The sequence below is a fragment of the Kitasatospora purpeofusca genome, assembly GCF_000718025.1.
Lineage (GTDB): Bacteria > Actinomycetota > Actinomycetes > Streptomycetales > Streptomycetaceae > Kitasatospora > Kitasatospora purpeofusca.
The window spans coordinates 1-57076 of sequence record NZ_JODS01000012.1 but is presented as its reverse complement, the minus strand read 5'-3'; the positions used below and the strand labels follow the sequence as shown (position 1 = coordinate 57076).

Sequence of the window (57076 nt, the reverse complement as noted above, 5' to 3'; positions counted from 1 at the left end):
TGCCGATCACGTAGTAACCGATCACCACGGCGAGTGCGAACACCGTGAAGTTCTGGGCCAGTTGGGTCGGGGCGAAGGCGATCAGCAGGAACAGCGCGAGCATCCCGGCGCCGATCAGGCCGAACCGGGCCGCCGGGGTGAGCCGGGGCCGGGCCGGTTCCACGACCGCCGGCGTCGCGGGCGTCGCGGCCGGTGCGGGCGCGGCCGACACGGCGACCGGCGGCGGCGGCCAGGTGACCTCGCCCGCCCGGACCACGGTCACCGCGCGCTGGACCACGTCCTCGAAGTCCAGCACCGGCTGCCCGTCCTTGCCCGGGGTCAGCAGCTTCAACAGGTTGACCAGATTGGTGCCGAACAACTGCGAGGCCTGGGCGGGCAGCCGGGCCGCGAGATCGGTGTAGCCGATCAGCGTGACGCCGTTGTCGGTGACCACCGTCCGGCCCGCGACCGTGCCCTCCACGTTGCCGCCCTGCGCGGCGGCCATGTCGACGACGACGCTGCCCGGCCGCATCGCCGCCACGTCCTCGGCGGTGAGCAGCCGGGGCGCCGGACGGCCGGGGATCAGCGCCGTGGTGATGACGATGTCCACGTCCTGGGCCTGCTCGTGGTAGAGCGCGGCCGCGGCCCGGTCGTAGTCGGCCGAGGTGGCCTTCGCGTAGCCGTCGGTGCTCGCCTCCTGCGCGACCTGCACCGGCAGGTACTCGCCGCCCAGGGACTTCACCTGGTCGGCGACCTCCGGCCGGGGGTCGGTGGCCCGGACGATCGCGCCCAGGCTGGAGGCGGCGCCGATCGCGGCCAGCCCGGCCACACCGGCACCGGCCACCAGGACCTTCGCCGGCGGGACCTTGCCCGCGGCCGTCACCTGGCCGGTGAAGAAGCGGCCGAACACGTGCGCCGCCTCGATCACCGCCCGGTACCCGGCGATGTTGGCCATCGAGCTGAGCACGTCCATCGACTGCGCGCGGGAGATCCGCGGCACCGCGTCCAGCGCGAGCGCGGTGACCGGGCGCGCGGACAGCGTCTCCAGCAGATCGGGCCGCTGCGCCGGGGCGAGCAGGCCGATCAGGGTCGCGCCGTCGCGCAGCCGGGCGACCTCGGCGGTCGACGGCGCGTTGACCTTCAGTACGACGTCGGCCGCCCAGGCGTCCCCGACGCCCGCTCCGGCGGCGGCGTAGGCCTCGTCGGTGAACCCGGAGGCGGTACCGGCCCCGGACTCGACCACGACTTCGTAGCCGAGGGCGAGAATCCCCCGCACCGTGGACGGTGTCGCGGCGACCCGGGTCTCCCCGGCGGCCGACTCGGCGACCACACCGATGCGCCGCGGGGGGTGGTGCGTGGCGTCCTGTGCAGACATCATTCGTGCCTCTCTCCTGGGAGGAGCCAATGACGGCGGGATCCGCGTCCGGGGGAGCGTCGCTCCCCTTGGAGGCAGGAACCTACCCGCCCGGACCCGCCGGGGCACCGGGGCGAGGCCGTGACGTGCTTCACCGATTCACCGGGCGGCGGGTCCGCTGCGCCGCCCGGGGCTCCAGGGAGTGGCGGGTCGGGGTCAGAACCCCTGGGCGCGGGCGCCGTCGCGCAGCAGGGCGAAGGCGGCGGCCGTCTCGGCGACGGCCTGCGGGCCCGCCTCGGCGATGTCCTGCCCGTCGGCCAGCCGGGCCCAGGCGGTGCGGGCGAGCACCTGGCGGACGGCGACGTACTGGGCGGCGAACAGCTGGGCGGTGATGCCGCCGGTCGGGTCCAGTGCCTCGGCGAGCGCGTCCGCGTCGGCGTCGACGTAGTCCAGGAGCTGGGCGGACAGTTCCGGGGTCTCGTAGACCAGCCGGAGGAAGGCGAGCACCTCGGGGTCGTCGGTCAGCCCGGTCTGCGGCTCGTGGGCGGCCAGCCCGGCCAGGTGGTGGCGCTCCAGGGCGTCCAGCGGGGTGAGTCCGGCGGCGCGGTCGCGCACCACCCGGCCGGCTTCGCCGAGGTGGTCGGCGAAGCGGTGCAGGACCAGCTCCTCCTTGCTGGCGAAGTACCGGAACAGGGTGGGCTTGGAGACCTCGGCGGCGGCGGCGATCTCGGCCACCGAGACCTGGGCGAAGCCCCGGTCGAGGAAGAGGGCGATGGCGGTCTCGGCGATGGTCTGCCGGGTGCGCTGCTTCTTGAGGGTCCGCAGACCCGGTTCCGGTTCGCTCGGAGTCATGCCAAGGATCATAACCCGGATAAATTTGTTACTTGGTTGCGTTCGTTACCGAGTTACTGTTTCATGGAGCCATCGACGAGTCGTCGACGAGTCGTCGACAACCGGAAGGGACGGACACGCACATGGCGAACATGGCGGACATGACGGACATGACGAACGTGGTGATCGTGGGAGCGGGGCCGACCGGACTGACGCTGGCCTGCGGGCTGGCCCGGCAGGGCGTGGCGGTGCGGGTCCTGGAGCGGGCCGCCGCCCACGCCGAGGGCTCCCGCGGCAAGACGCTCAACCCCCGCAGCCTGGAGATCCTCGCGGACCTGGGCATCGCCGAGGAACTGGCCGCGGTGGGCCGCACCCACCTGCCGTTCCGCAAGTACTTCGAGGGCGCCTTCGTCAACGAGACCGAGCCGTTCGCCGGCGCCCTGCCCGGCGCCACCACCCCCTACGCGGCCAGCCGCTGGCTGCGGCAGCCGCAGCTGGAGGCGCTGCTGCGCGAGCGGCTCGCGGCCCTCGGGGTGGAGGTCGAGCTCGGCGCCGAACTGGTGGACGTCCGGCAGGGCGCCGACGGGGCGGAGGCCGTGCTCGCCGACGGCCGCCGGATCGCCGCCGAGTACGTGGTCGCCTGCGACGGCGGCCGCTCGACGGTGCGCAAACTGCTCGGCATCCCCTTCGTCGGCGAGGGTGACCCGGAGCCGATGATGGTCTGCGGCGACGTGGTGGTCGAGGGCCTGGAGCCGGGCGCCTGGCACCAGTGGTTCGGGCCGAAGGGCGTCTTCATGCTCTGCCCGTTCGAGGACAGCCCCCGCTGGCAGCTCCAGGCCAGTCCGGAGACCGCCGCGGACGGCACGATCGTCCCGCCGTCGCTGGAGAGCTTCCAGCGGCTCGCGGCCGAGCACACCGGCCGCGAGGACATCCGGCTCCGCGACGCCACCTGGCTGTCCACCTGGCGGGTCAACGTCCGGATGGCCGAGCGCTACCGCGAGGGCCGGGTCCTGCTGGCCGGGGACTGCGCCCACGTCCACCCCACGGCGGGCGGGCTCGGCATGAACACCGGCATCCAGGACGCCTGGAACCTCGCCTGGAAGCTCGGCCACGTGGTGCGCGGACTCGCCGCGCCCGCCCTGCTGGACACCTACCAGGAGGAGCGGCTGCCGATCGCGGCGTGGACCCTCGACGTCACCAGCGCCGGGATGGCGGCCGTGGTGGAGGGGATCGACACGCCCGGCATCGGGGTCGAGGCCGGCGGGGTCGGTGACTTCACCGGCCTGTCCCTCGGCTACCGGTGGAGCAGCCTCGCCGCGGGCACCCCGGCCGACGGTGACCCGGAGGCGCTGCTCCGGGCCGGGGACCGGGCGCCCGACGGCGCCTGCCCGGGGCCGGACGGCGCCCCGGGCCGGCTCTTCGAACGGTTCGTCGGCGACGACTTCACCCTGCTCGGCCTCGGCGCGGGCGCCCGCCCCGACCTCGCCGGACTGCCCGGACACGTCCGGCCGGTGCGGGTGGAGGACCGGGACGGCGAGGTCCGCCGGTCCTACGGCGTGACGGGCGAGGCCCTCGTCCTGGTCCGGCCGGACAACCACATCGCGCTGGTCACCCCGGCGACCGACCCCGGTCCGGTGCACGCCTACCTGGCGCGCCTCGGCGCCGCCGGGTGATCAGGGCCTCGGTGCCGGTGCTGGTGCTGGTGCGGGTGCGGGTGCGGGTCGCGCGGTCAGGGGCGGGGGCGGACGGTGAGGCCCGGGCGGCGGCGGTGCACCGTCAGGTAGGCGACGCCCTCCGCCCCCGCCGCCACCGCGCGCTCGGCGCCGCGCGGCAGCAGCCGCAGCGCACCCGGCTCCAGCGCGTGCTCGACGCCCGCGCAGTGCAGGGTGCCCCGCCCGGCGAGGCCCAGCACCAGCACGTCCAGGTCGGGTTCGACATGGGCGGCGACGGCGGCCCCGGGGCGCAACCGCACCACGTTGGCGTCCAGTTGGCGCTCGGTGCCGGTCAGCCGCCACAGCGCCCCGGCGGCGTCGGCACCGGCCTCCCGCAGCAGCGCCTCGACCGCCACGCCGTCGCCGAACACCTCCGGTCCGCGCGACCCGTCCGACCCAGCAGACCCGTCCGAATCCGTCATGCCGGACATCCTGCCACCGCGCGGCGGCCCGGTCCCGCCCGGCCCGTCAGTCGACGGTCCCGCCCGTGTTGCGGATCAGCTGCCGGAGCACCTTCAGCGCGGTGACGTAGTCCGCGTCGTCGATGCCCGCGTGGATGGCGGCGCGGATGGCGGGGGCGTTGCGGGCGAGCTCGACCCGGGCCCGCTCGCCCTCCTCGGTGAGCCACAGCCGGTGGTCGGCGTCCCGGGTCAGCCAGCCGCGCTCCACCAGTACCGCGGCCTCCGCCGTCAGGTCGTCCTCGGCCCGGAGGTAGGAGGCCATCGCCGCCCGGAGCTCGGGCACGGTCATGCCCGCCCCGTCCGGCGAGATGTCGTTCTTCGACAGGTTGCGCAGCAGCCAGAACTGCGGCTGGGTGTAGCCCTTCTCGGCCTGCCGGGCCCGGGTGAACGCGATGAGGGCCTCGTAGGCGACACCGGTCCAGTAGGCGGCGGGCTGGCCGGCGAGTTCGGCGTCGGAGATCTGCTGGGTCGACACGGGGGTCCCCTCCTGGTGTCTCGGGTGTGCGGCCCGCACGCGGTGCGGGTCGTACGAGAACCGTAGGACTTGAAGTGCGGTTGAAGGCAAGGAGGGGAGGCCCCCGGCGGTCGGCCCGTCAGCCCCTGGCGGCCTGCTCGGCCAGGGTCACCGGCAGGCCGGCCTCGATCCGCCGCAGCAGCCGGCCGCCGTGGACACCCGGGGTGTCGAAGCCGCGCCACTCGTCCGGGTCGGTGTCGGCCCCGGTCAGCAGCACCTCGGGCACCAGCACCGTCTCCGGGGCGACGGGCACGGCGCCGGGGAAGGGCGCGAGGTAGGACGGGCGGAGCACCGGCCCGAACAGCTCGCCGGCGACGAGGTCCGGCTCGAACTCGGAGGACAGCACGGTGACCCGGGTCCTGAGGTCCCCGTGGATCATCACCAGCTTGTCCGTCATATGGCCGACGAAGGCCCCGACGTGGACGTCCCCGCCGACGATCAGCTTGGCGTCGCCCTCCAGGTAGACGGCGGCCGCCCGGAGGTCGCCGAGCACGACCAGTGCGGGGCAGCCGTCGTCGGTGTTGAGGACCGCGCCGTCCACCAGCAGGTCGCCGTCGACGATGTAGCCGGTGCCGTCGGGCTCGGCGGCGTCGAGGTCGAGATTGCCCTCGACCGTCAGCGTGCCGGTGTGGACGTCGTACTGCTCCTCGTAGAGGTTCTCGTAGGAGTCGGCGGGCAGGCGGCGCTGCTCGAAGAGCGCCACGGCCTGGTCCCAACTGTGCGGGGTGGTGGTGATGTTCATGGGCGGAACTGTGCCACGGGGCACTGACGGCGACCGCCGCGGGGAGGTCGACCGCCGCCGGGAGGTCGGCCGCGTGGCCCCCGCCGCCGTTCTGCCCGAACGGACCTTCCCTTCCGCCGACGCGCCTGGCAGCATCGTCCGTTATTCGGTGATCAGGGGCCGGTGGCCGGTGCCCCGGGTGCTCGCCGGGGGAGGGGCAGCATGCTGACGCACCGCGAGCGCGGTCGCCGCGGGGACGAGCACCGGCCCGCGCCCTGGGTGCGGACCCGGCTGCGCTCGGCGCGTGCGGCCGCCGCGCTCACCGCCGTCCTCGCCTTCGTCACCGTCCTCACCGTGACCGCGCTGCCCCGGGCCACCGACCGGGGCGCGAACAGCGCGCTGGCCGCCTTCGCCCAGGACCGCGGCGTCAAGGCGACCAGCCTCCACCTCACCGCCCACCCGCGCCCCGACACCCCGGCCGCCGACCTCGACTCGGCCCGCGACCGGTTGGTCGGACAGATCACCGGGGACCTCCCGCTCACCCGCGACGGCGAGCACCACGGCACCCGCGCCCTCACCGACCGGGCCGTGCTCAACGACGGCTACGACCGCCCGGGCGGCATCGCCCCGCAACTCCACCTGCTCTACCTCCAGGGGCTCGCAGGACACGCGACCCTGACCGACGGCGCCTGGCCCGGACCGGCCGCCCCCGGCGAACCGCTGCCGATCGCCGTCAGCCGGCGGGCCGCCGACACCATCGGCCTCCGGGTCGGCGACACCGTCGACAGCGGACCCGCCGCCCGTGCCAGGATCGTCGGCCTCTACCGCGCCGACGATCCCCACGACCGCTACTGGCAGGAGCTGCCCTGCCCCGAACGCGCCTGCCTGAAGACCCTCGACGGCGGCGGTGTCCGATGGGAGACCGCCGGATTCGCCGCCGGCGACAGCCGCCCGGCCCTGCTCGCCTGGGGCGGGGGCGGCGAGGACTTCTGGCGGCTGCCGGTCGACCCGCACGCCCTGCGCGCCGACCGGCTCGCCGCCCTCCGCTCCGGCGTCGGCTCCTACCTGGCCGGGTCCGGCGCCGTCCGGGCCGCCGAGGTGACCGGACGGCCCGACCTCACCATTGGCACCCTGCTGCCCGAGGTCCTCGCCGAGGCCACCGCCCGCCACCGGGCCACCGCCCCGCTCGCCGCGATCGGTCCCGCGGGCGTCGTGGGCGTCGCCGCCGTGGTGCTCTGCCTGGCCGCCGCCCACGCCGCCGACCGGCGGACCGCCGAACTCCGGCTGCTCCGGGCCCGCGGCGGTTCACGCGCCGGGATCCTGCTGCGCCTGCTCGGCGAGAACGCGGTGACCGTCCTGCCGGCAGCCGGAGCCGCCACCGCTCTCGCCCTCGTCCTGCTGCCCACCCCCCGCTGGACCGCCGCCGTCCTCGCCGCAGTGGCCGGGACGCTGCTCGCCGTCCTGGCCCTACCGGTCCGCGCCGCTGCCCTGCTGTCCCGCCCCCCTGGCACCGGCGGCCCTCCCGAGGGTGCCCGGGCGTCCGGGCGGCGCCGGGCGGTCGGCGAACTCCTCGTCCTCGCCGTCACCTGCGCGGCCGTCGCGGAGGTCCGCCGCCGCGGCGCCGCCCCGTCGGCGAGCGGGCCGGATCCACTGCTGGTCACCGCCCCGCTGCTGGTCGCGCTCAGCGGCGGTCTGCTGCTCGCCCGGATCCAGCCGGCCGTCGTCGGTCGGCTCGCCGCCCTCGCCCGGCGCGGCCGCGGTCCGATCGCCTTCCTCGGTCTCGCCCGCAGCGCCCGCGACTCCGGGGGTCGTCACCGCCCCGCCGTTCTGCCGGCGCTCGCCCTGCTGCTCGCCGTCACCACCGCCGGCTTCGGCGCGACCCTCCTCGACACCGTCGACGGCGCCCGGCTGCGTGCGGCCCGCACGGCGGTCGGCGGCGACGCCGCGGTACTGGTCCCGCAGGACGCGCCACTGCCCGAGGCCTTCGTCACGGCCGCCGACGCGCTCCCGGGCGTCCGCGCCTCGACCGGCGTCCGCATCGAGCGGCAGACCTACCTGCTCGGTACCGGCCGGCTCGCCGTACAGGTCACCCTCGTCGTCGTCGAGCCCCGGGCCTACGCGGAGATCGCCCGCACCGTCGGGGCCGGCGCGTTCGACCCTGCCGTCCTGGCCGACCCTGCCGCCCCGTCCGTCGCCGCCCCGTCCGTCGCCGCCCCGTCCGACACCGCGCCGTCCGTCGCCGCTCGGCCTGACGTGCCGGTGCCCGCTCTGATCAGCCCCGGCCTCGCCGGACAACTCACCCCCGGCCCGCAGCGGCTGCGGACACCCGGCGGCGAACTGCTTGCCACCGTCGTCGGCACCACCCCCGCCACCCCCGCCCTCCCCGAGGCCGTCCGCGAGTTCGTCGTCGTGCCGGTCGGCGCGGCCGCCGCCCGCCTGCCCGAACTCGCCCGGCCCGACAACTGGTTCGCCGTCGGCGACATCGACGGCGACCGGCTGCGCCCGCTCTTCGCGGCCCGCGGCCTGGCCGACGCGTCGGGTCTGGCCGGGCTCCTCCGCGAGGAGGCCCGGGAGGTGAGCGAGGAGCCCGGGGGCATCCCCGACGGCTACCTCGTGCGCACCGCCCGCGAGACGGCCGCCGCCCTGGCCGCCGACCCGCTCCAGCACTCCACCGTCCGGCTCTTCCGGTCCGCGGCCGTCGCCGGCGTCGCCTTCGCCCTGCTCGCCGTCCTGCTCACCGTCCTGCGGGCCTCGCCCGACCGCGCGGCGGTGCTCGCCCGGCTGCGCACCATGGGGCTCCGCCCCCGGGAGGGGCTGGCGCTGATCGTCGCGGAGACCGTGCCGCAGACACTGGCCGCGGTGGCCGGCGGCGCCGTGGTCGCGGCGGGGGCCGTCGCCCTGCTCGGACCGGCCTTCGACCTGTCGTTGCTGGTCGGCGCGCCGGTGGGGGACCGGCCGGCGCCCAGCCTCCTGCCGGTGCTGCTGCCGACGGCCGGCGTGGCGCTGCTCGTCTGCGCCGCGGTGGTGCTGGAGGCGGCCGTCTCCGGCCGACGGCAGATCGCCACCGAACTCCGGGCGGGCGACCGGCGGTGATCCCGGCCGTTCCGGGTCCACCGCCGGTCGCGTCGCCGGCTACAGCGGCTGCGGCTTGATCATCGCGAACGGCGCGCCCTGCGGGTCGGCGACCACCGTCATCCGGCCCGCCATCATGTCGAACGGCGGGGCCAGGACGGTGCCGCCGGCCCTGACCAGCGCGTCCACCGTGGAGTCCACGCTGTCGACCGCGAAGTAGGTCAGCCAGTGCGGCGGGGTGCCGGGCGGGTCGCCGGCGAGCAGGGTCACCCCGCCGACCGCCCGGCCCCCGACCCGCAGCTCCCAGTACGCGTCGGCGCCGTCCAGGGGCTCGATCTCGATCCCGAAGGCCGCGCCGTAGAACGCGGTGGCGGCCTGCACGTCGCTGGTGTGGAGCTCGTTCCAGGTCAGCGCCCCGGCCTCGTTGACCACCTGGGCGCCGAAGAACTCGCCCGGCTGCCAGACCCCGAAGACCGCGCCCTGCGGGTCGGCCGCCACCAGCATCCGGCCCAGCGCGCCGACGTCCATCACCGGGGCGAGCAGGGTGCCGCCGGCCGCGACGATCGCGTCCTGGGTGGCCTGGGCGTCGGTGCTCGCGAGGTAGCCGGTCCAGACGGTCGGCGGCTCCGGCGAGCCGTCGGGGCTCATCGTCGGGCCGATGCCGGCCACCGCCCGGCCGTTGAGCTCGCAGACCGCGTACCCGCCGAACTCCGCGGGCCCGGGCACGCCCTGCCAGCCGAACAGGTCGCGGTAGAAGTCCAGCGCGGCCTGCTGGTCCTTCGCCATCAGGTCGACCCAGCACGGGGTGCCGGTCTGGTAAGGAGTGGTGACTTCGGGCATTCTCGCTCCTCCTCGTGGGATCCCCCGCCGGTCACCCTCTCCTCGGGCGTCCCGATCCGGCGTTCGACACGCCGCCCCGGCCGATCGACCGGCCGATCGGCCTGGCGGGTCCGGCCCGTGCGGTCCGTCAGTGGACGACCGTCCCGCAGGCTGACCCCGGCAGCGGTTGGAAGCCGTGGCTGCGGACGGTGGTCAGGACGTGCCCGCAGATCCACCCGGTGGGGCCGAAGACGGCGCGCAGCGCGACGCCGTTGGCGTTCTGCGCGGTCCACTCGCTCTGGCGGACGACATTGGACACGATCCGGCCGAACGGTGTCGCCGCGAACTGCGGGTTGATGGCGTGCGTGGTGGTGTTGACTGCGGCGACCCCGTTGATCCCGCGCGGGGTGAGCGGCCCGGGCTCGTCACCGGGGGTGGTGTAACCGCTGTACGCCTGGCCGACGTAGCGGCCGACGGAGTACGGCACCAGGGCGTCGGCGTTCTGGAGGAGAGGGTCGGTGCCCTGGTTCTCGCGGGCGACGACGCCGACGCAGGAGTGGTCGGTCACCGGGTCCTGGGCCACCACCCGGGCGTAGTCGATCTTCTCCAGGAAGAAGGAGGTGGCGTCCAGCCCCGAACCGTGCACGCCGTCGCGGTCCACCGTGACATTGCCGCTGACGACCGGGTGGATGACCGCGTCGGGGAGCGCGGGGCTGATCTGGCGCCAGTTGGTGGTCCGGCAGGCGTAGATCGAGGCCAGTTGGGCGGTCGTCAGCGAGACCGGGGCGTTCCCGCCGGCGGGGGCCGCCCAGCTGACGGCGTCCTTGGCCATCCCGATGAAGAGCAGGTAGGCGGGGTCGGTGGGCCTCGGCGGCCGAAGGGCCCGGGCGTAGTTGACGGTCGTCGAGCCGAAGATGTCCATGGCGATCACGCCGGCGTCCGTGCTGAACGGCCGGTAGATGGCGGACGACCCGTACTTGGGCACGATCGGGCTCTGCCCGGCCGAGTCCCAGCCGGTCAGCCGGGGCGAGCTGGTATCGCCGCCGGCGGCCAGGGCGGCGTTGTAGTCGGTGGAGAACTGGGCCAGCAGGCTCTGGGTCGCCTGCCCGCCTACGCCTACGAGGTCCTGGGCGTCCGGGAGGCCGAGCGGGTCGGCGGGCGCGGGGGCGGTGGTGCCGAGCACGAGGGCGGCGGCCAGGGCGAAGGCCGGGGCGAGCCGGCGGCCGAGGCGGGCGGCGCGGGGGCTCTGCCCGGTGATGTGGTCACGCATGGGTGAACTGCCCTTCGGACGTGCGGCGTCGGGATCCCGGCGTATCCTCGGCCGCCCGCCCGGCCGGGGGAAGCCCCCGTTCCGGGGGTGTGGCGGGCCGCCGGGGTGCGGCGCCGCAGGTCACCCGGGCCCGGTGGCCGGCCGCGACGGCGAATGTACTTCCACCGGCTTTCCGGCTGCCTTCTGCCTGTCGTCCACCGGGCCGCCCCGCTCAGTCGTCCGGCCTCCCGAGCCGTGCCTCGGCGGCGGCGAGGAGGAGGTCGAGCGCGTGGGGGTAGGCGCTGCGGTTCATGTCGGCGGTCAACAGGTGCGCGGTGGCCGCGATGTGCGGGTGGGTGGTGGCGTCGAGGCGCGCGTAGGAGGCCTGCCAGACCTGGTAGTCGGCGCTCAGGGCGGCCGCGGGCAGGGCGAGGGCGGCGGCGTCGAGCACGGCGAAGCCGAGGCTCTGGTCGACGAAGGCGTGGTAGATGCGGACGGCCTCGGGGTCCGGGAAGCCGGCGTTGCGCAGTATGCCGAGGATGTTCTCGACGGCGGTGATCTCGTTGGCCCGGCCGGTGGTGCGGTGGGCGGCGAGCAGGGCGGCCTGGGGGTGGGCCTGGTAGGCGGCGTGGATGCGCAGGCCGATGGCCCGCAGGTCGGCCCGCCAGTCGCCGGTGGGCCGCCAGCCGTGCTGGGCGCGGCCGATGAGCTCGTCGGCGATGGCGATCAGCAGGTCGTCGGTGCTGTGGAAGTAGCGGTACACCGCGCTGGGGTCGGCGCCGAGCGCGGCCCCGAGCCGCCGGACGGTGAGCGCCTCGGCGCCGTGCAGGCCGACCAGCCGCAGGGCGGTGTCGACGATCAGCTCGGCGGACAGGACGACGCCCTGTTTGGTGGGCCGGCGGCGCTTCCGCTCGGGCTCGGGAACCACACGTTCGGTCATGCGCGCCAGGGTATGTCAACGGCATTGACGTAGGGAGGGGGAACGCGTGGATCGCGCGGATCTACTCCGCTCGCCGCACCGGGAGGCTGCGGGGGCCGCGCACCAGGAGGCCCGGCCGGTACGGCAGCCCGGCGGGGTCGGCGGCGAGGGACAGCGCGGGCAGGGCGTCGAACAGGCGGGGCAGCGCGATCGTCGCCTCCAGCCGCGCCAGTCGGGCGCCCAGGCAGATGTGCGGGCCGTGCCCGAAGGCCACGTGCGGCAGGGCGCGGCCGTCACCGGGGGCGAACCGGTCGGGCCGGAAGGCGTCCGGGTCGGGGAAGACCTCCGGATCGCGGTTGGCGGCCGCCAGGACGACCAGGACGGAGGAGTCCCCCGGGACGACCGCGCCGGAACCGAGGTCGACCTCCTCGCGGGTGCGCCGCCAGGTAGTGCCCTCCAGCGGGCTGGCGTGACGCAGCGTCTCCTCGACCACCGCGGCCCACCGGGGCTCGCCCTCCTGCCGGGCCGAGGCCAGCTCGCCGGGGTGGCCGAGCAGCAGCAGCGAGGCGGAGGCGAGCAGGTTCATGGTCGTCTCGTAGCCGGCGAAGAGCAGCAGGAACGCCATCGCCAGCAGTTCGGTGTCGTCCAGCGCCTCGGCGTCCTCGTCGGCGGCGAGCAGGCTGAACAGGTCCTCGCCGGGCTGCTCCCGCTTGGCCGCGATGAGTCCGGTGAAGTACCGGTGCAGGCTCTGCCAGGCGTCGTCGATCTCGCCGGGAGCGAGGGCGCCGGCGGGGGAGCCGACCCGGTAGGTCCAGGTGCGCAGGTCCGCCCGGTCCTCCTCGGGCACGCCGAGGATCTCGCCGATCACCAGGACCGGCAGCGGGAAGGCGAAGTCGTCGACGAGGTCGGCGGCCCCCTCGCGGTCGAGGCGCTCGGCGAGCCCGTCGAGCACCTCCTCGGTGAGCCGGGCGATCCGCTCGCCCAGGGCGTCCACCCGGCGGGGGGTGAAGGCCACCGAGGCCAGCCGGCGCAGGCGGCGGTGCTCGGCGCCGTCGGTGTTGAGCATGTGCTGCTCCAGGACGGACCGCGCCCCGGCCGCCGGTCCCACCCGGCCGGACCCGCCGGCGCGCGGCGCCGGGACGTTGGAGAACCGGGGATCGGCCAGCACCGCCCTGGCCTGCCGGTAGCCGGTCACCAGCCAGGCCGAGGTCCCGTTGGACAGGTCCACCCGGGCCGCCGGGCCCTGCGCGCGCAGCCCGGCGTAGTACGGGTAGGGGTCGCGGGCGAACGCGGCGTCGGCGGGGTTCAGAACTGTGGTCACCGGGTCATTCTCGCCGGGGCCGTCCGGGCGGCCGACAGGGCCCCCGGCCCGGACGGATCCGGGCCGGGGGAGCGGGGCGCGGCCGCCCCCGCGCGTCACCGTCGCGGGGTCACGTCCGGACCGGGCGGAAGACCGGCTCCGGCCAGTCGCCGTCCGGGACCATCCGGTCGAGCGCCGCGCCGATCACCCGCTCCTCGTACCGGAAGTGCGACTCCATGATCGCCGTCAGCCCGTCGAGTTCGCGCCGGATCGCCTCGTCCGCGCCCCGGTCGCCGTCGTCGGCGGCCTGCCGGGCGAGTTCGGCGACCCGGGTCAGGATCGAGGAGATGAAGCTGTGGTCCTCGACCAGCTTCTCGACCGTCCCCGCCAGATCGGGCCGCTCGCGCACCAACTGCGCGAACAGTCCGTCGTCCTCGCCCCGGTGGTGGGTCTCCAGGGCGCTGCAGAAGGCCAGACAGTGGGCGGCGAGCGTCCCGCCTCCGCCCGTGCGCCGGTGCCCCGCACCGGACTTGAGGTCGCTCTTGAGGTCGTTGATCAGGCGACGCAGTTCGTCGTGTGCCAGCGAGAGCTGCCGGCCGAGGGCGGCCGTACGGCCGCCGTCCTGGGAAGCCACGTTCGGGCCGTCCCTTCGGTTGTCGCACCTCCATGCCTGACGCAGTCCGTCACCGGCACGCGATGCCGCCGCGATCCGATCACACCCTCCTCCGCCCGGGCAAGTGCCGGGCCGCGCGCCCCGGATGCGTTCATCGCAAGCCATTGCAACGAATGCCCCGACCGCTCGTTGCATTGAGCGCCAAGCCATTGCAATGGAAGCGTCAGAATCCTTGCTTTGAAGCTACTTAAAGCAGCTCTTCATCGTTGACCGAATACTGAACGCAATGTAGCGTCGTCGTTGTTCAGAGATTCCCGAACAACCGCGAAGGGTCGTTCGGACAGCACCGATCCGTGAGAAGAGGCACCACCATGTCCGTCGACACCACCGCCCAGAACGCGTCCACCCCGTCGCCGGAGGCCGCCGGGCCGGAGCGGCCCGAACTGGCGGCGGCCGCGCAGGCGTTCGTCGACGCCGGGTTCGCCGGGATCCAGCTGCGGGTGCACGACGAGCGGGGAGCCTGGGTCGGCGCCGCCGGGGTGCGCGAGCTGGGTGCGACCGAACTGCCCCCGGTGGACGGGCGGTTCTGGATCGGCAGCAGCACCAAGACCTTCGTCGCGGCGCTGGTGCTGCGGCTGGTCGCGGACGGCGCGATCGCTCTGGACGCCCCGGTGGCCGAGCACCTGCCGGAACTCGGCCTGGACGGGCGGATCACCGTGCGGATGCTGCTCCAGCACACCAGCGGGCTGTACAACCACACCGGCGAGCTCGACGCCGACGGGACCTTCGTGCCGGGGCTCCCCTCGGTCGGCGGGCCCTGGGTGGAGAACCGGTTCCACAACTACCGGGCCGAGGAACTGGTGCGGTACGCGCTCGCCCAGCCGGCCCGCTTCGAGCCGGGCACCGCCCAGGACTACTCCAACACCAACTACACCGTGGCCGCCCTGCTGGCCGAGGCGGTCGGCGGCCTCCCGTACGCCGAGGCGATGCGCCGCTACGTCCTGGAGCCGCTCGGGCTGCGGGACACCGTGGTGCCGGGCGACTCCCCGGAGCTGCCCGAGCCGCACGCGCACGGCTACGCCCGCTACCAGGACGGCGAGGTGTGGAAGGTGGTCGACGTGACCCGGCAGAACAGCTCGCTGCTGATCGGCGCCGGCGACATGGTCTCCACCACCTTGGACCTGCACGCCTTCTTCTCCGCGCTGCTGGGCGGCAGGCTGCTGCCGGCCCCGCTGCTGGAGGAGATGCGCACGCCGCACGGGATGCTCGGTTACGGTCTCGGGCTGTTCGTGCAGGACCTCGGCCCGGAGCACGGCCTCATCGTCCACCACAACGGCGGTGCCCCGGGCGGCTACGGGGCGCTGATGATCGCCTCCCCGGACGGCAGTCGCACCCTCACGGCCGGGCTGACCACGGGCGACGCCGCGATGGACCCGGCGCAGGTGTTCCCGGGGGCCCTGGACGCGCTGATCACGGCCGTGTTCCGCGACGGCCACGGGCGGTGACCGGGAAGCCGGTCGCGGCGAGTGCCATGCGCCGGGGGCCGACGGCACCCCCGGCCCGGTGGACCGTGCCGTCGGCCGCGTCCCGCCCTAGGCTGGTCCCATGGGCGAGTTCGACGCGTTCACGGACCTGCTGGACTACCCGGTGTACGTGGTGACCGCGCCCGGGCGGGCGCCGGCGGGGTGCCTGGTCGGGTTCGCGGGACAGTGCTCGATCGATCCGGTGCGGTTCGTGGTGTGGATCTCCAAGGCGAACCACACCCATGACGCGGCCCTGGCGGCGGGTGCGCTGGGTGTCCACCTGCTGCCGCGCGGGCACGGGCTGGCCGAGCTGTTCGGGGGTCGCACCGGTGACGACACGGACAAATTCGCCGAGGTCGAGTGGTACCGCGGCCCGCACGGGGTGCCGGTGCTCCCGGCCGCGCCGGCCTGGTTCGTCGGCCGGGTGCTCGACTGCGTGGACTGGGGCGACCACACCGGACTGCTGCTGGCCCCGGTGGCGGTCGGCGGAGGGCCGGAGGGCGCGGAGGTGCTGTCGTTCCGCGATGTCGCCGACGTCGACGCCGGTCACCCAGCCTGAGCCCGGCCCGGGCCGGCCGACGTACCGGGCCGGCACGGTCGGGAGGGCCGGGATGGAGGGCCCGGATGGAGGGCCGGGAGGGCCGATGCCGTGAGGGGGTCCACCGGACCGGACCCGGCCGGTGGACCCCCCTCCTTCGGACGGGGACGGGGCGTCAGCCGAGCGGGCGGCAGAGCACCGCGTCCGGGACGCCGTGGTGCAGCCACTTCCAGGTGAAGGCGACGCCGGCGAGGTACTCGTTGTCGCCGCACTGCCCCTTGTAGTAGCCAGGGGCCCAGTCGCTGCCGGACGAGCCGCCGGTGGCGGGGCGGTTGTCGCCGTGGTCGAACCACAGGGTGCGGGTGGCGGCCGGCAGGGCGGCGGTCGCGGGCGCGCAGAGCAGGGCGGACATCGCGTTGGAGTTCACGCTGTAGCCGACGGCGAAGGTGCCGTCCGGGCACTGGAGCTTGTTGTAGCCGGAGGCCCAGTCGCCGTGGGTCACATAGCGCTCGTCGGTGACGGTGGTCCAGTCGCCGGCACCGGTCGCGGGCTGCCCGGCGTCGGTGCACAGGCCGCGGCCGTCACTGCGGGCGAGGCCGACCAGCCGCTGGCCGTCGGGGCAGTTGCCCTTGCGGTTGCCCGGGCTCCAGTCCGGCCGGGCGAGCATCCGCCGGGAGAGGTCGAGGTCGGCGTGGTCGAGGTCGAGCAGGCCCCAGTGCGGGGCGGGGGCGACCTGGCCGCTGTACGAGGGCGCGGCGATCAGCCGGTTCCAGTACGGGGCGCGCCAGTCGCCCTGGTCCTCCAGGCTGAGCGGGCGGCCGGCGGTGTCGAAGTCGAGCAGTGCCCAACTGTCGTTCGGCACGCCGTTGCTGTGCCAGCCGACCAGCGGCCAGACGGCGAAGTCGGTGTCGTTCGCGGCCAGGATCCGGGTGAAGTTGTCGAACCAGGCCTGTTCCTTGGCGTCGGTCGAGCCCCGGCCGCCGGCGCCGAACTCGCTGATCCACACCGGCGCGGTGAAGTGCTGGCCGGCCTGGGTGACGAACAGCGCCTCGTCGTCGACGACCTGCGCCAGCTGCGCCGGGGTGAAGTCCTGGTAGCGCGGATCGCCCGTGGATCCGGCGGAGCCGCTCGCCGCGCCCGTGTTGGCCGGGCCGGTGTAGCCGTAGAAGTGCGCCGAGTAGACCAGCTTGCCCGAGTCGATCAGGGCGTTGGAGAGGGTGCGGACCGGGGTCAGCTGCGGCCGGCCGTGGCTGAACACGGCGGCCGGTATCCCGTACCAGTTGATGCCCTCCATGACGACCAGCAGGTCGGGGTCGGTCTGCAGGATCCGGTTCCCGGCCTCCTCGAAGGCGGCGTACTGGTCGTGGCTGTCGCCCAGGCCCCAGTTGGGGTCGTCCCAGGTGTCGCGGCGGACCTCGTTGCGCAGGTCGGCGCCGACCACCCGCTTGTTGTCCTTGTACCGGCCGGCCAGGAAGACCCAGTCGTCGATCCACTGCTGGGTGGACTGGCCGCTGTTCCAGCGCTCGTTGCCGTCCAGCCCGCAGCAGAACCGGTAGCTGGTGGTGTGGTTGTTGAGGACCACCGCGAAGCCGTCGGCGGTCAGCGCCGAGACGACCGCGTCGAACACCTGGAGCGGGGTCCTCCCGCGCAGCTGCGGGTTGGCCGCGACGGCGACGTCCGGCACCGTGCTCGGGTCGTGCAGCAGGGCGTTGGCGAAGGGCAGCCGGACGCTGTTGATGCCGAGGCGGTGGAAGCCGCCCAGGATGTCGGCGATCGGGGCCCGGTCCAGGCCGAGCGGCAGGTTGTAGGAGACCTGTCCGGCCTGGTTGTTGGCCGGGTCGGTGGTCGGTCCGCTGCCCTGCCAGGTGCCCTGGGCGCCGGCCCAGTTGCCGGACCTGAGCTTGAAGCGGGTACCGGAGGCGTCGACGACGTAGCGGCCCCGGGTGCTGAGCGGGCCGGTCCAGGAGGCGGCCAGGGCCGGTCCGTCGAGGACCGCCGGTGCCGCCCCGGCCGCACCGGAGGCAGTGGTCCCGACGGTTCCGGTGGTTCCGACGGTTCCGGTGGTTCCGACGGTCTCGGCTGCTCCGGCGGCGGTGCCGGTTCCCGCCGTCACGGCGACGCAGGCGAGCAGGGCGGCCCCCGCCGCCAGCGCGCGGCGCGCGAATGTGTTCATGGTCATCCCGGTGGGTGAGGGTGGTCTGGCATGGATGTGCCAACTGCTGGTGTGACAACCATTCATGCCCCGTCCGTCCGGCCGGGACTCCGCAGTGGCCCGGTGCGTCGGAGGGCGGACACGGGTGCCGGGAGGCGGACGGCCGCCCGTCGGGTCCGTGCCGATGGTCGCGCCGGAGGCTAGCAGTGGCGGCGAGGATGTATGGACAACTCCCGGTGGCGGAAACCGAGCTGTCCGGCGAACTGCGCACGGTGGTCGGTGCGTGTACGGCTGATGACGAACGGTGGCCGGCGTGCGGCGGGTGGTGCGCGGTCGCCGGTGCGGATCTTCTCAGGGCCGGTCGCGCCGACTACGGTGAGGCCGAGGACGGACCCCGGGGCCGCGTCGCCCGGCCCGACCGCTTCGACCGCCCCGACCGGACCTCGCAGAACGGAACCACCACCATGCCCGAGCAGGACCAGCAGCCCGTCGTCTGGGCCCCCGGCACCCATGAACTGGGGGAGGGCGCCCGGTGGGTGGACGGCCGGCTGGTCTTCACCGACATCCTCGCCGGCCGGCTCCTCGAAGTCTCCGGCACCGAGCCCGGCACCCCGCGCGAACTTCTCCGCCTGGACGTGCCGCTGGGTGCGGTGGCCCCGGTCGAGGGCCGCCCCGGGCACTGGATCGCCGCGGCGGGCACCGGCATCGCCCTGCTCGGCCCGGACGGCTCCACGGAGTGGCTGGCCCGCCCGGAGGAGGACGCCGCCACCCCCGTGCGGATGAACGACGGCGTCTGCGACCCGCAGGGCCGCTTCTGGGCCGGCAGCATGGCGTACGACGAGACCCCGGGCGCGGGTTCGCTCTACCGCACCGACCACGACGGCACCGTCCACCGCGTCCTCACCGGACTGACCATCGTCAACGGCCCCGCCTTCAGCGCCGACGGCCGGCTGCTCCACGTCGCCGACAGCACCGCGGGCGTCATCCACCGCTGCACCCTCGACGACGACGGCAACCCGCTGGACACGGTGGAGTTCGCCCGGATCACCGACGGCGGATCGCCCGACGGCATGACCGTCGACACCGAGGGCCGGCTCTGGGTGGCGGTCTGGGGGAGCGCCGCCGTCCACCGCTACGAGCCCGACGGCACCCTCTCGGCCGTCGTCCCCCTGCCGGCGCCCCAGCCCACCTCCGTCTGCCTCCCGCCGACCGGCGGCCGCCTCCTGGTCACCACCGCCCGGCTGGGCCTCCCCGACGCGCCGTCCCCGTCCGGCGCCGTGCTCGCCGTCCCCGTCGACGCCGCCGCCCCGGCCGCCGTCGGCTACCGCCCCCGCTGACACCCGGCCCGGCCCGGACCCGACCCGCACCGGCCCGGGCCGGCTCCCGCTGTCGGTGCCCCGTCCTAGGCTGCGGCCATGAGCATGATCGGGAGGTATCTCCGCCTGAGCGCCGGAGAGTTGGAGCGCGCGGAGCAGGACCCGGAGTGGGTCCGGGAGTTCGCGGAGGAACTGGACGAGGACGCGCAGGAGGGCCGGTCCGGCGGGGCGTGGGCGCGCCTGCACGGCACCGGCAAGGCCTGGCAGGCACTCGACTTCCTGCTGCGCCGCCGGGAGTTCCCGGTCGACGTGGTGTACGGCGAGACGGAGCTGCCCGGCGCCGAGGACTGGGGCTACGGCCCGCCGTGCCTGATCACCCCCGAGCGGGTCCGCCTCGCCGCCGGGACCTTCGCGGAGCTGGACCCTGGCCGGCTGACGGAGGGGATCGCCGCCGCCGACCTCGCCGAGGCCCGGATCTACCCGCACGGGCTGTGGAGCTCCGAGGACGCGCTGCACCTGGTGACGGCCGAGTACCGCGCCCTGGCCGACTTCCTCGGTGCGGTGGCGACCCGTCGGCACGGCGTCCTGGTCTGGATCGAGTGACGGCCCCCGGCGCGACCAGTCCGCCCTGGCAACGGCCGGTCCACTCGGGCACGACCGGTCCACCCCGGCACGCACGAACGGTCCACCCCGGTTCACCTAATCTCCACGCGGGGTGGCCGCATCCTTCCGCCGATCCGGGGTACCGGGCCAGGACCGTGCCGACACGACGGAAGGACTCCCAAGGTGGCCCCCACCGGTGAACTGCTCGTTTCCGCCGCTGCCCCGACGGCGGACCCCTCCGACCCCGCGACGCCGGCGACGCTCGCGACCGCTCCCGGCGCCGACGGCCCCGGCCGGACCCTCGGCACCGGCCCCGGCCTGCGGGACCTCCTGCCGCCCGAACTCGCGGCGGTCGACGACCCGCGCGAGGTCGCGCCCGCGGACGCCCGGGACCTCACCCGGCAACTGCTGCGCCGGCTGGCCGCGCTGGAGGAGGGGACCAGGGAGTACTCGTACGTCCGCACCACCCTGGTGGAGCTGAACCTCTCCCTGGTGCGGTTCGCGATCCGGCGCTTCGACGCGCACCGCGAGCCCAAGGAGGACCTCCTCCAGGTCGGCGCCGTCGGCCTGATCAAGGCCATCGACCGCTTCGACCCCTCGCTCGGTGTGGAGTTCACCACCTTCGCCATGCCGACCGTGCTCGGCGAGATCCGGCGGCACTTCCGCGACACCACCTGGGCCGTCCACGTGCCCCGCCGCCTCCAGGAGCTGCGGATCACGCTCGCCCGGGCGCAGGAGCGCCTCTCCCAGCGCCTGGACCGCGCCCCGACCGTGGCCGAACTCGCCGAGCACCTCTCGCTCACCCCCGACGAGGTCGTCGAGGGCCTGACCGCCGCCAACGGCCACACCGCCGGCTCGCTCGACGGCGGCGGCCCCGACGGCGGCGACGCCCCCGGTCCGCTCGGCGGGCAGCTCGGCGCCGACGACCACGACCTCGCCCTGGTCGAGGACCTGGTCGCGCTGAAGCCCCTGATAGCCGCCCTGCCGGAACGCGAGCGCCGCATCCTGTCGATGCGCTTCTGCGAGGACCTCACCCAGTCCCAGATAGGCGCCCGGCTCGGCCTGTCCCAGATGCACGTATCCCGCCTCCTCGCCCGCACGCTGGGTCAGCTGCGCGACGGCCTGGAGGACGTCTGAGGGTGCCGTCCGGCGCGGACTCCGAGGGCGGGCGGCCCCCGACCGCAAACCCTTCACTTGGCCGACTGGCGCGGCCTCCGTATCGTCGGAGAGCACGGACACGGAGGGGACGACGATGATGCCATCCGACAACGACCCTGGGGACACCACGCTGGCGGCGGTCCCTGCGTACCGTCCCGGACTGGTGGTGGAGACCCGCTCCGCGCCCGGCGGCGCGATGCTCTGCATCCTCGTCGGCGATCTCGACATCGAGACCCTGGCACCGGCCGCGGAGATGCTCGACGCGCTGGTCGCGCAGCGCCCCGCGGCCGTGGTGATCGACCTCGGCGGGTTGGGCTTCTGCGACTCCTCCGGTCTGAACGTCCTGCTCAAGACCCGGATCGCGGCCGAGCGGGGCGGGCTGGAACTGCGGCTCGCCGCGGTGCCGCCCACCGTGATGCGGGTGCTCGACCTGACCGGCGCCCGCGCCGTGTTCTCGATCCACGACTCGGTGGTCAGGGCGCTGGCCGGTTGAGCCGGGCGCGGCCGGGCGACGTTCGCGGCCGTCCGTGCCCCGGCGCGCGGCCGTTCCCCGCGCGCGGCCGGACGTCGGCCTTCGGCCGTTCCCGCGCTTTCGATCCCGGATGCGTACCCCTGCCGCACCCGGAACGGGCATAATTCCGGGACTGCCGGGAAACCGACCACGCGACAGATCGCCGTCGAACCGAAAGGGCGCCCTCGCATGACGATGAGCCGAGGAACCCTGGACGGCGACCCGCACCGGGCCGGGCCCGAGGTACCCGTCGGCGGTCAACGCAGGCGGCTGACCCTGGCCGGACTGCCCAAACCGGTCGCCCACGCCAGGACCTTCACCGCCCGGGCGCTCGCCGAGTGGTTCCCGTCCGCTCCGGCGCCCGGCGGCGGTGACGGCGCCGCCGACGACCTCGTGCTGCTGGTCGCGGAACTCGTCGCCAACGCGATGCTGCACGGTGACGGTCCGCTGGAGCTGGTGCTGCACGTCACCGAGGCCCGGCTGCGGGTCGAGGTCAGCGACCGCAGCCCCGCGATGCCGGAGCTGCGCCGGCCGCACAATCCGGGCCTGCCGGGCGGCCACGGCCTGTTCATCGTGCAGCGGACGGCCGACGGCTGGGGCGCCGAGCCGCACAGCCAGGGCAAGACGATCTGGGCCGAGGTCGGCGTCCCCCGGCTGCTCGGTACCCGCTGAGCCCGCCCGCCGCACGCTACGCCGTCCACCCGCCCGCCGCCACGCCACCCGTCGCACGCTACGCCGTCCGTCACGCTTCCGTCGAACCGCCGCATGAATCCGGCCGTCCGGGGCAGACGGGGGCCGACAGTGTCCGGCACAGGAAGGGCGGGGGCGAGGCCGATGCAGGAAGCGGTGGCGGCACACCTGACGATGCGTCTGATCACCGGCGAGGACCGGGGCCGGGACCTGGCCGTCGAGTGCCGGTACGAGGCCGGGGACCCCTACGCGGTCCGGCTGGATTTCGGCGGCGGCGAGGAGACGGTCTGGGTCCTGGCCCGGGACCTGCTGGCCGCCGGGCTGCGCGGGCCGGCCGGGGACGGTGACGTCCACATCGAGCCCAGCGCCACCGGTCGGCGCGTTCTCATCGCGCTGGGCGGCCAGGAGGGTGTGGCGCTCCTCGACACCCCGGCCCGGCCGCTCGCGCGCTTCCTCACCGCGACCGGCCGCTCCGTACCGATGGGCTCGGAGTCGGCCCGGATCGACTGGGACAGCTGGCTGCACCGGCTGCTGTCCGCCTGAGCACAAGCGCGCGAACCAGCGCATGAACAAGGCCATGAACAAGCGCATGAACCGGCACATCCGGGTTAGACGAGCGGACGAAACAACCGATCCGTCAGGAAAGGACCGCCATGACCGACCTGTCCCGCCTCCCCGGCCCCATCGAGCAGCAGTGGAGCTGGCAGTTGGAGGGAGCCTGCCGCGGCGTCGACAGCAGCGTCTTCTTCCACCCCGCCAACGAGCGCGGCACCGCCGCCAAGGAACGCGAGCAGAACGCGAAGTCGGTCTGCGCCCGCTGCCCCGTCCGTGTGCAGTGCCGCCGCTACGCGCTCGCGACCCGTGAGCCGTACGGCGTGTGGGGCGGTCTGACCGAGGGGGAGCGCCGTGTGCTGTTCACCGAGTTCGCCGAGACGGGCGCCCGGTCCGCGTAGCGCGGCCGCGCGCCCGGGGCGCGACCGATGCGCGGCTCCCCGGGCCGACCGGGTTTGCCCCGTGGGGCGGGTGGTAGACGCAGCACAGGGGCGCGGCCGAAGAGCGGCAGGTCACACGGCCTCCGCGGCCACGCCCGCCCGAACCCACCGGGAGGCTTCCGTGATCGTCCTCGGAGTCATTCTGCTCATCATCGGCTTTGTCACGGGTCTCTCGATCCTGTGGACCGTCGGTATCGTCCTTCTCCTCGTCGGTGCCGCGCTGTGGATCGCGGGCTCCCTCGGCCACGAGGTCGGCGGACGCCGCCACTACTACTGATGCGGCCACCGACGGCTGCCGGCCGCCGCCCACGAACAGCCCACCCGGGGTGTCCGGCGGCGCCGGGCGGCCGATCCTCGTGCCATGGCCTCGATCGTCGTCCTCTACGAGTTGGACCCCGGGCAGGTGCTCGGCCCGGACGGGGTCGAGCCCGCCGTGCTGGGTGTGCACGCGGCCGGGGCGGACCCCGACGTGCCGGAGGACCCGCTGCCGCGCACCCTGTGCGGGCGGGACACGGCGGGCATGGAGCACGCCCACTTCCGGGCGGGCCTGGGTGAGCCCTGGTACCCGCCCGCCCTCGCCGAGCAGCGCTGCCGGGAGTGCGAGCGGGCGCTGCGGTCGTCCTGACGGCCGTCGAAACCTGTGCGGACGGCACCGGAGCCGGAACGGCCGTCGTAGCCCGGGCTGACGGCTACCGGAGCCGGAACAGCACGGCCCGCCAGCCCGTGCTCGCCGTTCCACGCCCCTCGCAAACAGCCTCCGGCGCCCCGCTCCAGGTCAGGTACGCGGTCGTGAGCCGGAGGTCCGTCGGGCCGGGCGACCGGGGCGCGCCGGGCCGCTCCACGACGGGGAGCCGGTGCCAGTCGGCGGGGAGGTCCGGTTCGGGGCCGCCGTCGCTGCCGACCGCGCCGAACAGCAGGTCCCCGTCCTCGCACGGGACCGGGTCGCCGCCCAGCGTCAGGTCCCGGCCTCCCGCCGCCGATCCCGGGTCGGACCTGGTCTCGGTCCACGGGCCGGCCCCGGTGACCCCCCGGAAGTCGTCCACCGCCGCGAAGCCCTGCGCGGCGTCCGGCCACAGGATCCGGATCATGTCGAGCTCGTCCATCGCCCTGGCGCGCACCGATACGAAGACCGCCAGCCGGCTGCCGTCCTGGTCGATCGGGTAGCCGACGGGCCGGTAGCGGTTGCCGACGGTGTCGGTCACGGTGAGCGGCCCGGGGCCGACGCCGCCCAGCAGCACGGTGACGACCAGGGTGTCCCCGGCCCGGACCGGGCTGCGGACCTCCAGTTCCTCGCCCTTGGCGTGGACGAGGTCCGCGGGGGTGCCTTCCCAGGCCACCCGCGCGACGTAGGAGCCGTGGCTCGCGGCCGAGGCGGCGGTCGACCGACCGCCGACCGCCGTGTGCGGCACCGGGGGACTGCCGTCGGACACGGCGGAGGCCGCCAGCAGCGCGGCCACCGCGCCACCGACCCAGGCGGAGGACCGCAGCGGGCGCCGGAGGCGGTGGCCCCGGTGCCCCGGTGGGGTGCCGCCGGCGGCGCGGGGTCCGGCCGCGGGGGCGGCCGCCACGACGGCGCGGACCGGACCGCCCTGCGCCGGCACCCGGTCCCCGGGCGGCCGGCGGTGGCCGGACTGTCCAGGCTGTCCCGCCCGGCCGGACGCCTCGGCCCGTTCGGCCCGTTCGGCCTGTTCGGACATTCCGGACAGCTCGGCGAATCCGCCTGGCCCACCCGGCCCGGACACGGCGGCCGACGGTCCCGGTCGGGGCCCGGCGGCCACGGCGACGGCCGCCGCCGGTACCCCTGCCACCGGTACCCCTGCCACCGGAACCCCCGCCGCCGGGAGCGGCAGCGCCGGGAGCAGCAGCGCCGGATCGTCGGCGAGCACCCCCCGGTGCAACTCCTGGAGCTCGGTCCCGGGCTCGATGCCCAACTGGTCGACCAGCACCTGCCGCCCGTGCTGGAAGACCTCCAGCGCCTCCGCCCGCCGACCACTGCGGTGCAGCGCGAGCATCAGATGCGCCCGCAGCCGTTCGTCGAACGGGTGCGCCCCGGCCAGCGCGGCGAGTTCGCCCAGCAGGCCGGCGTGCCGGCCGAGCCCGAGCCGTACCTCGATGTGCTGGTGCTGGGCCCGGACCCGGGCGCTCTCCAGCAGGTCGAGTTCGGCCCGCAGGACGGCGCTCTCCGGGACGTCCACCAGGGGTTCGCCCCGCCACAGCCCCAGGGCGCGGCCCAGCAGGGGCTCCGCCGCGCCCGGGTCGCCGCCGTCCACCAGGGCCCGTGCCCGCTCGCACAGCTCCTGGAAGGTGCGGACGTCCAGCTCGCCTTCGTCGACTTCGACGGCGTACCCGCCGCTGCGGGTCACCACCCGGCCGCCGGCCTCGGGGCCCAGGGCCCGCCTCAGCCGCATCACATAACTGGGCAGCGCGGCCCGGCTGCGGGACGACACGGCGGTGTCCCACACGGCCTCGGCCAGTTGGTCACCGGTCACCGTCCGACCGGCCCGCACCAGCAGCAGGGCCAGTACGGCGCGCAGTCGCGGCCCGCCCGGAGTGATCTCGCCGTCCGGGCCGTAGACCCGTAACGGACCCAGTACCTCGAACCGCACGCCCGCCCCCGCCAGCGTCGCCCCCGCCCGAACGGACGGATGCTACCAGTCTGCGAGCGGAATGCGATCGGACTGCTACGCCCTGTCGAGCAGCCTCGAGCCGTGTCCGGGACTGCCCGCCGCTCCGGCCGGCGGTCCGGGGACGCACACCGACACCAGACACAGGTCCTGGCGCGCCGCGCCGGGGACCGGGGAGGGAAACCCATGAGGAAGACCGGCGTCAGGTCGAGGACGGCAGCGGTTCTGCTCGCGGTGGGGATCGCGGCCGGCGGTGTGGCCACGGCCGCACCGGCGAGCGCGCGCACCACCGCCTGCAACATCATCAACATCGGGCAGCCCGGCAACGTCTACTGGCACGGCCAGTACGCCGGGCAGGTCGAGCAGCAGTACGACAGCTGTGGTCACGTACTGGCGCACTGGCAGTGGGCGGGGGCCTTCCAGGCGGCCAACCCCGGGGCCTACCTGTACGTCGGCCTCAGGTCGCCGTACGGCTACAGCAACCAGTGGGGCGCGTACGGCGTCAACACCAAGGACGTGACCGTGGGCTGGGTCGACATCCACGCGGTCGACCCGGACGCCTGGATCGCGATGGCCTCGGTCAACGGGTGCAACTGGGCCTACGGCAGCGAGCACTGGTACGGCGGCGCGGACTGGGCCGGGCCGGTCAACTCCAGCTGCTGACCCCGACGGGTGCGGCCCCCGGCACGCCGCTCGGCCGGGGGCCGCACCCCCGCAGGCTCCGGGACCGCGCCCCCACCGGTTCCGGGGCCGCACCGGTTCGGGGGCCGCGCCGGTTCGGGGGCCGCACCCGGCCGTGACGGGGGTCGGCCGGGCGCGGGTGCGGTTGCCGGACCGGACGGCGGGGGAGACTGGCGCGGTGAACCAGTTGCAGCGGATCGTGGCACTCGCCGACGGCGTACTGGGCCGGGACGTCGTCGGGGTCTACCTCCACGGGTCCGCCGTGCTCGGCGGCCTCCGACCGGCCAGTGACCTGGACGTCCTGCTGGTCGCCCGGCGCTCGCCGGCGGAGCGGGAGCGGTCGGCCCTGCTCGGGGGCCTGCTCGGGATTTCCGGCACCGGAGCCGGAGCGGCGGAGGGCGACGTCGCGCGGCCGGTGGAGCTCGCCGTGGTGGTGCAGTCCGAGGTCCGGCCCTGGCGCTACCCGCCGGTCTGCGACTTCCTGTACGGCGAGTGGCTGCGCGCCGACTACGAGGCCGGCGGCGTCCCCCGGCCGGAGCCGATGCCCGACCTGGCGCTGCTGATCACGATGGCCCTGGCCGGGGACCGGCCCCTCGCCGGTCCGCCCCCGGCCCGGGTGCTCGACCCGGTGCCGCAAGCGGACCTGGTCCGGGCGAGCGTCGCGGGCCTCCCCGGCCTGCTCGACGACCTGGAGGACGACACCCGGAACGTGCTGCTCACCCTGGCCCGGATCTGGAGCACGCTCGCCACCGGCCGGATCAGCCCGAAGGACACCGCCGCCGACTGGGCCCTCGCCCGGCTCCCGCCCGAGCACCGCCCCGTGCTGGCCCACGCCAGGCGGCTCTATCTGGACTGCCGCTACTCCGAGGAGAGCTGGAGCGGCGAGCTGCGGTCGCGGGTGCGCCCGCACGCGGACCGGGTGCTCGCCGAGATCGCCCGGCTGAGCCCCGGGAACGGGAACGAGCCGCACTGAGGCCTTCCAGCGGTCGTCCGCCGCGCCGTCAGCGGGAACCCCGCGCCGGCGCCCCGGTGTCGGCCGTGCGGCTCAGGAAGTCCTCCACCGTCGTCGTGAAGGCCGCCGGGTCGTCCAGCCACGGGTAGTGGCCGCCCCCGGGCTGGACGGCGAGCGTCACGTCCGGGAACAGCGGGGCCGCGGCGCCGACGGCGGCCGCGGTGGGCCACGGGTCGAGTTCACCGGCCAGCAGCAGGACGGGGCAGGGCAGGGCGCCCAGCCGCTGCCGCAGCCGCTCGGTGTCGGGGGTGTAGCCGGCGTAGTAGTTCTCGCTGACGGCCAGCGAGCGCTGGGCCGGGTCGGCGGCGGCGTGGGCCCGGGCGGAGTCGTCCCAGCGGCCGTACATCAGGGGTTCGAAGGCCATCCGGTGCGGGGCGGCCTCGGCGAAGGTCCGGGCGGACTTGACCTTCCGGTAGGCGGCCACGGCCTCCGTGTGCCAGGGTTCGGCGGCGCGGGCGGCGATCACCTGCTCCGCGCCGAGGTCGGAGGCCGCGCCGACGGCGGTGAGGGACGGGGTGACCAGGACCAGGCCGGTCAGCCGGTCGGGGTGCGCGGCGGCGTACAGGAGGGCGAGGCCGCCCCCGGCGGAGTGGCCCAGCAGGTCGACGCGCTCCAGTCCGAGGTGGCGGCGCAGCGCCTCGACGTCGTCGACCAGGCGGTCGACGCGGAAGGTGCCCGGGTCGGCGGGGGTCGCGGAGGCGCCGCTGCCCCGGGTGTCGGGCAGGATCAGGGTGCGGGTCGCGGCGAGGCCGCCGAGGTCGCCGAGGTAGGCGGCGGCGCGGCCGGGCCCGCCGGGCAGGACCAGCAGCGGCGGGCCGTCGCCGACCGTGCGGAAGGCGAGCTCGGTGCCGTCGTACGAGGTGAAGGTCTCCATGCCGGACAGCTTGGGGGGCGGCGGGCCGGTCCGGCTATTGTTCAGCCACGGCTTAATGATCAGGAGGGGGCGGCGGTCGTGGCGGTGGAGATCCGGCTGTCGGCGGCGGAGGTGGCCCGGGTGCGGCTCGCGGTGTCGCCGCTGGCCGAGACGGTGCTCGGGGTGCGGGTGGCGCTCGGCGCGGGCGGTCACCAGGTGCACCTGCCGTGGGTGCGCGAGGCCCGTCCGGTGCTCGCGGCCGAGCCCGAACTGCCGCTGCTGCGGACCCTGCTGGAGGGCTGTCTGCCCGCTTTCCTGTTCCCGCTGCCGGACCGGCGGGTGCCCGCCTTCGCCGCCGAACTGGCGGGCCTGCGCGCGGTCGACCCCGGCTATGTCGCCGCCGAGTGCGCCGCCGCGCTGGGCCGGGCCCGGGCGGCCCGCGAACTCCCGGCGCCGGCCGAGCTGCTGGCCCGGGTCGCCGACGCGCTGGACCGCTGCCACGCCCGGCTGGTGGCCCCGCACTGGGGGCGGATGCGCGCGGTGCTGGAAGCGGACCTGGGTCGGCGGGCGGTGTCGCTGGTGGACGCCGGGGTGGAGGGTCTGTTCGCCGAACTGCACGCCGATGTGGTCTGGCGGGAGGGCGAGTTGCTGGTGGGCGGCCGTCGCAGGACCACCGCGCCGTGGACGGTCGCGGGCGGCGGGCACGGTCTGGTGCTGATGCCGTCCGTGTTCGCCTGGCCGGACGTGCTCGTCGACCACTCGCCGCTCGCGGCCGCCTCGATCCGCTACCCGGCGGCGGGCGTCGGACTGCTCTGGGAGCGGCCCCGTCCGTCCTCGGAGGGGCTGGCCGCCGTCCTCGGCCGCACCCGGGCCGCCCTGCTGGACGCGCTCGCCGAACCGCTGAGCACTCCCGAGCTCGCCGACCGGCTCGGCGTCAGCCCGAGTGCCGTCTCCCAGCACCTGGGCGCCCTGCGCGGTGCCGGCCTGGTGAGCACCCGCCGCACCGGTCGCACCGCCCTCCATCTGCGCACCCGGAGCGGGACGGCGCTCACGAGCGGTACGGGGGAAGCGGCCTGACGCTCCGCCGGATCAAGGGCGGCAACCTCAGTGGGGGTGCTCCGGTGCCGACGGATTGAGTACGAATACTCAGGCGGGGTGACGGCCGGGCGCGGCAGGATCGGCGGCATGACCAGACCTCAGTACGGCAGCAGGGGCGGACGGCGGAACGGGGAGTCGCCTCTCGCAGGCCGGCGCCGCCACTCCCGGCCCGGTCCACCGGGGCCTCCGGGCCGGCCCGGTCCACCCGGTCGGCCCGACTGCGGGGGAGTGCCGCGATGATCTGGGGATCCGGCGGCCCGGTGCGCGTCCCGGACGGCATGTTCGGACCGGGGCCGAGACCGGGACCGGGGCGCGAAGGCCGCCGGGACCGGTTGTCGGTGGGCGCTGCGATGATCGTCCGCATGAACGACGCGAACACCGCCGCCCCCGCCGTGACCTGGACCGCCGACCTGCCCACCACGGTCGGGCTGGTCCGCACCCTGCACGACCTCGACGACTGCTGGACGCTCGCGGACGTCGAGCGGCTGGTCGCGGCCAGGCCGGACTGGAAGGTCCGCCGCGCGTTCACCGACCTCCTCGTCGTCGGCCTGCAGGCCGAACTCCGCTGGCCGGCCGGGGCCGAGCTCTTCCTCGGCACCACCGGGCCGAAGGCCGACAGCTACCGGCGGGCCTGGGTGCCGCTGCTGCAGTTCCGGCTGCCGACGCCCGAGGAGGAGCGGCGCGGCGCGCTGCGCGCGCTCTCCGAGGCGCTGCGCCAGGTCGGCGAGCCGACCGCCGTCCCGACCGCCGCCGACGGGTTCGGGCTGCGCTGGACGTCCGCCGGGCGGACCATGCTGCTCCAGGCCAACGACCGCCGGGCGTGGATCGCGATCCAGCCGCACGTCCGGGAGGTCCGGCACGTCAGCCCCGAACTCCCGGCCGCGGTGGCCGCGTTGGTCCCGCTTCTGCACGACGCGCCGGGCGGGCGGCTCGCGGCCGAGGACGTCCGCCGGGCCGTCGACGAACTCCCCGGCGCGAAGGCCGAGTTCGGCGACGGCTGGGTCGATGTCCGGTTCTCCGACCCGTCCTTCATGCCCTCCTTCGCCCGGCGCGCCTCCGTCCTGGGCGGCGCCCCCGCGGGCACCTTCGACGTGCTGGACCTGCACCGCTTCGAGCTGGGGCCGACGGCCATGGAGCACAGGCGGGCGGTGTTCGGCGAGATCTACCGCGCGGTCTGCGCCGTCCTCGGCGAGCCGACCCTCTTCGGCGGCGGACCGGGCGGACCGGACGTCCGCTGGCGCGAGGCCGGCGAGGACGGCCGGCTGCTGCGACTGCGCTGCGAGGGGCGCCGGGTGCGGCTGGAGACCGAGCCGGCCGCGGCCCTCGAGGAGGGCGAGCACAGCACCTTCGAGTGGGGCGGCCCCGCCGGTGCCGACGGGCCCGGCGACTTCCCCCTGCTGCCGTACAGCTGGCAGCTCCACCTGCCCCACCAGGCCCCCGGCGGCACCGCCGACCACCTGCCGGGCGGGCGGCTCGCCCTGTCGGTGCCGCAGCTGCGGGAGGGGCTGGAGTGCCTGTTCGCCGCGTGGATCGAGCAGCTGCCGGTGCAGCGTCCGGGCGAGAAGGCCGTGTTCACGATAGCCGCCCCGCAGATCAGCGGCGGGCTCTCGGTCACGTACAGCACGGTCAAGGGCGTCCTGCTGCGGGTCGGCCCGCGCCCCGGGGACCAGGCCGAGGTCACGGCGGCGATGACGGCCGACGGCTGGGAGCCGTCGGGGCGCCGCTTCAAGGCCGAGTGGCGCACGCCCACCGAGGGGACCGCCCGGGAGGTCGCCGCGCTGATCGCCGCCGAGCTGACCGCCCGCGGCATCAGCGGCGACTCCGGCTTCGGCCTCGGCCCCGGCCACGTCAGCGCCCGCCGCCCCGGCATCGGCCTCTCGCCCCAGCTCGCGGCCCACGGGTTCCTCCGCGTCACGGGCCTGGGGCTGGAGACCTCCTGACCCGACGCCGACGCCGACACCGATGCTGACGCCGGAGCCGCCTGCCCCCGGCGGGCGGTTCCGCCGGGCTATGGTGACGAGCATGCCGGACACCGCGCTGCTCGTCGTCGACCTGCAGATCGCCCTGCTCATGGGGGCCCACGACACCGAGGCGTGCCTCGACCGGGTCGCCGAACTGGCCGGGCGGGCCAGGTCGGCAGGTGTCCCGGTGGTCTACCTGCGGCAGCGGGTCGACCATCCCGACGTTCCGGCCGAAGCGCTGGAGATCCACCCGACGGTGGCTCCGCGGCCGGGGGACACCGTGCTGGAGAAGGACAGCGCCGACTCCTTCCTCGGCACGGAGCTCGACGCGGTCCTGCGCGGGCTGGGCGTCCGGCGGGTGGTCGTCACCGGCCTCGCCACCGAGTACTGCGTCGACTCCACCTGCCGCAGCGCGCTCTCGCACGGCTACGACCTGCTGCTCGTCGCCGACGGCCACACCACCCCGACCCGTCCCGCCGACAGCCCCCTGCCCGCCGCGGCCCAGGTGATCGTCCACCACAACGCGCTCTTCGCGACCATCATCTACGCGGGCCGCACCGTCCGGGTGCTCCCGGCGGCCGAGGTCGACTTCACCTGACCGGCCGGCGGGCCGGGCACCCGCGGAGGGCGGGTGCCCGGCCCGGGGCACGGTGGCTCAGGAGTGCGCGAGGCAGTGCTTGAGCTCGTCCAGCGGGTAGAAGTAGCTCCCCTTGGCGACCGGACGGCAGGAGGACTTGAAGGCCGTCTCCTTCTCGTTGTAGAGCATGCGCACCAGGTAGGCGGCCGGGCGGCCGTCGGCGGGCTTGTCGGCGAACAGGTCCCACTGGATGTTCGCGCCCATCGGCGCGACCTCGGCGCCGCGCCACGGGTTGTTCCGGTAGGTGTACGGCTCGTCCGGGTCGGCCTGCTCGGTGCTGCCGGGGAGGCCCAGCAGCACGGCGAGCGGCTCGATCTCCTCGGCGTGGGTGAACCGCAGCACCGCGCCGTTGCCGCTGGTGCCGGCCGCCCTGGCCCCGGCCTGCGCCAGCAGGTCGTCCAGCAGGACGCCGGCCATCCGGTAGGTGATGGTGCGTCCGCTGAACGCCGGGCCCGACTGGTAGAACTCCTCGGCGTCGTCCAGGTAGGCCAGCCACCGGGCGTCGTCCTGGTTCAGGAACGGCGCCAGGTCGACGCCCGGCGCCTCCACGCTCAGGTCCGGCGCCGCGCTGTAGAGCGCGTGCAGGGAACGGGCGAAGGCGACCTGCTCCTCGGTGGACAGCGCCTCCGCGAAGCCCGCGCGGAACAGTCGCCCGACCGCGTGCCGGGCCGCCCGGGCGGCGCGCGGCTCGTGCTCGACGGCGGAGAGGACGGCGGTCAGGTCCGGGTCGCTCGCCAGGTACGCCTGGTAGTCCGCGTTCTGCGGCTGCTTGTGGAAGTACAGCAGGTTCTTGTCGGTGACGGGGGCCTTGATCGAGCCCGCCAGCGCCGGGACCCCGGCCGTCAGGCCCGCGGTGAAGGCACCGGCGCTCGCCACCGCGCGGGCCACGCCCGAGGTCTCCACCACGACGGGCCGCCCGTCGGCCGCGATCGACCGGAACAGCGACGGCAGCCGCTGCTCCATCCGCAGCGCCGTCTGCCGCTGCTCGTCGGCGCCGCGGGCGGAGAGGTTGCCGAAGCCGAGCGTGGACGCCGCCGTCAGCAGCGTCCGCACCTGCGGGGCCAGCCGCGCGCCGAGGTCGGTGAGGGCGCCCTGCTCCTGCGCCCGGCCGAGCACGGCGAGCACCGCCTCGCCGTCCTTGCCGTCGGACATGGCCCGGGAGCCGTGCCGGGCCACGTTCTCGGTGAAGACCGGGGCGAAGCCCTTCGGCGCCTTCTGGTAGTGCCCGGGCCGACCCTGCGGCTCGTACGGGGCCTTGGTGCCGTAGAGGTCGCGGTCGACGCGCGAGGCGCCGGACCGGTCGTGCGCGGCGGCGGTGCCCGCGGTCAGCAGCACTCCGGCGGCCAGGGAGGCGGCCGTCGAGACGGCCACGGCGACGGAAAGGGGGGCGGTGCGCTTCACGGCGGCCCTTCGGGTGGATGCGGACTGCCGGCCGGCAGCCTCGGACTGCCGCACGGTGCCACGCCTGCGGGAAGAGCGCCCGACGCCCCGTCATGGTCCCGGTGAAGGACGCCTGAACGCCGGACGGCCCGGTCGGCGCCCGCGGTGCCGTGCCGGCGCCGCCGAGGGTGCCGCCGATCCTCGGATTCGCCTTCGCGGCCGTCGCGTTGATGGGATCATGTCGCTCCCGACCCGAAAGAAACCCGGCCCGGAGCCGCAGCACCCGATGGGACCACCGATGAAGCCGCTGTCCGCCACCGACCCGCGCGAGGTCGGACCGTACCGCCTGTTCGCCCGCCTGGGCGGCGGCGGCATGGGGCGGGTCTTCCTCGGCCGCTCGCCCGGCGGGCTGACCGTCGCGGTGAAGCTGGTCCGCCCCGAACTCGCCGAGGACCCGCGGTTCCGGCGGCGGTTCGCCCAGGAGATCGAGGCCGCCCGGCGCGTGGGCGGGTTCTACACCGCCCAGGTGGTGGACGCCGACGCCGAGGCCGACCCGCCGTGGATGGTCACCTCCTACATCCCCGGCCCCTCGCTGGGGGAGGTGGTGGCCCGGCACGGCGCGCTGCCCGTCGCGACGGTCGCCGTGCTCGGCGCCGGACTGGCGGAGGGGCTGGCCGCGATCCACGCCTGCTCCCTGGTGCACCGGGACCTCAAGCCCGGCAACGTCGTGCTCGCCGAGGACGGCCCGCGCGTGATCGACTTCGGGATCGCCCGCGCCCTGGACGCCACCTCCGGCCTCACCGGCACCACCGTGATCGGCACCCCCGGGTTCATGTCCCCCGAGCAGATCCTCCGGAACCCGGCCACGCCGGCGAGCGACGTGTTCAGCCTGGGCGCGGTGCTCGCCCACGCGGCCACCGGCCGCCCGCCGTTCGGGGAGGGACCGACCGAGGCCGTCGTCTACCACGTCGTCCACGAGGAACCCGACCTCGCGGGCCTCCCGCCGGCCCTCGCACCGCTGGTCCGGTCCTGCCTGGCCAAGGATCCGGAGCGGCGCCCCGGCGTCGCCGAGGTGCTGACGCGCTGCGCCGCCGCCTCGGCCGCCCCCGCCACCGTCTGGCTGCCGCCGGACGTGACCGCGATGATCGACGAGCAGGTCCGCCGGACCTCCGAGTTGACCACCGCCGTGCTCCCCGCCCCGCCGACCCTGGTGGATCCGCACGGACCCGCCGGGGACCCGCCCGTCCCCGCGCCGGCCCTGCCCCCGCTCGCGGCCCGGGTGGGCGAGCTCAAGGCCGGCTACGCGACGGTCACCTTGCCCTGGATACCCGGCGAGACCGGCGGGATGAAACGCACCACCGTCGTCCGCTGGCTCAAGCAGGTCGGGGACACGGTCGAGAAGGACGAACCACTGCTGGAGGTGGTCTCGGGCCGGGGCGACGTCGTGGTCACCGCCCCGCGCGGCGGCATGCTCTACGCCGTCCACCGCCGGGCCGGGGAGGCCGTCCGCACCGGCGCGGTGATCGCGGGCATCGGCTCCCCGGCGGCCACCCTGCCGAGGCCGCGGGCGGTCCGCTTGGCGCTGGTCGCGCTGCGTCGCACCGCCGCCACGCTCGGCGTGCTGCTCGTCCTGGGGCTGATCGCGGGCTCGGTCGCGGTGTTCAGCCCGCTGCTGGAGGACGAGGTCACCGCGGCCCGGGCCGGCGACTGCGTGGGCAAGGAGATCCTCAAGCGGGGCAGCTCGCTCGACTACGACCACCCGAAGTGGCTCACCATGCCGTGCGGGCCGATGTCGGTCCGTGGCGCCCTGCGGGACGAGAAGGGCGACCAGTACTTCACGGTGCTGGCGCGGTTGGAAGCGTCGGCCGCGGCGGGTGCGCCCGCGCCCGCCGCCGCGCCCGCGCCCACGAGCTGTCCGGAGGCCGTCCCGGCCTGGGCCGCCGATACCGGGAACCTCGCGCAGGACTTCGGCTCCGTGGTGCTCTGCCTCCGGAAGCGCTGACGCCCGGGAGCGTGGTGGCTGGGGAAGCGCCGGGGCCGGGCGGCGTCCTACGGTGAAGGGGTCCGACCCCGTCCCCGGCGGCGGCCTCCCGCGCTGGGGCGGCACACCCCACGCGGACACGGGAGCGAGGTGCGATGCGCCGGTCGCCGGAGCGCACGGCCCGTGCGGAGCGGCCGCGGCGGGTACGCCCCGCCCCGGCGGTGGTGCACCGCGCCGTCCGGGTCACCGCCGCGGCCTGCGCCGGGTTCTACACCTTCCGCTACGGCCTGGACCGCCCGGTGTCGGCCACCTACGCGCTGTTCGCGGCGATCGCCCTCGGCGTGCTGGCCCGGGTCGAGGGCAGCGCGCGGACCAGGGCCCGGACGATCCTGTGGACGCTCCCGGCGGCCTGGGCGCTGGTCTGCCTCGGCACCGTCCTGGCCGTGCACTCCTGGGCGGCCGCCCTGGGCATGGTGGGCGTCGGCTTCGCGGTGTCCTACGGCTCCGTCGGCGGCCCCCGGATGGTGGGGCTGGCCAACGGCCTCCAACTCCTCTACATCCTCCCGTGCTTCCCGCCCTACAGCCCCGACACCCTGCCGCAGCGGCTGCTCGGCGTGACGGCCGGCCTGCTGCTGCTCGCCGCCGCCGAACTGCTGCTGTGGCCGGAGCCGGCGCCGCCGGACTACCGGGGCCGGCTGGCGCGCGCCGCCCTCGCCCTGGCAGAGCTGGCGGACCTCGCCGCCGACGCCTGCGACGGCCGGTCGGCGGCCCCCGGCGCCGTCACCGCGGCCGCCGACCGGGCCCGCGCCCGCCTGGACGAGCTTCGGTTCAGCCGGGTCCCGGTGATGGAGCGCCCCGCCGGGGCCGGCGCCGTCGACCGCGCCCTCACCCACTGCGCGGCCGCCCTCCGCTACGCCGGCCCGCAGCTGCTGCGGATCCTCCGGCTCGCCCGGCCCTACCCGGGCGCGGCCCGGCTGACCGCCGTCACCGCGCAGGCCCTGCGCGCGGCCGCCGCCGGGCTGCCCCGTACGGGCCCGGTGCCGGACAACGGTGTCCTCGAGCGCGAGCTCGCCGCCTTCGACGCCGCCCGGGCCGCCGAGCCCCGGCCCGGTCGCACCGGTCGCACCGGTCACACCGATCGCGCCGGACCGGCGCTCGGCACCGCCGCCCTGGACTCGGCCGAGGGCGCCCGCTTCGTCGTCCGGGCGGTGCGGGTCGGCCGCCGCGCGCCGCTGCCGCCCGACGAGACGCCCGCCGACCAGCGGCCCGGACCGTTCTGGTACGCCTACGACCCCGCCCCGCTGCTCCGGTGGCACCGGTTCCGGGCCAACCTCACCCCGCGCTCGGTCGCCTTCCGCAACGCCCTGCGCACCGCGGGCGCCCTGGGCGCGGCCCGGCTGCTGGCCGGCGGCCTCGACCTGTCGCACGGCTTCTGGGTGCTGCTCGCCACGCTCACCCTGATGCGCACCAGCGCCGCCGACACCCGGATGACCCTGCGCCCCGCGCTGGTCGGGACGGCGCTGGGCGCCGCGGCCACCGCCGCGGTGCTGCTGGCGGTGGGGGAGCACCCGCTGGTCTACGCCCTCGCACTGCCGCCGGTGATGCTGATCGCCTTCACCGCCGGACCCGCGCTCGGACAGGCCTGGGGCCAGGGGCTCTTCACCCTGGTGGTCGCCCTCGTCTTCACCCAGCTGGCGCCCGCGAGCTGGCGGCTGGCGGAGGCCCGGGTGGTCAACGTCGCCACCGGGGCGGCGATCGGCCTCCTCGCCGGGCTCTGCGCCTGGCCCCGCGGCGGCGCCCAGGACCTGCGCCGGCGCGCCGCCGCGCTGCTGGAGGACAGCGCGGACGCGCTGCGCGAGACGGTCGCCGTGCTGACCGGCACCGGCCGTCCGGGCGGGGCGCTGCGCCGCGCCCGGACCTCCGCCCTGCTCACCGAGGCGATGTACGCCCAGTACCGCTGCGAACGGCACGACCCGGCCGGGGACGGGCCCAGTTGGCAGGCGGCGGTCCTGGCCGGGCAGCACGCCGTCCGGGGCGCCGAACCGCTGCTGGCCCGTATCCCGCCCGGGACGGCCGCACCCCACCGGGGCGGGGCGCGGGTGCTGGTGGGCCACGCGGACGAGGTCGCGGCGGCGTTCCGCCGCCAGGCGGCGGCCCTGCGCGCCCGCGAGCCGGCGGGCGCCGCGCACCCGGCCGTCGCCCGGGCCCGCGCCGCGCTGGTGGCCGAACTCGACGGCGGACCGGCTCCCGGTTCCGACGGACGGGTGTCGCTGCACGCGGTGGACGTGGCGGTGTGGCTCGCGGGGCTGCTCGACGACCTCCAGCAGATCCACGAGCCCGGCTGAGCGCGGCTCTGCGCGTTCCGGCAGTCCGGCTGCGGGCCGGGGCAACCCGGGGTTCCGACGGAATACCGCGGGACCGGGGGCCGGAGAGCACTTCCGTCGGTTCGTTTCGGAAGGGTCGATCGGGGCCCGACGGACGGAAGGTTCGTCCGGGGCCGGACTTGTGCGAACGAGTCATTCCGATGAGCCGGTCCGATGGTCAAGGAAGAACAAAGTTCAGAGGCTCCCGAAATACTACTGAAATAGAACAGAAATATGATCAACTCGATCGCGTTCGGTTCTGTCCGATGAAATGACCGATTCGTGCGGCCGGGGTGCCGTCGTCGGGGGCGCTTCGTCCGCCGGGAGTGCGCCGGGGGCCGGCCGGAGCGGGCCGGGGTCGGCCTCCGCTCTGTCGCGGGTTCGATCGTGCTCGGACCGTCCCGGTCCGGCGGCCCTCGAACGGCCTGCCCAGCGGCGGAGCGCGACCGTCGCAGGGGGAGCGTTCGCGTACCCCCGTCGGTCCGCCGCTCACCGGGTGAAGGCGGTCGGCGAGGTCGGGTGGCGCACGGCGGCGCGCCCTCCGCCGGAAATGCGACCGAGCGCGAGCCGGGTGCATTGCGCGGGACTCCCGGCCCGAACATGCGCTGTTGCGGAGAATTCGAGGCGGGCCCACTATTCGGAGGGCCGCATCGCCATACCGGATTCCGACCGCCGGGGCGGCTCCCGATCCGTACGACCCAGGACGACCGCGATTCCCCCGGCCGGCCCGGTCCTCGCTCTCCCCGCCCCGCCGTCACCGGGGCATCACGCCGCACCGCGACCCCGTCCGTCCGCGCCGCGCCCCGCGACCCTCGGACGGCCGCGTGCCACCACGTCCGCTCCACCACGTTCCTCCGCCGTGCCCGCGGCGCACCGTGCTCCGCGGCGCCCCGCCCCTCCGCACGCCGTGCCGCCCGCCCCGCCCACACCACCGGCCCCGCCCGTTCCACCCGCCCCGCCCGCACCACCGGCCCTGCCCGTTCCACCCGCCCCGCCCGCTCCGGCCCCGCCACGAGGAGGGTTCCGTTGGACAACCGCTACGAGGCCTACGCCTACGCCGACCCGCTCTTCTACGACTCGCCCCGGCGCTGGGGAGCGCAGGAGGAGTTCGCCGCCGTCACCCGGCCGCTGCCCGAGGGCTGGGAGCGCGGGGACCTGGAGATGTGGGCCGTGGTGCGTCCGGCGGGCGTGCGGATCCCGGACCAGGGCTGGAAGATCCACGTCTCCGCCTGCCTCGGGACCGCGGAGGAGGTGCTGGAGACCGTCCACGCCTTCTGCCTGCGGGAGCGCGTCACCTTCAAGTTCCTGCGCGGACTGCCCATCCTCCAGGTGCAGAACTCCAAGTACGCGCCCCGCGGTTCCAGCGGGAAGTTCTGCACCCTCTACCCGGTCGACGACGCCGAGCTGCAGCGCTGCCTCGACGGGCTCGGCCCGCTGCTGGCCGGCCACCGGGGCGCGTACATCCTGAGCGACCTGTGCTGGAAGGACGGGCCGCTGTACCTGAGGTACGGCGGGTTCGCCGAACGCTACTGCCGCAACGACGCAGGGGAGCTCGTACTCGCCCTGGCCGGACCGGACGGCCGGCTCGTGCCGGACGTGCGCGGAGCCGCGTTCTCGGTGCCGCCCTGGGCACCGGTGCCGGAGTGCATCGCCGAGGCGGTCGCGGAGCGCGCCGCACCGCAGGACACCGGACTCCCGTACACCGTCGAGCGGGTCCTGCACTTCTCCAACGCCGGCGGCGTCTACCTGGCCCGCGACGGGCAGGACGGGACGCAGCTGGTGCTCAAGGAGGCCCGGCCGTTCGCCGGGCTGGACCAGCGCGGCGTCGACGCGGTGACCAGGCTGCGCAACGAGCACGCCGTCCTGGCGCGACTGGCCGGCGTGCCCGGAGTCCCCCGGGAGCACGGGCTGCTGACGGCCTGGGAGCACGAGTTCCTGGTCCAGGAGTACGTCGCCGGGCAGTCCCTCAGCGAGTGGCTGACGGCCCGCTACCCGCTGATCCACCCCGACGCCGACGAGGAGTCCGTCGCCGGGTACACCCGCGACGCCCTGGCCGTCGTCGACCAGGTGGAACGCGCTGTGGCCGCGATCCACGAGCGCGGCGTCGTCTTCGGGGACCTCCACCCGCGCAACCTGATCATCCGGCCGGACGGCGAGCTCTGCCTGATCGACTTCGAACTCGCCAGCACCGTAGACGACTTCCTGCGCCCCGCGCTGGGCGCCGCCGGCTTCACCGCCCCGCCCGGCCACACCGGGACGGACGTGGACCGGTACGCGCTGGCGGCGCTGCGGCTCTGGCTCTTCTACCCGCTGGTCCAGCTCACCGCCCTGGACGCCGACAAGGCCGGGCAGCTCGCGGACGCCGTCGAGCGCCGCTTCCCGGTGCCGCCCGGCTACACCGACGACGTCCGCCGCCTGCTCGGCCGCACCCCCGGCGACGGGCGCACGCCCCGACCGGAACTCTCCGAGGGTCGCTCCGAGACCCGCGCGCTGCTGGAGGCGCCGGTCGCCGACTGGCCGGCGATCCGCGACTCGCTCGCCGCCGGGATCGCCGCGGCCGCCACCCCCGACCGCTCCGACCGCCTGTTCCCGGGCGACGTCGCCCAGTTCACCCGGGGCGGGCTGGGTCTGGCGCACGGCGCGGCCGGTGTGCTCTACGCCCTGCACAGCACCGGGGCCGAGATCGACCCCGCACACGTGCGGTGGCTGGCCGATGCCGCCGTCGGCCGCGGGACGTCGCCCGGCCTCTACCACGGCGGGCACGGCGTCGCGTACGTCCTGGACCTGCTGGGCGAGCGCGAACGGGCGCTGGAACTGCTGCACCGGCTGGACGGGCACCCCGCCGACGGCGATTCGGCGCCGGTACCGACGCTGTCCTCCGGCGGGCCGGGGATCGCGCTCACCCTGCTGCACTTCGCCCGCGCCACCGGCGACGAACGGTTGCTGGACGAGGCCCTGAACGCGGCCGGCGCCGCCGCGAGCGCCTGGGAGAAGCACGGCGGCGGCGCGGCCGGGCTGCTGGCCGGCTCCTCCGGTGCCGCCCTCGCACTGGTCCGGCTGTACGAACACACCGGCGACCGCAGCCTGCTGGACCGCGCCGAGGCCCTGCTCGAACTCGACCTCGCCCGTTGCGTCCAGGTGAGCGACGGTACCCTCCAGGTGGTCGACCGGCGCCGGGTCCTGCCCTACATCGAGACCGGCAGTGCCGGGATCGGGATCGCCCTGGCCGCGTTGCTCCGCCACCGGCCCGCCGCCGCGCCGGCCGAACGGCAGGCGCTGATCCGCAGGGCCGCCGAGCCGGAGTTCGTGATCCAGTCGGGCCTCTTCAACGGACGGGCCGGACTCATCGGCTACCTGGCGCTGACCGGCGGGCGTGCCGACGGGGGCCCGGCGGACCGGGCCGGCGCCGGACTGCTCGACCGGCACCGGGCGCTGCTGGCGCTCCACCAGGTGCCCTACCTGGGCCGCCTGGCCTTCCCCGGCGATCAGCTGCTGCGGCTGTCCACCGACCTCGCGACCGGATCGGCCGGGGTGCTGCTGGCCCTGGGCACGGCCTTCGCGGGCACCCCGTTCCTCCCGTTCACCGGCCCGGCCGCCACCGCACCGTCGACGGTCACCGCAACGCCGGCCGCCACCGCACCGCGGGCGGTCACTGCACCGCCGGCCGCACCCCACTGACCGCACGTCCCGACCCGCCGAAGGGCCCGCCCCACCGGCACCCCGAGCGCGCCGCCGTGCGAGCGCGCCACCACAGACTCCCGGCCGACCGGCCGGGTGAACCACCGCCAAGTGAAGGAGACCATCATGGCGATCCTCGACCTCCAGACCCTGGAGCTGCCCGAGACCGAGGCGGCCCCGATCGACGACACCCTCGCCAGCACCAGCTCGCTGAGCGTCCTGAACTGCGGCACCAGCACGGTCAGCACGCTCATCTGTCTCTGACCCGCACGGCCGCCCGACGGGTGGCCCCGCGGTCCGAGCGGCCAGGCCGGGCGGGTGGTCGACCGACCACCCGCCCGGCCCCCGGGCCGCGGCGTCCGACCGACGCCGCGGCCCTCTCGCTTCCCTCCTCCCGCCGCTGCTCCCACCCGCCGATCCGCCCAGCAGAGAGGTGACCCGTGGCCGCCCAGCCCGCCGACACCGCCGCCGTCCGGCCCGCCGACACCGCTGCCGTCCGGCCCGCCGACACCGTCGCCGCTCCCGTGCCGCCGCAGGTCCGGCTGCGCCGCGAACTCGCCGTCCAGCCGGTCCGCCTCGCCGCCGCCCTGCTCCTCGCCGTGGTGGCCACCGTCGCGGCCCTCGCGCTCCCGCTGCTGGTCCGCCGGATCGTCGGGGACTTCTCCGCCCACCGCTCCCTCACCCCCGGCCTGCTGCTGATGGCCGCCGCCGCCCTCGTCGGCGCCGCGGCCCAGGCCCTCTCCGGCTTCCAACTCGCCCGGGTCGGCGAAGGCATGACCTACCGGCTGCGCACGACGGTGATGGCTCACGCCCTGCGCCTGCCGCTGCCGGTGGTACGGGCCCGGGGGACGGGCGAACTCGCCGCCCGCGTCACCTCCGACGCCCAACTGCTGGGCCAGGTGGTCGAGGTGGCGATGCAACTGCCGCTGGCCGCCTTCGGGGTGCTGGCGACCCTGGCGGTGATGGTGTGGATCGACTGGGTGCTCACCGCCGTCACCGTCACCGCCCTGGCCGCCCTGACCGGCCTGGTCCTGCTGATCATGCGCCGGATGCGGGCCAACGTCACCGGTCAGCAGGAGGCGGTGGGCCAGATCGCCCAGCGCTTCACCGCCAACCTGGAGGCCCTCACCACCATCAAGGCCTGCCGGGCCGAACCCCTGGCGGACCGGGTGCTGGAGCAGGACGCCGAGCAGCTGCGGGTCGTGTCGCTGACCGGCGCCCGGCTGGGCGCCCTGGTGCCGGCGGCGCTCACCCTCGGCAACCAGTTCGCCATGATCGCGGTGATCCTCACCGGCGGCGCGCGCATGGCGGCCGGGCACCTGCAAGTGGCGGAGTTCGCCGCCTTCCTGCTCTACCTGCTCCAGACCGTCCCCTCCGTGAACACCCTCGCCACCGGCTTCGGCCGCCTCCAGGCCGGACTCGCCGCCCGGGACCGCTGCAACGAACTGCTAGCCCTGCCCCGGGAGGCGGACCCGGACGACGAGGCCCGCCCCACCCCCACACCGGTGCCCGACGCCCCGGCCGTGGTCTTCCGCGGCGTCTCCTACACCCACGCCGGCACCGGGCGGCCCGCCCTGGACTCCGCCTCCTTCAGCATCCCGCGCACCGGCCTGACCGCCGTCGTCGGCCCCTCGGGCGCCGGCAAGAGCACCGCGCTCTCCCTCGTCGGCCGCTTCGTCCGGCCCGGCGCCGGATCGGTCAGCATCCTCGGCCACGACATCCGCACCTGGCCGCTCGGCTCGCTGCGGGCCCGGATGGCCTACGTCGACCAGGAGTTCACCCTCCTGGAGGCCAGCGCCCGGGAGAACCTCCAACTCGGCCGCACCGGCGCCGCCGGCGACGGCGAACTCGCCCGGGCGCTGACCACCGTCGGCCTCGCCCAGGACGTCGACCGCCTCCCGCACGGCCTGGACACCGTGCTGGGCCGCGAGTTCGACCTCTCCGGCGGCCAGCGCCAGCGGATGGCGCTGGCCCGCGCCCTCCTCACCGGCGCCGACATCGTCCTCCTCGACGAGCCCACCAGCCAGCTCGACGGCCTCAACGAGCTGCGCTTCCGCGAGATCGTCGACCAACTGGCCCGCCACAGCGCCGTCGTGGTCGTCGCCCACCGGCTCTCCACGGTCCAGCACGCCGATCACGTGATCATGATGAACCGGGGCACCGTCGTCGACGCCGCCGACCACCCCACCCTCCTCGCCCGCTGCGCCCCCTACCGCGAACTCGTCGCCGCCCAGACCGGCCAGGTGCCGGTCCGCCACGAGTAGGCGGGGGATCCCCGCCTGCAGGGACCAGCAGGGGTTTGCCGGAACCTCCCCCCTCTGTCATGATCACGATCCGTGATGAACCGTCGTACTCTGATGACCGCGCTCGCCGCCGTGCCCGCCCTCGCCGCCGTCGGCGGTTCCGTGGTCGCCGCCACCCCGGCCCACGCCGCGGACGCCTATGCTTCCAACACGGCCCTCTACTCGGACCCGGCGCTGGTCGAGGGAGTGGACTACGGCCGCCGCTCGCGCCGGCACCTGGTCGACGACCAGAGCCCGGCGGCGCGCGCCGGAATCGTCCGCACCACCGTCATCGCCCCGCACGGCGGCGGCATCGAGGGCGGCACCTCCGAACTGTGCCTCGCCGTCGCCGGCTATCACCCGGCCGACCTCGCGCCCACCCCGGCGGCCGGACCGGTGCACGACTTCTGGATGTTCGAGGGCCTGCGTTCCTCCGGGAACAGCGCCCTGCACGTCACCTCGACCCACTGCGACGACACCGTCGCCCGCGCGATGTGCGCCGGCAGCCTCAACGTGCTCTCGCTGCACGGCTGCACCGCCGCCCAGGCCGGTCTGGAGGCCGGTGCCGCGGCCGTGCTGGTCGGCGGCCTGAACCCCACCTTCCGCCAGTACCTGATGGAGCAGTTCGCGGCGGCGGGCATCCGCGCGGTCACGGCCTCGGGCGAGGAGGAGATCGCCGGGATCTCCCCGGAGAACATCTGCAACCGCAGCCTGCTCGGCATGGGCGCCCAGCTGGAGACGACCACCGAGCTGCGCGCCGCGATGTTCGCCCCGGGCCGGAACACCAGGACCGAGCGCGCCGCCAACACTCTGCCGCTGTTCTGGGCCTTCACCAACGCCGTCCGGACGGCCGTCCAGCGCCTGGAGGCCACCCAACCCGTGCTCTGACCCGGGGCCGCGCACAGCGGGCCGCCCGGTCCACCGCTCAGGGTGCGGCCGGGCGGCCCAGCGGCAGCAGGTACTGGATCGGCTGGTCCAGGTCGTCCCGGACCAGCGACTCGTGGACCAGGTCGTCGAAAAGCCCGCCCAGGGGCGTGGTGCCGAGGCCGTAGGCGGCGGAGGTGAGCAGCAGGTTCTGGGCGAGGTGCCCGGTCTCGACGAGACGAGGCGCAGCGCGCGCAGCCCGTAGCGCTGCCGCAGGCCGGCGAGGTCGGCCGGCCGTCGCGGTGTCACGATCGATTTTTGCTGATTGCTCATCACATACTTTGACCCGATGGGCCGATGGGAAAGAGGTGCATGGCGCGGCGGTGGGGGGCGCCGGGCCGCCTCCCGTTCCCCTCGGCCAACGTCGGGGGTTCGTCGCATGAACATCAGCTGACGTGACTTATGGAGACATGGGTGGCCTGTCTAGGCTGCGGCCGTCCGCTGTGATCATTTCAGTCCGAGAGACTCGCCATGCTGATCGTTTCCCTGCTGTTCCTGGCCATCGGTGTCAGTCTGCTTGTGCTCCGTTGGCGCAAGGTCGGGTCCTGGCCGGTCACCCTGGGCGGACTTCTCACCGGCGCCCTCGGGCTGCTGCTGGGGCTCACCACCTTTGTGCACGTGGTCGATCCGACCGAGGTCGGGGTGCCGACCAGTCTGGGCAAGGTGGGCACGGCCTGGCAGCCGGGGCTGCACTTCAAGTCGCCGCTGACCGACGTGACCACCTTCTCGACCCGGCCCGTCGACCTCGACCTGACCGGTGACTCGACCGTCGAGGTCCGCTCCTCCGAGGGCGGGGTGCTGTACGCCGACCTGACGGTCAAGTGGTCGATCGACCCCCAGCACACCGTCGACCTGTACAAGCTGGCCGGCAGTGCCGAGGCCGTCCAGCAGCGGCTGGTCTACCCGGACAGCCGGGAGATCGTGCGCAATGTCTTCGCCCGCCACACCAGCGTCGAGGGCTACAGCTCGCAGCGCGAGGCGATCAGCTCGGAGATCGACAAGCTGATCACCGCCCGGCTGGCCCCGCGCGGCATCCTCGTCAACGGGGTCAACCTGCGCAACGTGCGGCCGAGCGACGGCCTGCAGAAGGCCATCGACCAGAAGATCCAGCAGGACCAGGCCACCGCCCAGGCGGAGGCGTCCGTGCGCACGGCCAAGGCCGAGGCGGAGAAGCGCAAGATCGAGGCGGACAGCACCGCCGCCGCGAACGCCGCGATCGCCGGCTCGCTGACCGACAAGATCCTGCTGAGCCAGTGCATCGAGGCCTTCAAGGCCGCCGCCGAGAAGAACCCCGTGTACGCCAGCCCCTGCGGCTCCAACGGCACGCCGGTCATCGTCGACGGTACCAAGCGCTGAGACCGGATCCCGGTCCGCCCCTCCCCGACGCGTCTGCGGGGGAGGGGCGGTGACGGATCGTCAGACGGTGACGGTGGCGACCGGGTCCAGACCGTAGGTGCGGGCGTAGCCGTTCTCGGTGCCCACGAGCAGCTCGACGACGTCGAACCAGCGGTCCCAGAACGGGGTTTCGCGCAGCGCGTCGACCAGCAGCCGGTAGGCGTCGTGGTCGTCCGCCTCCCAGACCCAGATGTCGGTCACCCGCGCCGAGTAGAACTCCGTGTCGTAGAAGCGCGAGCGGACGCCGCGGGCGCGGGCCTCGATCACCGGGAGGACCTGGGTGGTGAAGGCGTGGACGCGCTCGCCCACACTCATCCCCAGCCACTCGGGCGTGGTCTTGACCAGCATGAACGCGGTGACGGGCGGTGCGGTCGGGTCAGTGGGCATCGACGGCCTCCGGGGTGGTGACGGCGGTGGGGGTGGTGGCAGCGGCTGGGGCGGCTGGGGCGGCGAGCACGGCGGGCCTCAGTGTCTCGGCGCACCACCGCGCGAACTCCGTGGCCGGGACCGCCGGCCGCGACGGGCGCCCGGCACCCGCGTCCAGGCCCAGGTCCTTGGCGCGCTTCATCCCGACGACGCCCTCCGCGAATTCCGGGTGCAGGCCGTACCCGAGCAGCTCGGAGCGCAGGTCGTCCAGCGACCGGCGCCGGTAGCGGACCGGGCGGCCGAGCTGCTCGGTCATGATCCGGGCCAGGTCCTCCGGCGAGAGGTCCTGCGGGCCGAGCACCGGGACGCTGTCGACGCCGCTCCAGGAGCGGTCCAGCAGCAGCCCGGCCGCCGTCGCGGCGATGTCGGCGACGGCCACCAGCGGGGCGCGGCGGTCGGCGGCGACGGTGTCGGTGAAGACGCCCTCGGCGCGGATCGAGCCGGCCTCCTCCAGCAGGTTCTCGAAGAAGGACGGGCAGGCCAGGGCACGGTAGGCGACGCCGGAGCCGGCGATCAGGTCGTCCATGGCGAGGGAGGCGGTGACCAGTCCGGCCCGGGCCGCCTGCGCGGTGCCGCGGCCGAGCGCCGACACCCCGACGACGCGGTCGACGCCGTGGGCGGCGAACGCCCGGGCGGCGGGGCGGGTGAAGCCGCTCCACCCGTCCTCGGGCGCGGCCGAGGCGTCCGGCGGGACCAGCCAGAACACGGCGTCGGCGCCGGTGAACGCGCGCTCGACGGTCGCGGCGTCGCCGTGCGAGCCGGTGACCACCTCGACCCGGTCGCGGACGGCCTCGGGCAGCCGGGCCGGATCGCGGACCACGACCCGCAGTTCCTCCCCGTGCGCGGGCGCGGCCTCGACCAGGAGGGACAGCAGCCGGCGGCCGATGTTCCCGGTGGGAGCGGTGATGACGATCATGAAAACCTCACGGTCTCGGTCGGATCAGCGGTGCCCCCTCATCGTGCGGACGGCGACCTTGTTGCCACAATGGGAACTTCAGCATCCAATCCTTGCCCAGAACGGAACAATGCCGGTGAGCAGCCCGGATCCGAACCTCGACGCCAATCTCGCGGTCGCCCTCGACGCCCTGCTCACCGAGCAGAGCGTCACCCGTGCCGCCGCGCGGCTGCACACGTCCCCCGCGGCGATGAGCCGCACCCTGGCCCGGCTGCGCCGGGTCCTCCAGGACCCGCTGCTGGTCCGGGCCGGCCAGGCGATGGTGCCCACGCCCCGCGCCGAGGAACTGCGGGAGGAGGCCGCCGCGGTGGTGCGCCGACTGGAGGCGCTGCTCACCCCGAGCGGCGGGGTCGACCCCGCCGCGCTGCGGCGCACCTTCACCGTCCAGGCCGCGGACCTGGTCGGCGCGGCCCTGGCGCCCGGTCTGCTCGCGCTGGCCCGCCGCCGGGCACCGGGCGTCTCGCTGCGGGTACTGGCCGAGGACTTCGAGGCGGGACCGGCGCTGCGCGAGGGCCGGATCGACCTGGAGATCGGGGCGATCGACCACGTCGACCCGGAGACCCTGGTGGAGGAGCTGGCCACGGTGCGGATGGCGGCCGCGGTCAGGGCCGGCCACCCGCTCGCCGACGGGCCGCTGACACCGGCCCGGCTGGCCGCCGCCGAGCACGTGGTGGTCAGCCGCCGCGGCCGCTTCACCGGTCCGCTGGACGCGGCCCTCGCCGAACGGGGGCTCAGCCGCCGGGTGAGCGCCGTCCTGCCCGGGCATCTGGCAGCGATGGCCCTGGCCGCCACCGGCGACGTGGTCTGCCTGGTGCCGGTCGCGCTGCCGGGCGAGCCGCCGTCACCGCTCTCCGGCGCGGCGCAGACGCTGGGCCTGCGGCTGCTGGAGATCCCGCTCGAACTGCCGCCGCTGACGATCGGGATGGCCTGGCACCCGCGCCACGCCGCCGACGGCGGCCACCAGTGGCTTCGCGCCGCCGTACGGCGGGTGCTGCGCCCGGCCCCGGCGGGGTGAGCCCGGGCCTCGGAGGGGAGCGCCGGGCCTCGGCACGCACCACCGCACGTACGGCACCGCGGTGTCGCGGTGCCGTACGTGCGTCGGCCGGAGGCAGCGCCCCCTCAGTGCCCGCCCCCTCAGCGCCCGCCCCCTCAGTGCCGCCTCCTCAGTGCCCGCCGCCCGGCGTCCGGACGGTGAGGCTGCCGTACGCCGACAGCGCGCCGGCCAGGTCGCCGGGCCGGTCGCGCAGGGTGGAGTCCAGGAAGGCGAGGGTGGCCCCGGCGACGACGCGCGGGCTGCGGGTCCGGCCCAGCGAGCCGACGATCGCAGGCACCGGCGGCAGGTACAGCGGCCCGTCCATGAAGCTGAGGTGCGCCGCTCCGGGGACGGTGAGCCGGTAGCCGGTCGCGGTGCTGGCCGCGAGCGCCTCGGTCAGCCGGGGCAGGTAGCGCGCGTCGGTCGCCCCGGTGAGGGCCTGGGTCATCGCGAGCGCCGGCCGGTCGAGGGCGGGCGAGGCCGGGCCGTGCGGGAAGCCGTCCAGATCGACCACGGCGCGGAACCGGTGGTCCTGCCGGGCCGCCTGGAACGCGGCGGCGCCCCCCATCGAGTGGCCGGTCACGGCGGCCCGGCCGGTGTCCAGCCGCCCGGTCAGCGGGTCACCGCTCCCGGCCCGGTCCAGGCCCTCCAGCTGGGTGAGGACGAAGCCGAGGTCGGCGGCCCGGACCGCAGTCCAGCCGGCCGCCAGCTGCTCGTCCTGGTCCGCGTCGCCGGAGGAGGAGGTCTCGGTGGTGACCGTCCGGCCGTCGGCGAGGACCACGGCGGCGGAGTCGTACGGGTGGTCGAGGGCGGCCACCAGGTAGCCGTGGCTGGCGAGTTCCTCCGCCCAGGCGGTGTTCTGGGTGCGCACCCCGCCCGAGCCGGGCGAGAACAGCACGACCGGGAACCGTCCGCCGTCCCCGGCCACCGGGGCGTCGAAGACCGAACGGCTGCGGGCGTGCGGGACACCGTCGACCAGGAAGTCCGGCAGGCCGACGCCCCGGGCGAGGGCGGCGGAGACGGTGCGCGCCTCGTCCTCGGTGCGTCCGAGGTACTGGGCCCGCGGCGTACCGGCGGGGCTCTGCTGCGCGGGGTACCAGAGCTGGACCACGACCGTGCGCCGGTCGTCCGGGTCGGGGGTGAAGGTCTCCGGCCGCTGCCGGTCGGTCCACTGCAGCACCCGGGTGCCGACCGCGAACTCGCCCGTGGGCTCGGGGAACACGGGGACGGGGAAGGCCCAGGCGGACACCGGCCCGGCGGCGATCAGCCCGGCGCAGGCCAGCGACCCCGGCAGCGCCAGCCACCAGCGGGCCCGCCACGCCGGCCGGCCGGTCCGGCGCCGCCGCAGCGGGGCGAGGGCGAACGGCAGCACGAGGGCGGCGCCGGCCAGGACCGGCAGCAGCTGCCAGCGCAGCCCGGTCACCCCCAGCACGAGCACGGACAGGACGAGCAGCGCGCCCGCCGCGACCGTGGTGCGCGGGCGGGCGGCCGGGGGCAGCCAGCGCGCCACCACCAGCGCGAGGGCACTCAGCAGGGCAAGGATTTCCAGGGGGGACATGAACAGTCCCGTGATGATCTCGGTCACGGGCCCATCGTCGGCGCCGGGCCCCCGCCGCCACATCGCCCCCGGGTCGCCACCGGGTCCGACCGGGGGCGGGCGCCGTGCGCGTCACCGCTGCGACCCGGGTGGCAGGCGAACGCGCCGGATCGGCGGCCGCGTTGCCACCGGGGGAGGTGTCCGTCTCCTCCTCCGGTCGTACACCGCCGCGGACGCCGTCCGACGGTGGACCCATGCGCCCGGCGGGCCGGTGGCCTACCGTGACAGGGCCGCGGGACGAGCCGGGCGGCGCGCCGGGTGCGGTCCCCGTACCCGCGGCGGGTCCGGCGGCCCCCGGTGCCGGCCCGACCGGGCCACCACGACACCGGATCGACAGGGACATGTGATGACCGAGGCCGCCGCGGAACCCGGCAGGGCCCACCGGCCGGGGGCGGGCCGAACGGAGCGGGCGGCAGCCGTCGCCCGCCGGATCCCCCGCCTGCCGACCCCGGTGTGGGACTCGCTGCTGCCGGCGCTCCTCCTCCTCAACGCCGCGACCACGCCCGCGCCGCGCGAACCGGTGCTGACCGTGGCCCTCACCGCCGCCCTCGTGCTGCCCCTGCTGTGGCGCCGCCGCGCCCCGCTCGTGGTGTTCGGCGCGGTGGTGGCCGCCGCCCTGGTCCAGTGGCTGCTGGACATCCAACTCCCGGCGGACATCGCCGTGCTGGTGGCCCTCTACACCTTGGCCGCCCACTCGGCCCGGCGCACCACCCTGGTCGCCGGCGCCGTGGTGGAGGCCGGGGTCCTGCTGGCCTGCCTGCGCTGGGCACCGGACGGCGCGTTCCTCACCCCGTTCGTCGCGGTCACCGCGATGACCGCGGCCGCCGCCGTCCTCGGCATGAACGTACGGACCACCCGCGCCTACCTCGCGGCCGTGGAGGAACGGGCCGCGCACCTGGAACGGGAGCAGGAGCAGCAGGCACGACTGGCCGTCGCCGAGGAAAGGGCCCGGATCACCCGGGAGATGCACGACATCGTCACCCACAACCTGTCCGTCATGGTCGCGCTCGCCGACGCCGCCGGCTACGCGCGGCAGCGGTCGCCCGACCGGGCCGACGCCGCGATGCGGCAGATCTCCGAGACCGGCCGGCAGGCCCTGACCGACATGCGGCGCTCGCTGGGCGTCCTGCGGGCCGACGAACCGGACGCGGAACGCCACCCGCTGCCCGGCATCGCCCAACTCGACGCCCTCGCCGAGCAGATGTCCGCCGCCGGCCTGCCGACCGGGCTGGAGGTCGAGGGCGACCACGACCACCTGCCCGCCACCGCGCAGCTCACCGTCTACCGCCTGGTACAGGAAGCCTTGACCAACGCCCTCAAACACACCCCCGCCGGCACCCGCGCGACGGTCCGGATCCGGTGCTCCGCCGGCACCGTCACCGTGGACGTCGCCGACACCGGCCCCCGCCCGGCGACCTCCGCCGCCACACCCTCGTCCTCCGGCCACGGCATCCCCGGCATGCGCGAACGCGCGGCCGCCTACGGGGGGACCCTGCGGGCCGGACCGCTCCCGGGCGGCGGCTGGGGCGTCCGCACCCGCCTGCTGCTCGACAGCGCCGGGGCGGTGTCCGCATGACGATCCGGATCCTGATCGCCGACGACGAGGCCCTGCTCCGGATGGCCTTCGGCACCGTCCTGGACGCCCAGCCCGACATGGCCACGGTCGGCGAGGCCGCGGACGGGGCGCAGGCCGTCCGCCTCGCCCGGGAGCTGCGCCCCGACGTCGTCCTGATGGACGTCCGGATGCCCGGGACCGACGGGATCGAGGCGACCCGCGAGGTCGTCCGGGTCTCCCCGCGGAGCAGGGTGCTGATCCTCACCACCTTCGACCTGGACGAGTACGCCTTCGCCGGGCTGCACGCCGGGGCCTCGGGCTTCCTGCTGAAGAACACCAGGCCGGAGGAGCTGCTCACGGCGATCCGGAGCGTGGCCGCGGGCGACGCGGTGGTCTCGCCGCGGATCACCCGGCGCCTGCTGGAGACCCTCCGCCCGCACATCCCCGACGGCCGCGGCGGCACGCGCGACGACCGGCTGGGACGGCTCAGCGCCCGGGAGCACGAGGTGCTCGTCGAGGTGGGCCGAGGGCTGTCCAACGCCGAGATCGCGGCCACCCTGTACCTCGCGGAGGCGACCGTGAAGTCCCATCTGGGGCGGGTGCTGCACAAGCTCGAACTCCGCGACCGGATCCAGGCCGTGGTCTTCGCCCACGAGAACCGCCTGGTCCACCCGGGGTGATGCCCCCACCGGCCCTGCCGCCCGCCGACCGACCGTCGTCCGAGCGGACGGACACGCCCTAGTGTGATCATCGGCAGGACGGATGCTCCTGCCGTGCCGAGAGCAACGGGGGGTGCTGATGAGGCTGCGTCGACGATCCGTCGCGGTCCTGGTCGCGGTGGCGAGCATGCTGGGCGGCGGGAGCGCCGCCGCGCCGACGGCGGTGGCGGCCGTGCAACCTGAGGCCGTCCGACCGACCGCCGTCGTCCAACCGGCGGACCCGGGGGCGGGCCCGCAGGCGCGAGCGGTGCTGGACTGGCTCGCGCAGCTGCCCGACCGGGGGCTGCGGAACCGGACGGCGTCCGGATTCTTCGCCGGGTACAGCGGCAGCGCCGCGCCCGGGTCGGGCAAGGACTTCGCCACCCAGTACCGGGACGTCACCGAACTGGCCGACCGGACGGGCCGGTTCCCGGCGGTGCTGGCCTGCGACTACGCGAGCGGCTGGAACGCCGACGGGGTGCCGACCGCGATCGACTCGGGCTGCGACACCGAGATGATCGACCACGCCGGTCGCGGTGGACTGGTCTCGGTGAGCGTCCACCTGCCGAACCCGGTGGCGGGGGCCGCCTGGCGGACTCCGCTGCCGCAGCCGGCCTTCCGTCAGCTGTCCGACCCGGCCACCGCCGCCGGCCGGGCCTGGCGGGCCGAACTCGACGACATCGCGGCGGGGTTGCGGCGGCTGTCCGACGCCGGGGTGCCGGTGCTGTTCCGCCCGTTCCACGAGATGAACGGCGACTGGTTCTGGTGGGGCCACCAGGACCCGGCCGACTTCGCGGCGCTGTGGCGCGGCACCTACGACTACCTCACCACGGCCAAGGGCCTGCACAACCTGCTGTGGACGTACGCGCCGAACTGCGGCTCCGCGGATCCCACCGCCTACTGGGTCGGCCGCGCCTACGCCGACGTGGTCGGGCTGGACTGCTACACCGCCGACCCGTCGGCGATCACCGGCTACGAGAAGCTGGTCGAGCTCGGCAAGCCGTTCGCCTTCACCGAGATCGGCCCGGGCTCGGGCGCGGGCGGGACCTTCGACTACGCGCTGTGGGTGAAGGCGCTGCACGAGCGCTTCCCGCGCACCTCCTATTTCCTGGCCTGGAACAACGAGTGGAGCCCGGCCCGGAACGTCAACGGCGCCGTGCTGATGAACGACCCGTGGACGGTGAACCGGGGCGGGGTCGACCTCGCCGCCGCCCCGGCGGAGGACCCGCCGGTGGCCTACCAGGACTTCGAGACCGGCACCCAGGGCTGGAGCGGCTGGCACCTCGCGGCCGGCCCGTGGCAGGTCACGGAGTGGTCCGCGCGCGGCAGCGGCTCGCTCAAGGCCGACGTGGACCTCGGCACCGGCGCCGCCTACCTCAACAAGGTCGGCCCGCTCGACCTCTCCGGGGACACCGTGCTCAGCGTCGACGCCCGGACCGCGCCCTGGGGCGACCAGGCGGGCGGCACCCGCGCCAAGCTCTATGTGCGCACCGGCAGCGGCGACGCCTCCGGCTGGACCTGGACCGACTCGGGCGCCGTCACCGTCGACACCAAGCCGACCCGGCTGGTCCTCGACCTGACCAGGGTCCCGGACCGGGCCCACGTCCGCGAGATCGGCGTCGAGTTCGCCCCGGCGGCCGGGGCGAGCGGCCGCTCCGCGGTCTACCTGGACGACATGCGGCGCGGCGGCCTGCTGGCCGGCTTCGAGAACGGCACCGAGGGCTGGTCCGGCTCCGGCGCGGCGGCCGGACCCTGGGCGGTCGCCGACGAGGGCGCGGCCGAGGGCCGCAGCGCGCTCAAGGCCGACGTCGAGCCCGAGCGGGGCGCCGTCCGGCTCCGGCGGACGGACCCCGTCGACCTGACCGGTGCCACCGTGCTCACCGTCGCCGCCGGCACCGCGCCCTGGGGGCAGCAGGCGGGCGGCACCACCGCCAGTCTGTATGTGCGCACCGGCACCGGCGACGCCTCCGGCTGGACCTGGACCGCGAGCCCCGCCGTCACGGTCGGCCCGGACGGGCGGACCCTGCGGCTCGACCTGGCCGGGGTGCCCGACCCCGCCCACGTCCGGGAGATCGGCGTGGTCTTCACCCCCGCCCCGGGCGCCGCCGGCCGCACCGCCGTCTACCTCGACGCCCTGCGGAGGTGGAGCTGATCCGGACGGCCCTGCTGCCGCCCGACCCGGCCCGATCCCCGGGAGCGGACGCCCCGGTCCCCGCCACCGCGCGGGGGCCGGGGCGTCCGGCGTCCGGCCGCGCGCCGCGTCCGTCCCGGCGGCCGGAGGCGCCCCGCGTGTTCTGCCCGCCGTACGGTCCCGGGTGCGGGACCATACGGGCGAAAGGGCAGAAAACGACTAAGGACGAAGGGGCGGACGTGTCCGGCAGCGAGAGCGAGAACCCAGCAATTCCTTCCCCCACCCCCAAGGCGACCGGGCCCAGGACCAACCGTGACTGGTGGCCCGAGCAACTGGACCTCCAGGTCCTGCACCGGCACTCGCCCCTCTCCAACCCGATGGACGAGGACTTCGACTACGCCGCGGAGTTCGCCACCCTCGACGTCGAGGCGCTGAAGCGGGACGTCGTCGCGCTGATGACCGACTCCCAGGACTGGTGGCCCGCCGACTACGGCCACTACGGCCCGCTGTTCATCCGGATGAGCTGGCACGCCGCCGGCACCTACCGGATCGCGGACGGCCGGGGCGGCGGCGGCAGCGGTGCCCAGCGCTTCGCGCCGCTCAACAGCTGGCCGGACAACGCCAGTCTGGACAAGGCCCGGCGGCTGCTCTGGCCGGTCAAGCAGAAGTACGGCCGGAAGATCTCCTGGGCCGACCTGCTGGTGTTCACCGGCAACTGCGCCATGGAGTCGATGGGGTTCCGGACCTTCGGCTTCGGCTTCGGCCGCGAGGACATCTGGGAGCCGGAGGAGATCTTCTGGGGCTCCGAGGACACCTGGCTCGGCGACGAGCGCTACACCGGTGACCGCGAGCTGGCCAATCCGCTCGGCGCCGTCCAGATGGGCCTGATCTACGTCAACCCGGAGGGCCCCAACGGCAATCCGGACCCGCGCGCCGCCGCCGTCGACATCCGGGAGACCTTCGCGCGGATGGCGATGAACGACGAGGAGACGGTCGCGCTCATCGTCGGCGGCCACACCTTCGGCAAGTGCCACGGCGCCGTGGACCCGTCCTGCATCGGCCCGGAGCCCGAGGGCGCCCCGATCGAGCAGCAGGGCCTGGGCTGGCGCAACACCTGCGGCAGCGGCTCCGGCGCCGACGCCATCACCAGCGGGCTCGAGGGCGCCTGGACCACCGAGCCGACCCGGTGGGACAACGGCTACCTGGACAACCTGTTCCGCTACGACTGGGAGCTCACCACCAGCCCGGCCGGGGCCAAGCAGTGGAAGCCCACCGACCCGGCGGCCGCGACCGCCGTGCCGGACGCGCACGACCCCGCGAAGCGGCACGCCCCGATGATGCTGACCACGGACCTCGCGCTGCGCCAGGACCCGGTCTACGAGGCGATCTGCCGGCGTTTCCACGAGCACCCCGATCAGCTCGCCGAGGCCTTCGCCAAGGCCTGGTACAAGCTGCTGCACCGCGACATGGGCCCGGTGTCCCGCTACCTCGGACCGTGGGTGCCCGAGGCGCAGCTGTGGCAGGACCCGGTCCCCGCCGCCGACCACGAGCCGGTCACGGACGAGGACGTCGCTGACCTCAAGAAGCGGATCGACGACTCCGGCCTGGGCATCCCCCAGCTGGTCGCGACCGCGTGGGCGTCGGCCGCCGCCTACCGCGGCACCGACATGCGCGGCGGCGCCAACGGCGCCCGGATCCGGCTCGCGCCGCAGAAGGACTGGGAGGTCAACAACCTCCCCGAGGTGGCCGACACGGTCCGGCGGCTGGAGGAGGTCCGGCAGGACTTCAACGCGGCGCAGAGCGGCGCCCGGCGGATCTCGCTCGCCGACCTCATCGTGCTGGGCGGCGGTGCGGCGGTCGAGCGGGCCGCGCACGCCGCCGGGCACGCCGTGACGGTCCCGTTCGCCCCGGGGCGCACCGACGCCTCGCAGGAGCAGACGGACGTGGAGGCCTTCGCCGTGCTCGAACCGAGGGCGGACGGGTTCCGGAACTACCTGCGGGCCGACGAGAAGCTGTCGCCGGAGACCCTGCTGCTCGACCGGGCCGACCTGCTGACGCTGACCGCGCCGGAGATGACCGTCCTGCTAGGCGGGATGCGGGCGTTGAACGCCGGCTTCCGGGGCTCCCCGCACGGCGTCCTCACCCACCGGCCGGAGGTGCTGACCACGGACTTCTTCGTCAATCTGCTCGACTCGGGGACGGAGTGGAAGCCCTCGGCCTCGGAGGCGAACGTCTTCGAGGGGCGGGACCGGGCCACCGGCGCGGTGAGGTGGACGGCCACCGCCGTCGACCTCGTCTTCGGCTCGCACTCCCAGCTGCGCGCGCTGGCCGAGGTCTACGGCTCCGGGGACGCGGACGGGAAGTTCGTCCGGGACTTCGTGGCGGCGTGGACCAAGGTGATGAACCTGGACCGGTTCGACCTGCGCTGAGCGACCTGCGCTGAGCGACCGCTCTGCCGCGCGGCGGTGGGCACGGGGAGGGAAACGGGGCCTGCGCGCTGCTGCGCGGCCCGGCCCCGGAGGTGCTTCCTGGCCGTGAACCGCCCCTCACTGAGCGCGAGCCGGCCTTGCGCGGTGACGGTGCGCGGCGTCTGTACGACTGGGGGCGTGGTCGGGCGGTCTGAGGCTGCCCGGGTTTTCGTCCGTCGGTGAACGCACGACGCCGCTGGTCACCGGACCGCCCTTTTGGGGTGGTCGGGTGCAGCGGCGTTGTTGTGGTGCGCCCCCGTGGTGGTGGGGGTGGGGGTGTTACTTGGTGAGGCCGGCCTTGACGGAGCAGACGGGCC

At 75.3% G+C, this 57076-nt stretch carries 48 protein-coding genes (1 of these 48 cut by a window edge); 30 read left to right on the top strand and 18 right to left on the bottom strand.

The window, feature by feature from the left end:
- Positions 1-1354, bottom strand: partial view of a Re/Si-specific NAD(P)(+) transhydrogenase subunit alpha gene (locus IF01_RS0118765; protein ID WP_030394593.1) — the 5' portion only. Its footprint begins 218 nt before the window's first position; 1354 of the gene's 1572 nt are visible here — the first part of the coding sequence; the start codon lies at positions 1352-1354; its stop codon lies beyond the left edge, outside the window.
- A gap of 195 nt (positions 1355-1549) precedes the next feature.
- Positions 1550-2185 carry a TetR/AcrR family transcriptional regulator gene (locus IF01_RS0118760; RefSeq protein WP_030394592.1) on the bottom strand — a complete coding sequence of 212 codons (636 nt, stop codon included), beginning with the start codon at positions 2183-2185 and terminating at the stop codon, positions 1550-1552.
- Positions 2186-2325: 140 nt separating this feature from the next.
- Between IF01_RS0118760 and IF01_RS0118755 the strand changes: the two genes are divergently transcribed.
- Positions 2326-3837, top strand: coding sequence for an FAD-dependent monooxygenase (locus IF01_RS0118755; protein WP_094745597.1), 1512 nt, complete (start codon positions 2326-2328; stop codon positions 3835-3837).
- A 56-nt stretch (positions 3838-3893) separates the two neighbouring features.
- On the opposite strand, the gene IF01_RS0118750 is transcribed toward IF01_RS0118755, so the two are convergent.
- From IF01_RS0118750 to IF01_RS0118740, 3 genes are all read right to left on the bottom strand, one after another.
- Entirely contained in the window at positions 3894-4298 is a 405-nt protein-coding gene (locus tag IF01_RS0118750) for a hypothetical protein (RefSeq protein WP_030394590.1), read from the bottom strand.
- Between the two features lie 46 nt (positions 4299-4344).
- Positions 4345-4812, bottom strand: a complete 468-nt coding sequence (locus IF01_RS0118745) for a MarR family winged helix-turn-helix transcriptional regulator (protein ID WP_030394589.1) — start codon at positions 4810-4812, stop codon at positions 4345-4347.
- 118 nt (positions 4813-4930) lie between these two features.
- Positions 4931-5593, bottom strand: a complete 663-nt coding sequence (locus IF01_RS0118740) for a hypothetical protein (protein WP_030394588.1) — start codon at positions 5591-5593, stop codon at positions 4931-4933.
- Between the two features lie 201 nt (positions 5594-5794).
- Between IF01_RS0118740 and IF01_RS41955 the strand changes: the two genes are divergently transcribed.
- A complete protein-coding gene (locus IF01_RS41955; protein ID WP_037780258.1) occupies positions 5795-8665 on the top strand; it encodes a thioesterase domain-containing protein in 2871 nt (956 codons plus the stop codon).
- A 39-nt stretch (positions 8666-8704) separates the two neighbouring features.
- On the opposite strand, the gene IF01_RS0118730 is transcribed toward IF01_RS41955, so the two are convergent.
- The 5 genes from IF01_RS0118730 to IF01_RS0118710 form a co-directional block, all read right to left on the bottom strand.
- Positions 8705-9484, bottom strand: a complete 780-nt coding sequence (locus IF01_RS0118730; RefSeq protein WP_030394587.1) for a VOC family protein — start codon at positions 9482-9484, stop codon at positions 8705-8707.
- Between the two features lie 127 nt (positions 9485-9611).
- Positions 9612-10733 (bottom strand): hypothetical protein, encoded by a 1122-nt coding sequence (locus IF01_RS0118725; protein ID WP_030394586.1) that lies wholly within the window; start codon positions 10731-10733, stop codon positions 9612-9614.
- 211 nt (positions 10734-10944) lie between these two features.
- Positions 10945-11652, bottom strand: coding sequence for a TetR/AcrR family transcriptional regulator (locus IF01_RS0118720; protein ID WP_030394585.1), 708 nt, complete (start codon positions 11650-11652; stop codon positions 10945-10947).
- A gap of 61 nt (positions 11653-11713) precedes the next feature.
- Positions 11714-12952 carry a cytochrome P450 family protein gene (locus IF01_RS0118715; protein WP_030394584.1) on the bottom strand — a complete coding sequence of 413 codons (1239 nt, stop codon included), beginning with the start codon at positions 12950-12952 and terminating at the stop codon, positions 11714-11716.
- Positions 12953-13061: 109 nt separating this feature from the next.
- Positions 13062-13565: a hemerythrin domain-containing protein gene (locus tag IF01_RS0118710; protein WP_030394583.1), complete on the bottom strand. Its 504-nt coding sequence runs from the start codon at positions 13563-13565 to the stop codon at positions 13062-13064.
- 350 nt (positions 13566-13915) lie between these two features.
- Here IF01_RS0118710 and IF01_RS0118705 point away from each other — a divergent pair, with 350 nt between their 5' ends.
- Both IF01_RS0118705 and IF01_RS0118700 read left to right on the top strand, forming a co-directional pair.
- The gene (locus IF01_RS0118705; protein WP_037780255.1) at positions 13916-15049 is read left to right on the top strand and encodes a serine hydrolase domain-containing protein; all 1134 of its coding nucleotides are present in this window, start codon (positions 13916-13918) and stop codon (positions 15047-15049) included.
- 100 nt (positions 15050-15149) lie between these two features.
- Complete coding sequence (locus IF01_RS0118700) at positions 15150-15626, top strand: flavin reductase family protein (RefSeq protein WP_030394581.1); 477 nt, start codon at positions 15150-15152, stop codon at positions 15624-15626.
- A gap of 154 nt (positions 15627-15780) precedes the next feature.
- Here the strand turns inward: IF01_RS0118700 and IF01_RS0118695 are convergent, their stop codons facing one another.
- Positions 15781-17778, bottom strand: a complete 1998-nt coding sequence (locus IF01_RS0118695) for a glycoside hydrolase family 5 protein (RefSeq protein ID WP_030394580.1) — start codon at positions 17776-17778, stop codon at positions 15781-15783.
- 215 nt (positions 17779-17993) lie between these two features.
- On the opposite strand from IF01_RS0118695, the gene IF01_RS0118690 reads away from it, so the two are divergent.
- From IF01_RS0118690 to IF01_RS0118650, 9 genes are all read left to right on the top strand, one after another.
- Entirely contained in the window at positions 17994-19094 is a 1101-nt protein-coding gene (locus IF01_RS0118690; RefSeq protein WP_341845493.1) for an SMP-30/gluconolactonase/LRE family protein, read from the top strand.
- A gap of 78 nt (positions 19095-19172) precedes the next feature.
- Entirely contained in the window at positions 19173-19676 is a 504-nt protein-coding gene (locus IF01_RS0118685; RefSeq protein WP_030394578.1) for a YfbM family protein, read from the top strand.
- A 183-nt stretch (positions 19677-19859) separates the two neighbouring features.
- Positions 19860-20813, top strand: a complete 954-nt coding sequence (locus IF01_RS0118680) for an RNA polymerase sigma factor SigF (protein ID WP_051742672.1) — start codon at positions 19860-19862, stop codon at positions 20811-20813.
- A gap of 115 nt (positions 20814-20928) precedes the next feature.
- Positions 20929-21327 carry an STAS domain-containing protein gene (locus IF01_RS0118675; protein WP_051755645.1) on the top strand — a complete coding sequence of 133 codons (399 nt, stop codon included), beginning with the start codon at positions 20929-20931 and terminating at the stop codon, positions 21325-21327.
- A 207-nt stretch (positions 21328-21534) separates the two neighbouring features.
- Positions 21535-22017, top strand: a complete 483-nt coding sequence (locus tag IF01_RS0118670) for an ATP-binding protein (RefSeq protein WP_037780252.1) — start codon at positions 21535-21537, stop codon at positions 22015-22017.
- Between the two features lie 174 nt (positions 22018-22191).
- Entirely contained in the window at positions 22192-22578 is a 387-nt protein-coding gene (locus IF01_RS0118665; protein WP_157855274.1) for an SsgA family sporulation/cell division regulator, read from the top strand.
- Positions 22579-22688: 110 nt separating this feature from the next.
- Positions 22689-22988, top strand: a complete 300-nt coding sequence (locus tag IF01_RS0118660) for a WhiB family transcriptional regulator (RefSeq protein ID WP_051742668.1) — start codon at positions 22689-22691, stop codon at positions 22986-22988.
- Between the two features lie 160 nt (positions 22989-23148).
- Complete coding sequence (locus IF01_RS48990) at positions 23149-23304, top strand: DUF6131 family protein (protein WP_094745593.1); 156 nt, start codon at positions 23149-23151, stop codon at positions 23302-23304.
- A gap of 84 nt (positions 23305-23388) precedes the next feature.
- Positions 23389-23652, top strand: a complete 264-nt coding sequence (locus tag IF01_RS0118650) for a hypothetical protein (protein WP_030394572.1) — start codon at positions 23389-23391, stop codon at positions 23650-23652.
- Between the two features lie 64 nt (positions 23653-23716).
- Here the strand turns inward: IF01_RS0118650 and IF01_RS0118645 are convergent, their stop codons facing one another.
- On the bottom strand, positions 23717-25633 hold the full coding sequence (locus tag IF01_RS0118645; RefSeq protein WP_030394571.1) for an AfsR/SARP family transcriptional regulator: 1917 nt from the start codon (positions 25631-25633) through the stop codon (positions 23717-23719).
- Between the two features lie 204 nt (positions 25634-25837).
- On the opposite strand from IF01_RS0118645, the gene IF01_RS0118640 reads away from it, so the two are divergent.
- Positions 25838-26314, top strand: a complete 477-nt coding sequence (locus IF01_RS0118640) for a hypothetical protein (RefSeq protein WP_157855273.1) — start codon at positions 25838-25840, stop codon at positions 26312-26314.
- Between the two features lie 196 nt (positions 26315-26510).
- Positions 26511-27305 (top strand): aminoglycoside adenylyltransferase family protein, encoded by a 795-nt coding sequence (locus IF01_RS0118635; RefSeq protein ID WP_030394569.1) that lies wholly within the window; start codon positions 26511-26513, stop codon positions 27303-27305.
- A 28-nt stretch (positions 27306-27333) separates the two neighbouring features.
- Here IF01_RS0118635 and IF01_RS0118630 read toward each other — a convergent pair whose 3' ends face one another.
- Positions 27334-28218 carry an alpha/beta fold hydrolase gene (locus IF01_RS0118630; RefSeq protein WP_051755643.1) on the bottom strand — a complete coding sequence of 295 codons (885 nt, stop codon included), beginning with the start codon at positions 28216-28218 and terminating at the stop codon, positions 27334-27336.
- Between the two features lie 78 nt (positions 28219-28296).
- On the opposite strand from IF01_RS0118630, the gene IF01_RS0118625 reads away from it, so the two are divergent.
- The 3 genes from IF01_RS0118625 (at position 28297) to IF01_RS0118615 (ending at position 31854) form a co-directional block, all read left to right on the top strand.
- Complete coding sequence (locus tag IF01_RS0118625) at positions 28297-29274, top strand: DUF5937 family protein (RefSeq protein ID WP_037780250.1); 978 nt, start codon at positions 28297-28299, stop codon at positions 29272-29274.
- A 383-nt stretch (positions 29275-29657) separates the two neighbouring features.
- A complete protein-coding gene (locus IF01_RS44025) occupies positions 29658-31235 on the top strand; it encodes a hypothetical protein (protein ID WP_157855272.1) in 1578 nt (525 codons plus the stop codon).
- 82 nt (positions 31236-31317) lie between these two features.
- Complete coding sequence (locus tag IF01_RS0118615) at positions 31318-31854, top strand: isochorismatase family protein (RefSeq protein WP_030394565.1); 537 nt, start codon at positions 31318-31320, stop codon at positions 31852-31854.
- A 57-nt stretch (positions 31855-31911) separates the two neighbouring features.
- Here the strand turns inward: IF01_RS0118615 and IF01_RS0118610 are convergent, their stop codons facing one another.
- Positions 31912-33294 carry a histidine-type phosphatase gene (locus tag IF01_RS0118610; protein ID WP_051755638.1) on the bottom strand — a complete coding sequence of 461 codons (1383 nt, stop codon included), beginning with the start codon at positions 33292-33294 and terminating at the stop codon, positions 31912-31914.
- Between the two features lie 277 nt (positions 33295-33571).
- Here IF01_RS0118610 and IF01_RS44020 point away from each other — a divergent pair, with 277 nt between their 5' ends.
- From IF01_RS44020 to IF01_RS0118580, 6 genes are all read left to right on the top strand, one after another.
- Entirely contained in the window at positions 33572-35275 is a 1704-nt protein-coding gene (locus IF01_RS44020) for a protein kinase domain-containing protein (protein ID WP_051755637.1), read from the top strand.
- Positions 35276-35409: 134 nt separating this feature from the next.
- Positions 35410-37599 carry an FUSC family protein gene (locus IF01_RS0118600; RefSeq protein ID WP_030394562.1) on the top strand — a complete coding sequence of 730 codons (2190 nt, stop codon included), beginning with the start codon at positions 35410-35412 and terminating at the stop codon, positions 37597-37599.
- 1044 nt (positions 37600-38643) lie between these two features.
- The gene (lanKC, locus tag IF01_RS0118595; RefSeq protein ID WP_051755636.1) at positions 38644-41295 is read left to right on the top strand and encodes a class III lanthionine synthetase LanKC; all 2652 of its coding nucleotides are present in this window, start codon (positions 38644-38646) and stop codon (positions 41293-41295) included.
- A gap of 126 nt (positions 41296-41421) precedes the next feature.
- Positions 41422-41559, top strand: coding sequence for a SapB/AmfS family lanthipeptide (locus tag IF01_RS46890; RefSeq protein WP_094745592.1), 138 nt, complete (start codon positions 41422-41424; stop codon positions 41557-41559).
- 176 nt (positions 41560-41735) lie between these two features.
- Positions 41736-43559, top strand: coding sequence for an ABC transporter ATP-binding protein (locus IF01_RS0118585; RefSeq protein ID WP_030394560.1), 1824 nt, complete (start codon positions 41736-41738; stop codon positions 43557-43559).
- Between the two features lie 75 nt (positions 43560-43634).
- The gene (locus IF01_RS0118580) at positions 43635-44465 is read left to right on the top strand and encodes a poly-gamma-glutamate hydrolase family protein (protein ID WP_030394559.1); all 831 of its coding nucleotides are present in this window, start codon (positions 43635-43637) and stop codon (positions 44463-44465) included.
- Positions 44466-44502: 37 nt separating this feature from the next.
- Here IF01_RS0118580 and IF01_RS50050 read toward each other — a convergent pair whose 3' ends face one another.
- Positions 44503-44646 carry a nitroreductase family protein gene (locus IF01_RS50050; RefSeq protein ID WP_244215558.1) on the bottom strand — a complete coding sequence of 48 codons (144 nt, stop codon included), beginning with the start codon at positions 44644-44646 and terminating at the stop codon, positions 44503-44505.
- A gap of 326 nt (positions 44647-44972) precedes the next feature.
- On the opposite strand from IF01_RS50050, the gene IF01_RS0118575 reads away from it, so the two are divergent.
- On the top strand, positions 44973-45857 hold the full coding sequence (locus IF01_RS0118575; RefSeq protein WP_030394558.1) for a prohibitin family protein: 885 nt from the start codon (positions 44973-44975) through the stop codon (positions 45855-45857).
- A gap of 60 nt (positions 45858-45917) precedes the next feature.
- Here the strand turns inward: IF01_RS0118575 and IF01_RS0118570 are convergent, their stop codons facing one another.
- The gene (locus tag IF01_RS0118570; RefSeq protein WP_030394557.1) at positions 45918-46283 is read right to left on the bottom strand and encodes a darcynin family protein; all 366 of its coding nucleotides are present in this window, start codon (positions 46281-46283) and stop codon (positions 45918-45920) included.
- Positions 46273-47238, bottom strand: a complete 966-nt coding sequence (locus IF01_RS0118565; protein WP_078880077.1) for an NAD(P)H-binding protein — start codon at positions 47236-47238, stop codon at positions 46273-46275. Before IF01_RS0118565 ends, IF01_RS0118570 begins: the two co-directional genes overlap by 11 nt.
- A gap of 109 nt (positions 47239-47347) precedes the next feature.
- Between IF01_RS0118565 and IF01_RS0118560 the strand changes: the two genes are divergently transcribed.
- Positions 47348-48292 (top strand): LysR family transcriptional regulator, encoded by a 945-nt coding sequence (locus IF01_RS0118560; RefSeq protein ID WP_030394555.1) that lies wholly within the window; start codon positions 47348-47350, stop codon positions 48290-48292.
- Positions 48293-48440: 148 nt separating this feature from the next.
- Here the strand turns inward: IF01_RS0118560 and IF01_RS0118555 are convergent, their stop codons facing one another.
- Positions 48441-49931 (bottom strand): alpha/beta hydrolase family protein, encoded by a 1491-nt coding sequence (locus IF01_RS0118555; RefSeq protein WP_030394554.1) that lies wholly within the window; start codon positions 49929-49931, stop codon positions 48441-48443.
- A 322-nt stretch (positions 49932-50253) separates the two neighbouring features.
- On the opposite strand from IF01_RS0118555, the gene IF01_RS0118550 reads away from it, so the two are divergent.
- The 4 genes from IF01_RS0118550 (at position 50254) to katG (ending at position 56720) form a co-directional block, all read left to right on the top strand.
- Entirely contained in the window at positions 50254-51483 is a 1230-nt protein-coding gene (locus IF01_RS0118550) for a sensor histidine kinase (RefSeq protein WP_030394553.1), read from the top strand.
- Positions 51480-52142, top strand: a complete 663-nt coding sequence (locus IF01_RS0118545; protein WP_030394552.1) for a response regulator — start codon at positions 51480-51482, stop codon at positions 52140-52142. Before IF01_RS0118550 ends, IF01_RS0118545 begins: the two co-directional genes overlap by 4 nt.
- Positions 52143-52260: 118 nt before the next feature.
- Positions 52261-54312 (top strand): glycosyl hydrolase, encoded by a 2052-nt coding sequence (locus tag IF01_RS0118540; protein ID WP_244215552.1) that lies wholly within the window; start codon positions 52261-52263, stop codon positions 54310-54312.
- Positions 54313-54530: 218 nt separating this feature from the next.
- Positions 54531-56720, top strand: a complete 2190-nt coding sequence (katG, locus tag IF01_RS0118535) for a catalase/peroxidase HPI (protein ID WP_030394550.1) — start codon at positions 54531-54533, stop codon at positions 56718-56720.
- Positions 56721-57076 lie beyond the last annotated feature (356 nt).

Excerpts from the sequence above, each read along its gene's own strand:
- IF01_RS0118760 (WP_030394592.1), bottom strand. The coding sequence starts at position 2,185 with ATGACTCCGAGCGAACCGGAACCGGGTCTGCGGACCCTCAAGAAGCAG.
- IF01_RS0118755 (WP_094745597.1), top strand. The coding sequence starts at position 2,326 with ATGACGGACATGACGAACGTGGTGATCGTGGGAGCGGGGCCGACCGGA.
- IF01_RS0118750 (WP_030394590.1), bottom strand. The coding sequence starts at position 4,298 with ATGACGGATTCGGACGGGTCTGCTGGGTCGGACGGGTCGCGCGGACCG.
- IF01_RS0118740 (WP_030394588.1), bottom strand. The coding sequence starts at position 5,593 with ATGAACATCACCACCACCCCGCACAGTTGGGACCAGGCCGTGGCGCTC.
- IF01_RS41955 (WP_037780258.1), top strand. The coding sequence starts at position 5,795 with ATGCTGACGCACCGCGAGCGCGGTCGCCGCGGGGACGAGCACCGGCCC.
- IF01_RS0118730 (WP_030394587.1), bottom strand. The coding sequence starts at position 9,484 with ATGCCCGAAGTCACCACTCCTTACCAGACCGGCACCCCGTGCTGGGTC.
- IF01_RS0118725 (WP_030394586.1), bottom strand. The coding sequence starts at position 10,733 with ATGCGTGACCACATCACCGGGCAGAGCCCCCGCGCCGCCCGCCTCGGC.
- IF01_RS0118720 (WP_030394585.1), bottom strand. The coding sequence starts at position 11,652 with ATGACCGAACGTGTGGTTCCCGAGCCCGAGCGGAAGCGCCGCCGGCCC.
- IF01_RS0118705 (WP_037780255.1), top strand. The coding sequence starts at position 13,916 with ATGTCCGTCGACACCACCGCCCAGAACGCGTCCACCCCGTCGCCGGAG.
- IF01_RS0118700 (WP_030394581.1), top strand. The coding sequence starts at position 15,150 with ATGGGCGAGTTCGACGCGTTCACGGACCTGCTGGACTACCCGGTGTAC.
- IF01_RS0118695 (WP_030394580.1), bottom strand. The coding sequence starts at position 17,778 with ATGAACACATTCGCGCGCCGCGCGCTGGCGGCGGGGGCCGCCCTGCTC.
- IF01_RS0118685 (WP_030394578.1), top strand. The coding sequence starts at position 19,173 with ATGAGCATGATCGGGAGGTATCTCCGCCTGAGCGCCGGAGAGTTGGAG.
- IF01_RS0118675 (WP_051755645.1), top strand. The coding sequence starts at position 20,929 with ATGATGCCATCCGACAACGACCCTGGGGACACCACGCTGGCGGCGGTC.
- IF01_RS0118670 (WP_037780252.1), top strand. The coding sequence starts at position 21,535 with ATGACGATGAGCCGAGGAACCCTGGACGGCGACCCGCACCGGGCCGGG.
- IF01_RS0118660 (WP_051742668.1), top strand. The coding sequence starts at position 22,689 with ATGACCGACCTGTCCCGCCTCCCCGGCCCCATCGAGCAGCAGTGGAGC.
- IF01_RS0118650 (WP_030394572.1), top strand. The coding sequence starts at position 23,389 with ATGGCCTCGATCGTCGTCCTCTACGAGTTGGACCCCGGGCAGGTGCTC.
- IF01_RS0118640 (WP_157855273.1), top strand. The coding sequence starts at position 25,838 with ATGAGGAAGACCGGCGTCAGGTCGAGGACGGCAGCGGTTCTGCTCGCG.
- IF01_RS0118630 (WP_051755643.1), bottom strand. The coding sequence starts at position 28,218 with ATGGAGACCTTCACCTCGTACGACGGCACCGAGCTCGCCTTCCGCACG.
- IF01_RS44025 (WP_157855272.1), top strand. The coding sequence starts at position 29,658 with ATGAACGACGCGAACACCGCCGCCCCCGCCGTGACCTGGACCGCCGAC.
- IF01_RS0118615 (WP_030394565.1), top strand. The coding sequence starts at position 31,318 with ATGCCGGACACCGCGCTGCTCGTCGTCGACCTGCAGATCGCCCTGCTC.
- IF01_RS44020 (WP_051755637.1), top strand. The coding sequence starts at position 33,572 with ATGAAGCCGCTGTCCGCCACCGACCCGCGCGAGGTCGGACCGTACCGC.
- IF01_RS0118600 (WP_030394562.1), top strand. The coding sequence starts at position 35,410 with ATGCGCCGGTCGCCGGAGCGCACGGCCCGTGCGGAGCGGCCGCGGCGG.
- IF01_RS46890 (WP_094745592.1), top strand. The coding sequence starts at position 41,422 with ATGGCGATCCTCGACCTCCAGACCCTGGAGCTGCCCGAGACCGAGGCG.
- IF01_RS0118580 (WP_030394559.1), top strand. The coding sequence starts at position 43,635 with ATGAACCGTCGTACTCTGATGACCGCGCTCGCCGCCGTGCCCGCCCTC.
- IF01_RS0118575 (WP_030394558.1), top strand. The coding sequence starts at position 44,973 with ATGCTGATCGTTTCCCTGCTGTTCCTGGCCATCGGTGTCAGTCTGCTT.
- IF01_RS0118570 (WP_030394557.1), bottom strand. The coding sequence starts at position 46,283 with ATGCCCACTGACCCGACCGCACCGCCCGTCACCGCGTTCATGCTGGTC.
- IF01_RS0118565 (WP_078880077.1), bottom strand. The coding sequence starts at position 47,238 with ATGATCGTCATCACCGCTCCCACCGGGAACATCGGCCGCCGGCTGCTG.
- IF01_RS0118560 (WP_030394555.1), top strand. The coding sequence starts at position 47,348 with ATGCCGGTGAGCAGCCCGGATCCGAACCTCGACGCCAATCTCGCGGTC.
- IF01_RS0118555 (WP_030394554.1), bottom strand. The coding sequence starts at position 49,931 with ATGTGGCGGCGGGGGCCCGGCGCCGACGATGGGCCCGTGACCGAGATC.
- IF01_RS0118550 (WP_030394553.1), top strand. The coding sequence starts at position 50,254 with ATGACCGAGGCCGCCGCGGAACCCGGCAGGGCCCACCGGCCGGGGGCG.
- IF01_RS0118545 (WP_030394552.1), top strand. The coding sequence starts at position 51,480 with ATGACGATCCGGATCCTGATCGCCGACGACGAGGCCCTGCTCCGGATG.
- IF01_RS0118540 (WP_244215552.1), top strand. The coding sequence starts at position 52,261 with ATGAGGCTGCGTCGACGATCCGTCGCGGTCCTGGTCGCGGTGGCGAGC.